Raw genomic sequence first — 48,028 nt, 5'->3', positions numbered from 1 at the left:
CCGGTGGCGTGCGTGGTCCACTCGGCGTCGGCGGCGTCCGGCTGGGAGCGGATCCGCAGCGGTCGGCGGCCCTCCTGGTCGGCGGGGCCGAGCAGGACCTGCACCCGGACGCCGCCCCCGCTCGCGGCGCCGGCGGTCGGCAGGGCGAGCGGCGCGGCCAGGTCCAGCGATTCGAGGTGCGGGGCACCGGCGCGCAGCGCGGCCTGGACGGCGAGTTCGAGGAAGGCCGTGCCGGGCAGCAGGGCGGCCTCGCCGACGACGTGGTCGGCCAGCCATGGGTGGGTCCGTACCGAGATCCGTCCGGTCAGCAACCAGCCCTCGCCGTCCGGGAGTTCGGTGGCGCCGGTGAGCAGCGGGTGTCCGGTGGGGGCGAGGCCGCCGCCGTCGGTGGCGTGCGCGGCGGGCTGGTCCAGCCAGTGCCGGCGGCGCTCGAACGGGTAGGTGGGCAGGTCGGGGCGGTGGTCCGGCGCGGTGGCGGCCGGCAGGGCGGTGGCCCAGTCCACGGGGACGCCGTGGACGTGCAGTCGGGCGAGTGCCTCGGCGGCGGTGGCGCGTTCGGGCCGGTCGGCGCGGAGCAGCGGGGCGAGGGCGCGGGGCGCCTCGGCGTCGTCGCCCCGGGCGTCGGCGAGGGTCTCCTCGGCCAGGGCGGTGAGGACCGGGCCGGGGCCGAGTTCCAGGTAGGCGGTGGTGCCGAGGGCGTCCAGGGTGCGCACGCCGTCGTGGAAGCGGACGGCCTCGCGGATGTGCCGCACCCAGTAGTCGGGGTCGGTGAGTTCGGCGGGCGCGGCGAGGCCGCCGTGCAGGTTGGAGATCACCGGGGTGTGCGGCTCGCGGTAGTCCAGGCTCTCGGCGACCGTCCGGAACTCGTCCAGCACGGCGTCCATGTGCGGCGAGTGGAAGGCGCGGCCGACGCTCAGCAGCTTGACCCGCCGGCCGCGGGCCCGCCACTCCTCGGCGATCCGCCGGACCTCGGCGCCGTCGCCGGAGAGGACGACGGAGGCCGGGCCGTTGACGGCGGCGATCGACACCAGGCCGTCCAACCGGGCGAGCTCCGGGGCGAGTTCGGCCTCGGTGGCCCGGACCGCGGCCATCGCGCCGCCCGCCGGCAGTGCCTCCATCAGCCGGCCGCGGGCGGCGACCAGGGTGACGGCGTCCGGCAGGGTGAGTGCCCCGGCCAGGTGGGCGGCGCTCAACTCGCCGATGGAGTGGCCGATCAGGTGGTCCGGGCGCAGCCCGTAGGTCTCGACGGCGAGCCGGTGCAGCGCGACGTGCAGGGTGAACAGCGCGGGCTGGGTGTAGGCGGTGGTGTCGAGCAGTGCGGCCGCCTCGGTGCCGGGTTCGGCGAACAGGACCTCGGTCAGCGGCACGGCGAGGTGGGGGCGGAAGAGCTCCGCGAGTTCGTCGACCACAGCGCCGAACACCGGTTCGGTGGTGTGGAGTTCACGTCCGGCGCCGGGACGCTGGCTGCCCTGGCCGGAGTAGAGGAAGGCGAGCCGGGGCGTGCGGGCGGCCTCCGCCCGCAGCAGTCCGGGGGCGTCCGGGTGCCCGTCCGCGAGGGACCGGAGGGCCTGGGCGCGCTGCGGGCCGTCGGCGCCGAGGGCGGCGGCGCGGTGCGGGAAGTGGGTGCGGGTGGTGGCCAGGGCCCGGGCGAGGCCGGGGGCGTCGTGCTCGGCGAGGTCCGCGATGCGGGCGGCCTGGGCGCGCAGGGCGGCGGGCGTCCGGGCGGAGAGCAGCAGCGGCGCGGCGTGGTCGGCGGGCGCGGCGGAGGCCGGCGGTTCGACCGGCTCGACGGGCTCGACCGGCGGCGCCTCCAGGATCAGGTGCGCGTTGGTGCCGCTGATCCCGAACGAGGAGACGGCGGCCCGGCGCGGCCGGCCGGTCGCCGGCCAGGGCGTGACCTCGGCCGGCAGCCGTACGGCGCCCGCCGTCCAGTCGACGTGCGGCGAGGGCGCGTCCAGGTGGAGGGTGCCCGGCAGCTCGCCGTGAGCGAGGGCCTGGACCAGCTTGATCACGCCGGTGACCCCGGCGGCGGCCTGGGTGTGGCCGATGTTGGACTTCAACGAGCCCAGCAACAGGGGCTGTTCGCGCTCCTGCCCGTAGGTCGCCAGGATCGCCCCGGCCTCGATCGGGTCGCCCAGCGCGGTGCCGGTGCCGTGCGCCTCGACCACGTCGACGTCGGCGGGCGCGAGCCCGGCGGCGGCGAGGGCCTGGCGGATGACGCGCTCCTGGGCGGGGCCGTTGGGGGCGGTCAGGCCGTTCGAGGCGCCGTCCTGGTTGACCGCGCTGCCGCGGACCACGGCCAGCACCCGGTGGCCGTGGCGGCGGGCGTCGGAGAGCCGCTCCAGCAGCACCAGCCCGGCCCCCTCGGCCCACGCGGTGCCGTCGGCGGCGGCGGCGAAGGGCTTGCAGCGGCCGTCGGGCGCCAGGCCGCGCTGACGGCTGAACTCGGTGAACATGCCCGGCGCGGACATCACCGTCGCCCCGCCCGCGATCGCCAGATCGCACTCCCCGGCGCGCAGGGCCTGGGCGGCCAGGTGGATCGCCACCAGCGAGGAGGAGCAGGCGGTGTCCACGGTGATCGCCGGACCCTCCAGGCCCAGCGCGTAGGCGAGCCGGCCGGAGGCGACGCTGGTCAGGGTGCCGGTCAGCGCGTGCCCCTCGTAGCCGGCGGGCGTCTCGTGCAGGCGCGGGCCGTAGTCCTGCGGCATGACACCGACGAACACACCGGTCCGGCTGCCGCGCAGGGCGGCCGGGACGATGCCGGCCCGCTCGGTCAGCTCCCAGGCGGACTCCAGCAGCAGCCGCTGCTGCGGGTCGGTGGCGGCGGCCTCGCGCGGGGAGAGGCCGAAGAAGGCGCTGTCGAACTCGTCGGCGTCGTACAGGAATCCGCCCTGGCGGGTGTACGAAGTGCCAGGGCGCTCGCCGTCCGGGTCGTACAGCGCGTCGAGGTCCCAGCCGCGGTTGGCGGGGAACGGGCCGATGGCGTCGCGGCCGTCGCGGAGCAGCTCCCAGAGCCGTTCGGGGGTGTCGGCGCCGCCGGGCCAGCGGCCGCTCAGGGCGACGACGGCGATCGGGTCGGCGGCCTCCCCCGGACGGGGCACGGCGGTATGGGCGGCCAGGGCGGCCGGGGCCTGCGGTCGCTCGGCGAGGAAGGCCGCGACGGCGCGCGGCGTGGGCCGGTCGTAGACCAGGCTGGTCGGCAGAGTGCGGCCGGTCGTGCCGGCCAGCCGGTCGCGGAACTGGACGGAGGCGACGGAGTCGAACCCGAGGTCCTTGAAGGTGCGGTCGGGGTCGACGGCGTCCGCGCCGCCGGGCTCGCCCAGCACGATCGCGGCACCGGCCCGGACCGCCGCCAGCGCGGCCGCCTCGTCCAGCACGTCGGCGGCCGGCTCCTCGGCGTGCTCGTCCGCCCGGCGGCCGGCCGGAGCGGCAACCAGCCCCGCTGCCGGGCCGGTTCCCGGTGCGGCCGGGCCGCCGTCGTCCAGCCAGAGCCGGCGGCGCTGGAACGGGTACGTCGGCAGGCCGGTGAGCCGCTCCCCCGGCCCGTAGAGGGCGGGCCAGTCCACGGCGCCGCCGCGCGTGAACAACTCGGCCACGGCGCCGTGGAACCGGCCGAGGCCGCCGTGGTCGCGCCGCAGCGTGCCGGTGACCGCCGCCACGCCGTCCGTCAACTGGCCGAGCCCGACGGTGAGGACGGGGTGCGGGCTGCTCTCCACGAACGCCCGATGGCCGTCAGCGAGCGCGGCCCGGACCGCCCGCTCCAGCCGGACGGTGCCGCGCAGGTTGCGGAACCAGTAGTCGGCGTCCAGCCCGGCGGTGTCGAAGCGCTCGCCGGTGAGCGTCGAGTAGAAGGCGATCGGCGCGGTGCGCGGCCGGATCCCGGCGAGCAGGGTGGGCAGGGTGGCGCGCAGCGGCTCCATCTGCGCGGAGTGCGAGGCGTAGTCGACGGGGACCAGCTTGGCCCGCACGTCCTCCGCCCGGTACCGCTCGACGAGTTCGGCGACGGCCGCCCGCTCGCCCGAAACCACGGTCGAGGACGGGCCGTTGATCGCGGCGATCCCCAACTCCTCGGCCCGGCCGGCGATCCGCTCGGCAACCTGTTCGGCGGGCAGCGGGATCGCGGCCATCCCGCCGCGGCCAGTCAGGCCCAGTCCGGCGATGGCCCGGGCCCGCAGGACGACCACGGCGGCCGCGTCCTCCAGTGAGAGCGCGCCCGCCACGTGGGCGGCGGCGATCTCGCCCTGCGAGTGCCCGATCACGGCGGTGGGCCGGACGCCCGCCGCCGCCCAGAGCGCGGCCAGCGACACCATGACGGCGAACAGGGCCGGCTGGACCACGTCCACCCGCTCCAGGCCCGGCGCCCCGGGCTCCCCGCGCAGCACGGCGTCCAGCGACCAGTCGACGTGCGGGGCGAGGGCGGCCTCGCAGTCGGCGATCTTCGCCGCGAACACCGGTGCGGTGTCGAGCAGTTCGCGGGCCATGGCGTCCCACTGCGCGCCCTGGCCGGGGAAGACCAGCACGGTGCCGCCGGGGGCCGGGCGGGCGGGCCCGTCGGCCTCCTCGGCCTCCGGGCCGCCGTCGCCGGGCGCGGGGCCGTCGGCGAACGCGCCGTGCGGGGTGGTGGGCAGGGTGCGACCCTGGAGCAGCCCGGGCGCCTGGCCGCCGGTGGCGAGCGCGTCCAGGGCCGCGAGCAGTTCGGCACGGTCGGTGCCGGTGGCGGCGGCGCGGTGCTCGAAGCCGGTGCGGGTGGTGGCCAGCGCGCGGCCGACGGCGACCGGGTCGAGTTCGGGCCGCTGCTCGGCGAACTCCCGCAGCCGGAGGGCCTGTTCGCGCAGCGCGGCCGGGGTGCGGGCGGACAGCGGCCACAGCAGCGGGCCGTCGAGGCCGGGCTCCGGCCCCGGACCGGCCTCCGCGGTCGCCGACGGCTCGGTCTCCGGGGCGTCGGCGACCAGGACGTGGGCGTTGGTGCCGCCCACGCCGAAGGAGCTGACCCCGGCGATCAGCCGGCCGTCCTCGTCCGGCCAGGGACCGGACTCGGTGCGGACGGCGAGGCCGAGCCGCTCGAACGGGATGTCCGGGTTCGGCGTACGGAAGTTGAGGCTGGCGGGCAGGCGCCGGTGGCGCACCGCCAGCACCGTCTTCAGCAGGCCGACGATGCCGGACGCGCCCTCCAGGTGGCCCACGTTGGTCTTCGCCGAGCCGACCAGCAGCGTCCGCCCCGCCGGGCGTCCAGCCCCGGTTTCCGCCCCGGCTTCCGTGCCGAGCGCGGCGCCGAGGCCGGCGGCCTCGATCGGGTCGCCGACCCGGGTGCCTGTCCCGTGCAGTTCCACGTACTGGACCAGGCCGGGCGCCACGCCCGCCCGCCGCGCGGCGGCCCGGATCACGGCGGCCTGCGCGTCGGCGCTGGGCACGGTCAGGCCGTCCGTCGCGCCGTCGCTGTTGACGGCGCTGCCGAGCAGCACCGCGTGCACCCGGTCGCCGTCGGCGACGGCGCGGGCGAGCGGCTTCAGCACCAGCAGGACGGCGCCCTCGCCGCGGGCGTAGCCGTTGGCGCGGGCGTCGAAGGTGTGGCAGCGGCCGTCCGGGGAGAGGGCGCCGAAGCAGTCGACGGTGAGCGTGGAGTCCGGCGCCAGGTTGAGGTTGACGCCGGCGGCGAGGGCGAGCTCCGACTCGCCGCCGCGCAGGCTCTCCAGCGCGAGGTGGACGGCGACCAGCGAGGAGGACTGCGCGGAGTCCACGGTGAGGCTGGGGCCGCGCAGGTCGAGGGAGTAGGAGACGCGGTTGGCGATGACGCCCCGGTTCAGACCGGTCAGGGTGTGCCGGGTGACGGCGGCCGAGGCGGTGGTGAGGGCGGCGTAGTCGGCGGCGATGGCGCCGACGAACACACCGGTGCGGGTGCCGGCCAGCGCGGCGGGCAGGATGCCGGCGTCCTCCAGGGCCTCCCAGGCGAGTTCGAGGACCAGCCGTTGCTGCGGGTCGGCGGCGGTCGCCTCGGCCGCCGAGAGGCCGAAGAACTCGGGGTCGAACCGGTCGACCTGGTCGAGCCAGCCCGCGTCCCGGGAGGGCCCGGCCGCCGCCGGGGCGGCGAAGCGGGTCGCCGGGGCGGCGCCGACCGCGCTCGTGCCGGAGTCGAGCAGCCGCCAGAACGCCTCCGGGTCCGCCGCGCCCGGCAGGCGGCAGGCGGCGCCGACGACGGCCACCGCCTCCGGCGGGCCGGGCTGCGGTGCGGACGGGTCGAGGGGTTCCAGGCGCGCCATTGGTGGGTTCCACTCCTGAGGGCGGGTTGCTCGGTGTTGCCCCCCAGCGTTCCGCCCCCGCCCCCACCCCGGGCCCCTACCCAACCCCTGTCGAACCCCTAAGGCCACCCGTCTCGGGCCGGAACGGCCTCAGCCAGCACGAAGGCACCACCGCGATAGGGGCAAGCGGCAGGGTCCCGGCCGATGGGGACGGAGCGCGCGGGCCCCCGGTCGGGGTCAGCCGACGGAGCGGGAGCCGGGGTGGGAGCGGCGGCCGAGCGGAACAGGCCCCGCAAGGACGGCAGGCGACGGCGGCCCGAACGGCCACCGGCGGACCGGCGGCGCCGAGGCCCCCGCCCGCAGTGAGCCGGAGGTGGCCACCGGTCGGCCGCCTCCGGGCCGGCCCAGCTCGCGACGGGGGAAGCGGGGCGAGTGGCCTCCATCGGCAATGCGGCGGCAGCCCACAGGGCGGGAGCCAGGTCGCGCGGCCACCAGGGGTGGGGCCCGTCGGGGCGGGTCAGCCGGCGACGAGGGTGGTGGGGTGGGGGGCCGAGGCCAGGGGGGTGGTGGCGGGGCCGTCGTCGGGGGTGCTGGGGCCGAGGAGTTTGGCCAGGTCGACGCGGCGGCGGACGCCGAGCTTGCGGTAGACGCGGGTGAGGTGCTGCTCCACCGTGGAGACGGTGATGTAGAGCTTGCGGGCGATGTCCCGGTTGGAGAGGCCGCGGGCGGCGAGTTCGGCGACCCGGCGTTCGGCCTCGGACAGCCCCTCCGCCACGGGTTCCGCCGGGACGACCGCCAGCGCCGGGGTGCGGCGCAGCCGGCGGTCGGTGCGGCGGGCCCGGCCGGGGTCGCCGTCGTTCTGGTGGGCCTCGCTCAACTCCGAGAGGACGGCCGCGAGTTCGGATTCGGCCCCGGCCTCCTCCAGGTAGCCGACGGCCCGCTCCAGCAGCTCGGTGCGCTCGGCGCGTTCGCCGGCCGCGGCGCGGATCCGCAGGGCCAGGCCGCGGATCCGCGGGTGGCCGGCGGGGCCGAGCCGGGCGAGTTGGTGGTCGGCGAGCGCGGCGGCGGCGGGGCGGCGGCCGAGGGTGAGCTGGGCGCGGGCGGCGCCGAGCCGCCAGGGTGCGATGGCGGGCAGGTGGTCGAGGCCCCAGCGGGCCATCAGGTCGCCGCAGGCGCGGTAGTCGGCGAGCGCCTGCTCTGCTCGGCCGAGGGCGAGCCGGTGGCCGGCGAGTGCGTACCGGTGGTGCAGGCCGGCGGGGGTGTGCGCCATCCCGGCGGGGGTGGCCAGCTCCAGGAAGTGGGCGGCGTCCTGGTGCAGGCCGAGCGCGGTGCGGGCGGTGGCCATGGTGGCGAGGGGCAGTCCGATGGCGACGCCCCAGGCCTCCGGGCGGACGTGGGCGAACGCGGCCCGGCCGGCCTCGTCCGCGCTCCGCAGGTCGCCCTGGCGGAGCGCCGCTTCGGCGCGCAGGGCGGCGAGCAGGGCGTGCCAGGTGGCGCCGCAGCGGGTGCCGGCGCGTTCGGCGAGCGGGGTGCACCAGTGGGCGGCGCGGTCGGCGCGGTCGGCGTAGAGGAGGACGGTGAGCGCTGCGGTGAGGGATTCGGTGCGGACGCCGCCGAGCAGGCCGGCGCGCAGGACGAGTTCGGCCCGGACGACGGCGTCCTCGGGCGCGACGGTGCCGGCCAGCAATCCGGCGAGCAACCGCATACCGTCTCCCCGCTGGTCCGCCGGGAACCGGCCCTGGTCGGCGGGGTCCGGCTGCCGGGCCGGGTTGGGCAGCAGCGCGGGGTACCAGTAGGCGAGCCAGTACCGCAGGGACTCGGCGGGGGCGGCGTTGCCGGGGACGGCCTCGAAGCGGGCGAGTGCGGCGGTGCCCTCCTCGGTGCGGCCGTGCCAGAACAGGTGCCGGACGGTCTTGAGTTCGTGGCGCAGCGCGGTGGAGGCGTCGGTGACGGTGCCGGGGAGGGTGGGGACGCATTCGACGGCCGTGCTGCTGAACCCGGTGGGGAAGGCCGGCGGCACGGAGGCGGCGGCCTGGGCGGTCTCGGGCCCGAACCCGCCGGTGCTGGGACCGGCGCCGGCACCAGTCCCGGTGCCGGCCGTGGAAGCGGGCGGCACGGCGGGGCCGGGCACGTCCCACGCCGCACCGAAGTACCCGAGGTCGCCCGGCTCCCCCGCCTCCCCCGCCCGCGTCGCGGTGCTCTCCCCCGCCGTCAGCGCGCCGCGCAGGTGCCCCTCGGCGACCCGGGCGTGCCCGTCGACGGTGGCGTCCGCCGCCCCGGCGGCGCGGAGCAGCCGTCCGGCGCGCTGGTGCATGGCGGCGAGTTCGACCGGCCGCATCGCGGCGAGCAGGTCCCCGGCGGCGGTCGGGTGGCGGAAGCCGCCGTCGCGGAAGAGGCCGGCGGCGTGCAGCAGGTAGAGGGCCCTGGGGAGCGAGTCGGGGGCGAGCAGCAGGAGTTCGGCGAGCAGTTCGGGGGTGGCGGAGGCGCCGAGCACGGCGACGCCGCGCGCGTAGTGCAGGGCGAGCGGGTCGATCCGGTGCAGGCAGTGCATGAGTCCGCGCCGGTAGCCTTCGCCGACGACCAGCCGGTCGGGGCTGCCGGCGCGTTCCTGGTCGCCGATCAGGCTGTGCACCAGCAACGGGTTGCCGCCGGTGAGGGTGTGGGCCTCGGTGGCGAAGCGGGCGGCGGGGGCGCCGAGCCGGGCCCGGAGGAGGTCGGCGACGAGCTCGGCGGGCAGCAGGTCGAGCCGGATGTGCTGGTGGTGCGGCTGGCGGGCGAGTTCGACCTCGAAGAAGGGGTTGGACGGGGTCATGGTCTCGCGCGAGCTGAGCACGGTGAGCACGCCGGCGGTGCGGGTGCGGCGGACCAGGTAGAGCAGGAACTCCAGGGACTGCGGGTCGGCGTCCTGCCGGTCGTCGACGGCGATCAGTACGGGGGCGCGTTGGGCGAGCCGGCGGACCAGCCGGAACAGGCCTTCCAGGGTGCGCTGGGTGAGGCGTCCGGCCGGGCGGTCGGGCGGGGCGGGGCGGGCGGCTTCGGCGGCGCCCTCGGCGAGCAGGGTCTCGGCGGTCGCGGCCTCCTCGGGTTCGAGGTCGGCGCCCTGGAGGAGTTGCCGGGCGAGGCCGAGCGGGAACTCGCGTTCCAGCGGGGAGCCGGTGCCGACCAGGACGTGGGCGCCGTGTTCGGCGGCGGTGTCGGTGAAGGCGTAGAGGAGGTCGCTGCGGCCGCTGCCGACGGAGCCGTGCAGCACGATCACGCCCCCGGTGCCGGTCGCGGACCGGTCGAGGGCCTCGCGCAGCCGCCGGAACTCGGGTTCCCGGCCGGCCGGGAGGGTTCTCGGCAGGTCGCGGGGACCGGGCGCGGGGAAGGTGGACATCCGTTCTCCTGGAGCAGGCGCGCGGGAGGTCGGTCGCCTGCGCGGGCCGCTGGGCGCTCCTCCTCGCACGGGTTCGTGGGGCGAGGGGTTCCGGACGGTCCGACCGGGGCGGGGCGCGGGTGCTGGTGCGGGTGCGCGGCCGCCGGCCGACCGGCTCAGCGACAGAGGGAGCTGGCGCGCCGCAGCAGGTCGACGTCGAGCCTGGCCACCAGCCGAAGGCCGACGAGGCCGGCGAGGCTCACGGGGCCGGCGAAACCCGCGAAGCCGGCAGGGCTCAGGAAGCCCACGGAGCCGACGAGGCCCGTGCGGCCCGCGTGCCCGATCCGACCCTGCTCCACGACGTTCTCCGTCCCCCGCGCCCTCCCGGGCCCTGACCGCGCTTGTGACGGTCCGTCGGTTCGACGGTGTGCCACCCGGCTTATCCCCGGGGCACCCCACCGCGGTGTTGGAGGGTTGCCGGTCAGCCGGCCGGGGCCTCGGGGCTGACACTCTTCGCCGTTCCCGAGTCTAGGAAGGCCCCGCCGACCGCGTCAATCGCCCGCCGGGCCCGGGACCAGCCGGATCCGCGAGCCCGCAACACCGGTCAATCCGCCCGCAACACCGCCGCCACAATCGGCCGCCCAGCGCCGAATCATGACGAAGGGTCACCGATCGGTCACCCGGCCAGTCCGTGTGCGACCAGCCGGCCGCGCAGCCCGGCCAGTTCGCGCCGCACCAGGGCGGGCAGCCCGGTGCCGCCGTCGTCGGCGAGCTCCAGGACCGGGCCGAGCAGTTCGGCGGCGGCCCGCGGGTCGTGGGCGAGCAGGTGGCAGTCGGCCACCCGGACGGTGAACAGCAGTCGGGCGGAGGGCAGTTGGTCGGGGGCGAGCAGGGCGAGCGCGGTCTCGGCGGCGTCCACGGCGCGCCGGGCGAGCCGGGGGTCGTCGACGGCGGCGGCCACGTCGCGCAGCGCGGCGGCGGCCCCGGCCTCGACCCGCAGCCGCATCGAGGCGATGGAGAGCCAGGCGGCGTCGGCCTCGTCGTGGGCACCGATGTGGTCGAGGTGGAGCCGGGCGCGGCCGAGGTGGCGGACGGTGGCGCGGATGTCGCCGGTCATCGCGTAGGCGCGGGCCTGGGCGGCCTGGCTCATGGCGCCGGCCCAGTGCCGGTCGGGGGCGACCCGGGCGATCTCGCGGGCGAAGCCGAGGGCGGCGGCGGGGTCGCCGTCGAGGCGGGCGAGGAAGCTCATGTCGCTGAGCGCGGCGACCTGGGTGGCGGGGTCCTCGGCGAGTTCGGCCCAGCCGAGGGCGCGGTCGAAGCAGGCCATCGCGGTGGCGTTGCGGCCGGCCTGCATCCGCAGGGCGCCGGCGGCATGGGCGTATTCGGCGGCGATCCGGGCGAGCGGGCGGCGGGCGGGGCCGTCGGGGTGGGCGGCGAGCCGGCGCAGGATGACCCGCAGGGTCTCCTCGACGGCTTCGGTGCCGGGGGCGGTGGGGCCGTCGCCGGCGCGCAGGTGGGAGACCAGCAGGCCGGCCAGGGCGTGCGCGGTGTCGGGGTCGAGCGGGGCGCCGCTGTCGGGGTCGGCGGCGCGGAAGGCGGCGTGCAGGGCGGCGAGGTCGGCGGGCGCGGGGACGGCGCAGCCGGCGGCGTCGTGGAGCGGACAGAGCAGTCCGTAGTCGGGCAGGCGGGCGGGGAGCCAGGTGGCGAGCGCGGGCGGGAGGACGGGGGCGACGGCGGAGACGGGCGGGCCGGGCAGTGGGGGGCGGGCCCAGTCCAGCGGTTCGGGCGCCGTCGGGGCGGCCACCGGGAGGGCCGGGGCGGGCTCCGGGAGGGTGCCCTCCTCGGCGAGGCGGCAGGCGGCGCGCAGTTCGCCCTCGGCGCCGAGGAGGTCGTCGAGGCGGTCGGCGACCCGGGGGCTGGTGCGGCGGGTGCCGTGTTCGAGTTTGCTGACGGCGGTGTGGTCGTAGCCGATCTCGGCTCCGAGCTGGGCCTGGGTGAGGCCGGCGCGGCGGCGCCACTGGCGCAGGCGGTGCCCGAAGGCCCGCCAGAGTTCGTCCTCGGCGGGCGTGGTCGCCGCCCGGTTCCGGTGCACGGGGCTGCCCTCCCGAGTGCCTTCCGGGCCTTCCGATGGGGAGGTCCGCTGAGGAGGACGGTACTGGACGAACGGGCCCGCCGTACATGATGTGGTCTCAACCACTTTCCCCCTTTGGTCTCAACCTCTCCACGAGTTGGTCTCAACCTCCTCACCCGCTCCGACCTGGCCAAGTGTCCTTCCGGATCCCAACTTCCGCGCCAAACCCACCAACTGACGGAACTTGACGGAACTTGCCATTACCCCGTTCCGCGCGCTCGGACCGTTGACCGGGGCATGACGGCGTGTGAGGGTTCCGGCACCCGAGCGCGGACGCCCGCCACGGCCGTCCCCCAAGCGGCCCCGCGGTGAGCGCCCTTCCGGCACACCTGTCCGCGGTCGAGCACCCCCACGTTCGAGGAGCCTCGGAATGAAACGCAGACTACTGACGGCGGGCACCACCCTGACCGTCCTGGCCGGCATGCTGACCGCCACCGCGGTCGGACCCGCCGCCGCCGAACCGGGCCCATCCGCCAGCGCGCCGCCGAGCGCGCTGGCCGCCGCCGTGAACGCCGCCGACCAGGCGGCCGCGGCGGGCCTGGACGCCCTGGCCAAGGGCCCGGGCGAGACCTATGAGCGCCAGTCCGTCACCCCCTGGCTGGCCGGCCTCTACTCCGTCGCCTACGAGCGCACCTACAAGGGCCTGCCGGTGGTCGGCGGCGACGCCGTCGTGATCGCCGACGGCCAGGGCAAGGTGCGCGGCCTGCAGTCCGCCGCCTCCGGCCCGATCGGCGTGCCGACCACGCCGCTGATCAGCGCCGCCAAGGCGGAGAAGACCGCCCGCACCAAGCTGGCCACCGTGGACGGCGTGCAGACCCGCCGGCTGGTCGTCCGGGTCCAGGACGGCGCCGGCCGGCTGGCCTGGGAGACGGTGCTCAACGGCCGCACCGCCACCGCGCCGAGCACCCTCCACGTGTTCGTGGACGCGCGCAGCGGCGAGGTCATCGACTCCTACGACGACGTGCGCGCGGGCACCGTCAACAGCAAGTGGAACGGCCCGTCCCCGCAGATCAGCACCACCAACTCGGGCGGCCAGTACTCGCTGCGCGACCCCAACCGGCCGGGCCTCAGCTGTGCCGACTACTCCAGCGGCCAGGTGTTCAGCAAGTCCAGCGACACCTGGGGCAACGGCAGTGCCACGAGCAAGGAGACCGGCTGCGGCGACGTGATGTTCGCGGCGCAAAAAGAATGGGACATGCTCAAGGACTGGCTTGGGCGCAACGGCCACAACGGCAACGGCGGCAGCTGGCCGGTCAAGGTCGGTCTCAACGACGTCAACGCCTACTGGGACGGCTCCTCGGTCTCGATCGGCCACAACCAGGGCAACGAGTGGATCGCCTCGATCGACGTCGTCGGCCACGAGTTCGGCCACGGCATCGACCAGTACACCCCGGGCGGCGCCAACAACGAGAACGGCCTGGGCGAGGGCACCGGCGACATCTTCGGCGCGCTCACCGAGGCGTACGCCAACGAGCCCGCCCCGTACGACAGCCCGGACTACACCGTCGGCGAGATGGTCAACCTGGTCGGCCGCGGCCCGATCCGCAACATGGCCAACCCGTCCCTCGTCAACGGCGACCCGAACTGCTACTCCTCCTCGATCCCGAGCACCGAGGTGCACGCGGCCGCCGGCCCGCTGAACCACTGGTTCTACCTGCTCGCCGAGGGCTCCAACCCGGGCGGCGGCAAGCCGACCAGCCCGACCTGCAACAGCTCGACGGTCACCGGCGTCGGCATCAAGGACGCGGGCCGGGTCTTCTACGGCGGCATGCTGCTCAAGACCAGCGGCATGACCTACAAGAAGTACCGGACCACCACCCTGACCGCCGCGAAGAACCTCGACTCGACCTGCAACCTGTTCAACCGCACCAAGGCGGCCTGGGACGCGGTCAGCGTGCCCGCCCAGACCGGCGACCCGAAGTGCGACGGCCCGACCAACCCGGACTACCAGATCTCGCTGAACCCGGGCTCCGGTTCGGTCCAGCCCGGTAGCTCGACGACCGCCACGGTGGTCACCCAGGCCACCGGCGGCGCCCAGAGCATCAACCTGAGCGCCTCGGGCGCGCCGAGCGGCGCCACGGTGACCTTCAACCCGTCGACGATCCAGACCGGGTCGAACGCGACGATGACGGTCGCCACCACCGCCACCACCGCGCCGGGCACCTACGTCATCACGGTCAGCGGCACCGGTGCGACCCCGCACTCCGCGCAGTACACGCTGACGGTCGGCGGCGGCAACCCGGGCGGCAACGCGCCCGACATCAGCGTCGCCAACGTCCAGGCGCACCTGAGCCAGCTCAACACCATCGCCTCGCAGAACGGCGGCAACCGGCGCACCGGCACGGCCGGCTACAGCCAGTCGCTGGCCTACGTGAAGGCCAAGCTCCAGGCGGCCGGCTACCAGGTCAGCGAGCAGACCTGCGGCTCCTGCACCTACACCGCCAACAACCTCATCGCCGACTGGCCGGGCGGCCCCGCCGACCAGGTCACCATGTTCGGCGCGCACCTGGACGGCGTCAGCGCCGGCCCGGGCATCAACGACAACGGCTCCGGCTCCGCCGTGCTGCTGGAGACCGCGCTGGTCCTGGCGCAGCAGAACCCGACCCTGACCCGGCACGTCCGGTTCGCCTGGTGGACGGGTGAGGAGCAGGGCCTGCAGGGCTCGCAGTACTACGTGGGCCAGCTGAGCTCCAGCCAGCGCAGCGCGATCAAGGGCTACTACAACTTCGACATGGTCGGCTCGCCCAACGCCGGCTACTTCATCAACAACGTCAACTCGGCCACCTCGGCCCCGATGAAGGCCTACTGGGACTCGCTGAACCTCCAGCCGGAGGAGAACGTCGAGGGCCAGGGCCGTTCGGACGACGCCTCGTTCCAGTCGGCCGGCATCCCGACCTCGGGCTACGCGGCGGGCGCCAGCGCCACCAAGACCTCGGCGCAGGCCGCCAAGTGGGGCGGCACGGCGGGCCGGGCGTACGACTCCTGCTACCACTCGGCCTGCGACACCAGCAGCAACATCAACGCCACGGTGCTGGACCGCAGCGCGGACGGGGTCGCCTACACCCTGTGGAAGACCTCGGTCGGCAGCGGCCCGGTCCCGAACAACGACTTCTCCATCGCGGTCAACCCGGCCACCGGCACCGTCAAGCCGGGTGAGTCGACCAGCGCCGCCGTCGACACCCGGATCACCTCCGGCTCGGCCCAGACGGTGAACCTCACCGTCGCCGGCGGGCCGGCCGGTGTGACGGCCACGGTCAGCCCCTCCTCGGTGCAGTCCGGCGCCTCCGCGACGCTGAACGTCTCGGTCGCCTCGACGGTCGCCGCGGGCACGTACAACCTGACGGTGACCGGCACCGGCTCGGTCGCCCACACCAGCAGCTACACGCTGGTGGTCGCCAACGACCCGGGCCCCGGCAACGGGACCTGGACGCCCGGTACCACGTACCAGGCGGGCGACACCGTGACCTACAACGGGGTCAGCTACCGGTGCCTCCAGGGCCACACGGCCCAGGTGGGCTGGGAGCCGCCGATCGTCCCGGCCCTCTGGCAGCAGATCTGAGCGGACCGGATCAGCTACCGGGACGGGATATGGGCGGTGCCGCGGTTCGTCGAGGGGGACGGACCGCGGCACCGCCGCCGTTTCCGGGCACCGGGTCACCAGGTGCAGTCGGCCGGTCACCACGGGGTTGCGAGCTGACGTAGAGTCGGCCAGGACCCGCGTCCGTCGATACCCGCGTCCGCCGCCGCCCGAGGAGGTACCGCCGTGACCACCACCCCTTCCCCGATCCCCTCGCCGACCGCTTCCCCGGCCCCTTCCCCGACCCCCTCCCCGATCCCCTCCCCGATCCCCGAACTGCCCGCCGAGGCGGTCGAGGAGTGGCGCGCCGAGGAGGCCCAGCTCATCGACCTGCTCGCCCGCACCCGGCAGCGGGTCGGCGGCGTCGCCGCGTTCCGGATCGGCCCGCGCCCCACCGTCCTGGTCACCGACCCCGAGGCCGCCCAGCACGTCCTCGCCCGCCACCCCGACCGCTACGTCAAGCGCTCGCACCGCGCCCGGGTGATCGCCGGCGAGGGCGTACTGTCCGCCACCGGCGAGGCCTGGAAGAACCAACGCCGCATGCTCCAGGCCCAGTTCACCGGCCCCGGCATGCGCCGGTACGAGGCCCGGATCGCCGCCGCCGCCCACCGCACCGCCGACCGCTGGGCCGGGTACGCGCGCACCGGCGAACGCTTCGACGTCGGCGACGAGATGCGCCACTTCGCCCTCGACACCATCTGGCGCGCCCTCACCGGCCACCCCCTCGACACCGCCACCGAGACCGAGCTCGACCGCATCCCCGTCGTGGTCGCCAACCTCCCCCAGCTCCCCGACGGCGACCCGGCCCCCGCCGCCGTCGCCCAGGACGTCGCCCGGATCGACGCCGTCGCGCACGCCGCCATCGCCACCGCCCGCCGCCGCGAGGACGGCCCCGACGGCTCCGGCGTGCTGCGCGTCCTCCTCGACGCCGCCGAACAACACCCCGAGTACACCGACCGGTTGATCCGGGACGAGCTCGTCACCCTGCTGTTCGCCGGCCACGAGACCACCGCCACCACCCTCACCTGGCTCTTCCTCCTCCTCAACGCCAACCCCGAGGCCCGCGACTGGGCCCTCGCGGCCGGCCCCGACGGCTCCCCCGAACGACGCGAGGCACTCCAGGCGCTGGTCAGCGAGACCCTGCGGCTCTACCCGTCCGCCTGGATCCTCCCCCGGCACGCGCTCACCGCGGACACCCTCGCCGGCCACCACATCGAGGCCGGCACCGACCTCCTCGTCTGCCCCTACCTCACCCACCGCGACCCCGACCTCTGGCCCGACCCCGAACGCTTCGACCCCACCCGCTTCACCACCACCGGCACCCGCCCCACCCACCTCGGCGCCTACCTCCCCTTCGGCCTCGGCGCCCGCGCCTGCCTGGGCATCCAGTTCGCCCTGCGCGAGTCGGTCGCCCTGCTCGAACTCCTGCTCCCCGCCTACGCAGTGAACTACCTCGACACACCGAAGGGGTCCGCGTACAGCATCACCGTCCGCCCGGACGGCCCCTCGCCGGCGCTGATCTCGGTTCGCTGACCGCTCCTCCCGTTTCGCGGTTCACGCGCGCCCTTCTCCTCGCCTCTAACCTTCGAAGGGTCCGCACCGGGCGGGCCGTTCGGAAGGAGGAGCGGCATGGATCCGCTCGGCGCTTCGGCGGTGATCACGGCCTCCACCACGGTGGCGGCCCAGGTCACCGCCGCGGCCTGCCAGTACCTGCGCCTGCGCTGGGAGCTACGGCAGGAACTCGCCCACCGGCAGGCCCTGGAGGCCCTGCTCCGCTCGCTACCCGAAGGCAGCACCGTGACGATCACCCTCCCGCGCGGTAGCCGGTGAGCATCAACGAACCGACGGCCTTCTCCTACACGGACGAGCCGGTCATCGCCACCACCAGGCCGCCCTCCCCCGCCGAGGGGTTCGACGGCTTCTACCGCCGCTTCATGCCCCGGCTGGTCGGCTTCCTGATGTGGCAAGGGGCACCGGGCAGTCTCGCCGCCGACATCGCCCAGGAGACGATGGTCAAGGCGTACCACGACTGGTGGCGGATCCGCTCCCACGAGGCATGGGCCCGCCGGGTCGCCTCCCGCGAACTGGTCCGCCACTTCAGCCGGGTGCTGGAGGATCCGGTGGGTGACGTCCCCGAGGAGTCCGGCCCGCTGCTCGCCCACCCCGACGACCTCGCCGAGTTGGAGAGCAGACACGAGCTGCTCGACCTCCTCGGGACCCTGCCCCCACGCCAACGCCAGGTCCTCGCCTGGAGCGTGGACGGCTACCGGCCCGCCGAGATCGCCGAGGAACTGGGCATCGACCCGGCCACCGTCCGCGCCAACCTGATGAAGGCCCGACGGGCGGTCGCCGCCCACCTCGCCTCCCGAGGGGAGGACGCATGACCACCCCCGAGGACCACTGGCTGGCCACCCAACACGCCGTTCTTGTCGAGGATTTGGCTGACACCCTCGATCTCGGAGCCGGTCTGCGCGACATCCGGATCTTCGCCCGGCACCAGGAGCTGGTCACCGACCTCGGCCACACGCTCGACCTCGAAGCCGGCCTAGCCGCCATCCGCCCGGAAGCCAAGCCCTCGACTCCGCAGGGCGAGCCGCAGGTACTCCGCCAGCCTGCCGGGTCTCTCAGGCCCCAGCAGCGCCTGCGGCTGCGCCGGAACCCTGCGATCGTCCGAGGAGTCCGCGACGTCATCCTCCTCCAGGCCACCGAGATCTCGCTCGATGTCGCCCTGCTCCTCACCAACCGGGCAGCCATCGACTATACCCAGTCCCGGGTGCGGGATCTGAGTCACCAACTGCGCGTGGCCAAGCGTCGGGGCATTCGCGTGCCGCAGCTCTATGGTCGCACCGAGGATCTGCTCGAATACCTGCAAATGGCGGAACATCACTCAAGGATCAGGGGAATCCGCAGTCTCGCCCTGCAATCCACCCTGCGCCTGGCCCTTGACCTCGTTCTCAACATCAGCGATCGCCACGAGGCGAGCTCCGAGCAGGTTCTCAGGCTTCGGCGGCTCATCGTCAGTCTCTCCGAGGTCGCGAGCGTCACGCTCAACCCTGATGAGGAGATTCGCGAGGGCCTCTCCCACCTGACCGCTCTCTCTGCCGTCCTCTCCACCACCCTTGCCTCAATGCTGGACATGACGGCGGGCACCCTCAGCGGCCAGGGCTCGGTGCCGGACCTCTGCACAATCTTCCTGGACGGCACGCTCGATGACTTCACCGACGCCGACCTGACCGACATCGACCTCACCGGTGTCGACCTCACCGGCGTGCACTGGACCCCGGACGGCACCCGGTGGCCGTCGACCGTCGACATCGAGCAGCTCCGGGCCGAGTCCGTCGAAACCCCTCCCGGTTCCGGCGTCTTCGTGGTCCGCCCGGGCACGGCGAGGGCGGAGGCGTCCTGGGTCTGACCCAAACCTCTCCATGCGGAGCCGTAACGTCATGGGTGGGTCGGGCAGTTGGAGACTCGGGGCAGCGTCTGCCCGAGAGCCGAGTTCGCACGAAGGAAGTGCATGCCATGAACGAGGATCCCTCCGACACCGCGACCGACGACCAGATCCTGGCCGCCGGTCGGCACGCCGAGCGCCTGCTCATCGAGGCGGGGCGCCCCGTCCCGGTGCAGATCACGCCGGAGCAGGCCGCGCCGTGGTTCCGGGAGACCCGGGACGTGATGCTCCGGGCCGAGGCGGACGGCACGCTGCGGTACTGCGACCACCTGACCGCTCCGCAGCCGACCGTCGTCCTGGCGGAGACCCCGGACCGGCTCGCCTGCTGGGACTGCTACACCAAGGCGCAGGCCCGGCGCCTCTGCCACCTGTGCGGCGGGCCGGCCGGGACGCAGTCCCTGCACGGGGGCGTCGAGTCGGTGATCCGCGGTCCGGCGGCGGTGTACTCGCGGGTGCTCTGCGACTCCTGCGCCAACCCCGCCGGTTCCCGGGGCACTTTCGGCAACGGGTGACGGAACGGCGGGGGCGGGCGCGGGTGCCGGGAAGCTGCCGGTGGATCTGCCGCCACCTCGCACGCCGGCGGCCATAGCGTGGGCGCCCGGCGCGCAGGGCCGACCAGCGCGCCCCCGACGTCCGAAAGGATCCCACCACCGCCATGACCAGTCTCCGCACCCGGGCCGCCGCCCTGGCGGCCGTCGCCGCGATCGGGTTCGCCGCCCTCGCCACCGGCACCGCCCACGCCACCCCGTCCCCGGCGGCGGCCCCGGCCCCCGTCGCCGAGGCGCCCGCCGCCACGGCGGCGGCGCTGTCCGCCCCCACCCGCATCCCGGGGAACAACGCCCTCCTGCGCAACCAGGCCTGGTACTCGCCGGACGGCCGGGTCATGCTGGCCATGCAGGGCGACGGCAACGTCGTGCTCTACCGCGACGGCAAGGCGATCTGGGTGGCCCCCGGCGCCATGCCGGACGGCAACGCCCTGGCCATGCAGGGCGACGGCAACCTCGTCGTCTACTCGGCCGACAACCGGCCGCTGTGGAACAGCCAGACGGGCGGCAAGTGGGGCGCCGAGCTGACGATCTACAACGAGGGCGCCATCGCCGTCGAGCTGAACGGCAAGGTCCTGTGGACCTCCGTGCCGCCCACCCCCAACCCGCTGCCGTCCTGTCCGCCGTGGGGCCCGCCGATCCCGGGCCAGATCGTCTGGCCGTGGTGCCCCACCTGGCCGTTCCCGTCCTAGTCGGTCCCGCCCTGCCCTGAATCGAACCCCGCCCCGGTCGGTCCCGTGACACCGACCGGGGCGGTCGGCTACTCGGCCGCGTCCGCCGCCTCATGGGTGGTGAGGGCTTCGGCGCGGAGGTCTTCCTCGGAGGCGCCGCGGCGCCAGTAGCCGGATAACTCGATCCGGTGGCGGCGCAGCGCGCGGACCGTGCCCGCCTCGCCGGCGAGCCATGAGGCATCCGGCACCCGCAGGGCGGGGCGTTGTGGCAGGTTGGCCTGGACATCTGCACCGATGGGCTGGTTACGGGCGAGCCAGTCCAGTGCCGGCCGGTCCATCACCTCGTGGGCCCCGAAGCCGCCTGGCCTCGGCCAACTCTCGTAGCGTCCGACCCGGCTCGGGCCAAGATGTCACTGCGGTCATGAGATCCCCCTGGAAGTGGAGTCGGTTCGATGGGCGTCACGCTTGGCGTGGTGGTGCTGACGATGGGCAACCGGCCGGCGGAGCTGCGCGCCCTCTTGGACTCGGTGCGAGCCCAGGAGGGCGGCGACAGCGGGGTGCGGACCGTCGTGCTCGGCCAGGGCGTCGGGCTGCCCGAGCTTCCCGACTGGGTGGACGCGGTCGAGCTGCCGGAGAACCTCGGCATCCCGGGCGGTCGGAACGCCGGCGTCGAACGACTGCGCGAGACCGGCGGCACCGACGTGCTGGTGGTCCTGGACGACGACGGCCTGCTGCCCCGGGCCGACACCTTCCGGCTGATCCGCGAGGCGTTCGAGCAGGACCCGGACCTCGGCATCGTGTCCTTCCGGATCGCCGACGAGACCGGGTTCACCCAGCGCCGCCACGTGCCCCGCCTCGGCGCCAGCGACCCGATGCAGTCCGGCCCGGTCACCACCTTCCTCGGCGGCGGCCACGCCATCCGGATGAGCGTGATCGACCAAGTCGGCCTGTTCCCCGCGAAGTTCTTCTACGCCCACGAGGAGACCGACTTCGCCTGGCGCACCCTCGACGCCGGCTGGGGCATCGACTACCGGGCCGACCTGGTCCTCCAACACCCCCGCACCGACCCCGCCCGCCACGCCGCCTACTACCGGATGACCGCCCGCAACCGCGTCTGGCTCGCCAAACGCCACCTGCCCGCCCCGCTGGTGCCGGTGTACCTCACCTCATGGATCGCCTACACCCTGCTGCGCCGCCCTCCGATGGAGGGTCTGAAGGCCTGGTGGGGCGGTTTCTTCGAGGGCGTTCGGGTGCCGTGCCCGCCCCGGCGGCCGATGCGGTGGAGCACGGTGCGCCGGATGGCGCAGCTGGGTCGGCCGCCGATCTTCTGACGACCGGCCCGACCGCACGCCAGGACCAGACGGCGTGCGGGGCGGAGATGACGCGCTGCACACCGGCGGCGGTCATCGCCGGGTACTCCGAGAGTGGGGGCTCGCGAGACGACATGGGGGGCGGGGCGCCATCATTGGGGGATTGGGGATGACCGTAACGGCCTAATCACGATCCCGGGGGTGGGCTCGTAGATCAGATCGGCAGGTCCCAGCCGGGGCCGTCCTCGGCGCCGATCCACACCCGCTGAGCGGCGGCCGACACGGTGATACCGAATTCGTCGTGGCTGGGCTCGCCAGCACCCTGCCAGTGCTGAAGGGCCCGCTCGACCCGGTCCCACAGGCGGACGGGTCCGCGCTGCGTCACGGTCCACCCGCCGTCGGCATCGGGCTCGGTGCGCGCCTGCGACCCGGTGGCTACGTCCCAGAGGATCTGTCGATCCCCCGCGCCCATGCGGACGGCCGAGGGTGCGGCGAGCTGGGCCACCCACCCGCCTACCCAGTTGTCCAGTACTGCGGGGCTGATCTGGGTCGGGCGTTCCTCGCCGGGCAACAGGTCGAGTACGGGAAGGGGCGGCCGGTCGTGGGGTCGGGCGATCATGAAACTGGCCTGGTCGTGGAGGAAATGGCCGCTCGCCTCTCCGGGGGCGGTCACGGTAAGCAGCGCAAGGGCGTTCACATAGCTCCACCCGGACAAGGTGACCAGGATTTGGCCACCGGCCTTGACCTGATGGAGCCACGGCAGCGGGATGTACCGCACGGAACACGTGGCGATGAGCCGGTCGTAACTGCCCCTGTTCGGGTCGCCTCGGAGGCCGTCACCGGTGATCAGTCGAGGCGCGTATCCGGCCGCCTTGATGGCGGTGGCGGCCCGTTCGGCAATCTCCGGGTCGTACTCGATGCTGGTGAGGTTGGCGTCCCCCAGCCGGTGCGCGCCGAGGGCGGTCGAGTAGCCGGTTCCCGTGCCGATTTCGAGCACACGGTGCCCTGCCTCGGTACCGAGCTGGTGCCACATGCGGAGTACCAGTGACGGCAGGGTTGACGACGACGACGGGGAGCCGGTCACGGCCTCGCCAGACACGTCGTCGGGCCGGATGCGGCCGTCGAGCTGGGTGACCAACGTCTGGTCGTCATAGATTTCGTCCAGCCATCCGGACTCACCCTCGCGGAGGGGCCGGTAGCTGGTCGGCATGCTTCCCGCCACGGGGGCGAAGAACGAGCCGACGAACAGTTCCCGAGGAACGGCACGGGCAGCGGTCGTCCACTCCCGATCGGTGAGGATGCCGTCGGTGGTGAGCCTTTCCGTCAGGGCGGCGCGGAGTTCGGCCGATGTGCTCACGTGTCAGGACCTTTCTCTAGCTGGTCGGCGAGGGCATGGGCAATCGCGTCGGTGACTGCCGAAGGCTGCCAAGCCCATTGCCCGTTGGGGTTGCACTCAAGGAAGTACCAAGTTCCGTCGGCGGTCACAGCGAAGTCGAGCGCGCCGAACACCAGGCCGAACTCGGCAAGGTACGCGGTGACAGCCTCTCCGACCGCGCCGGGCACCTCGATCGGATCGCAGGCCATCTGGTCCTGCCGGCGACGCCAGTCAAGGTCGGGGCTGTCGATCCGGACGCCGAACAGCTGGTCGCCAACTGCCGTGACCCGGGCGTCGCATACCTTAGGCACCTTGGCCTGGAACAGATGCGGGCAGGCCGCGACGGCATCGGTGATCTCGTATCCGCACACCTCGCGCACCCACACGGCGTGCGGCTCACCGTTCACCGTGTAGGGCGAGTTCCACAGTGGCTTGTAGACGGCGCCGCCGACTTGGAGGGTGGCGAACTCCGACGCGACGGCCGGATCGTTGGTGATCAGCGTGTTGGGCACTCGGAGCCCGCACCGTTGCGCGGTGGCCAACTGGACCGGCTTGAACTCGGCCGCCCGATTGAGCCATGGGTGATTGACGTAGTGCGCCCCGGGGAGCGAGGCCAACACGCCACCGAAGCCCCAAGCCGTCTGCTGTGCCGCAAACTTCTGCTCTTGTCCCTGGAGGTCGGGTGGACCGTCGTAGGCCGAGGCCCTGCGCACCCAGACGGAGCGTACGCGTGTGAGGTCAAGCTCTCGGCTTGACGTGCGCAGGGTGCCCCGCTGGTCGCCCGTACGGTACGTGGCGGTCAGCGAGGCACCCGTGTGCAGGTCGGTGCCGGGATCAATTCGGACCACCGGGACGCGACGGTCAGCGAGGATGCGCAGGACCACATCGGCTGTCGCGTCACCGGGGTTGGTCAGTACCAGCACCGACCTGCGTTGATCGGTCATCAGTCGCTGCTCTGGTCCTGGTCGTAGGACTCGGTGCTGTCGACGTCGCTCGGGCTGCCCGGCTGACCGTCGGGGGTGGTGCTGGTGGGCGTGACGCCGCTGGTGCTGGTGCCGTGCCCGCCCATCTCAACGGTGCGGCCCTGGTCGTCGATCCAGACGGCAACCTGCGTGTCCGGGTCGATCACGGGCGCGTACTCCGGGACGACGGCGGTGGCCGCGAACGGCGCCATCCGGGTCGTACCCCACGGCGGAGTCGTCGTGTCCATACATCCTCCTCGCATCGGTGGTGCTCGGATCCGTCAACAACTCTTCCGGGTGGTGGAGTTGTTGTCATTCTGCCCCGGGCCGGGTACTCAACCTGGTGGCCAGCCTCGGGGCCGATCTTGTGAAGCGACCTCGCCCCGGTCGTCCGGGTCCGTCCATTCCCGTCACCGGGCCGGGGTTGTGCATCCGTCCGACCCTTCAAAGTGGTCGGCGGCTGGAGCCCACCTCCGAGCGGCCGATTGAGGGGGACCGTTTGGGGTGGGTGACCTGGGGCCCGCCCCCGCCTGGGAGGTTGGCGGGGGCGGGGCTCACGGGCCCGACGCCCGGAGCTGCCCGGCGCTGCGCACCCTCGATCGCGCGCCGGGTGTTTTGGTGGCCCCGTCCGGTGACGACGGGGGGCGTCCTTCGGACGGGGCCGAGCCCGCACCACTGGAGGCGCCCAGTGGTGCGGGGGCATAGGGGTTATCGACGGCGGGGAGTACCGTGGATGAACCGACGGTCCGTCTCCCACTCGTACCCGCCCCCCTCTTGGCGGAGGAACACGGCGTTGCCCTTGCCCTTGTCCATCAGCACACCCAACCGACCGGTCAGGGTGTCGAGCGTCAACCTGCCGACGTCCGGACGGTGGGGGTCCTTGAGCGGGGCGGCGAGCGACTTCCTCGGCTCGCCGTCGAGGTACGGCTGCGTGATCGTGACATGGGCATCCGGCTTGCAGTCGGTCCCGCACGTGCACGCTCGGAAGGTCCGCTGCTGGTAGTCGATACCCGGGTCGTTCTCGGGCTCGTGCTGAATGAACGTCATAACCACATCTCCGCACCGGCTCTAGCGCTCCGCACTCTCACTGACTGTGCATACAGCGTTGCGCTTCGGCAGGTACCCTGTGAAGGGTGGCCATGTGTCACATCCCAACTGGACACATGGCGCCATGTGTCGCGTCTCAACTGGACACACGGAGGCCTACGTGGTGTTCGCGCCCAACGAGCTGGACCCCGACAAGTCCGCTCGTGATCAGTTCGGCTGGGAGATGCGGGAACATCGCAAGCGGGCGGGCACAATGCCGCTGGAGCGCTTGGCCGAGATCGTGAAGATCTCCAAGGGGCACCTCGGCCGGATCGAACGAGCAGAGTCCATGCCGCCCCCCGACTTGCCCGCCAAGCTCGACGCCGCGTTCAACACAGACGGCCGGTTCGGCAGGATCTACAGCCTGGCCCGGAAGGAGAAGTTCCCCGGCCGATACCGCCGAGCAATCGAGCTGGAGGCCGACTCGTCCATCATCGAGGAGTACGCCTGCGCGAATGTCCCGGGCCTGCTTCAGACGCCGGCCTTCGCGCGGTGCTCCCTGCGGGCCGGGCACCCGCACGCCACGCAGCAAGAGATAGACGAACTCGTCGCGGCACGGCTGGGTCGACAGGCCCGTCTGGGCTCTGCTTCTCCGCCGCGCTGTTGGTACGTCCTTGACGAGGCGGTGCTCCGCAGGCCGGTTGGCACGGATCGGGTGATGCGCTACCAGCTCATGAGCCTCGCGACTGAGCGCCGCTCCTTCATCACCATTCAGGTGCTCCCATTCAGCGCGGGGGCACATCAGGAGATGGGAGGGTCGCTCACCCTCTACACCCTTCCGGACGGCGCCACCACGGCCTGGGCGGAAGGCGCCCGGGACGGTGTGGTCATCGACGAACCGGACCGCGTTGCGACACGCCGTGAGGCCTACGATTATCTCAAGGCTCTTGCCCTGTCGCCCCGGCACTCGCAGGCGATGATCAGAAGCATCTTGAAGGAGTACAGCCGTGCAGGCCATGTGGCGAAAGAGCACCTATAGCAACAACGATGGCGGGACCTGCATCGAGGTTGACGACGCCAACCCGGGCCGTGTGCGGGACTCCAAGGACCCCGACGGCCCGAAGCTGACCTTCACGCCGAACGGCTGGCAAGCCTTCGTCACCGCCGTTCGCGACGGCCAGTTCGGTGACGTCTGATTCGTTGTTTCGACCCCGCCTCCTTCGTAGGCGGTTTCTCGGGGCCGTTGCAACACGTGGTTGGTTTGATCAGGCCGCGATGAGTTTATGCAGGCGCTCGGCTGGGGTTTCCCAGCCGAGCCTTTTGCGTGGGCGGCCGTTGAGTTCGACGGCGACGGCGGTCAGGTGCTCTGGACTGTGGGCCGAGAGGTCGGTGCCCTTGGGAAGTACTGCCGCAGCAGGCCGTTCGTGTTCTCGTTCGAGCCGCGCTGCCAGGGGCCGGCCGGGTCGCAGAAGTAGACCGGGACACCTGTGGCAACGGTGCAGGAGGCGTGGGCGCCATCTCGGCGCCCTGGTCCCAGGTCAGCGACCGCACCACGTGGCCGGGCAGGGTCTGGACGGTCTCCACCAGGGCGTCACGCCCATGCTCGGCGGCACGGCCGTTCGGCAGGTGCAGGAGCATCACGTAGCGGGTGGCCCGCTCCACCAGGGTGCCGATCGCCGAGGCGCCGTCCTTGCCGATGATCAGGTCACCCTCCCAGTGCCCGGGAACCGCCCGGCCCTCGACCTCGGCCGGGCGTTCGCTGATCACGACCATCGGGGCGGCGAACCGCGGCTGCCAGCAGGCGGCCTCGCGGTGCGGCCTGCGGCGCGCGCGTCCGGTGCGCAGGGCCGCCGCGAGCTCGCGGCGCAGTTCACCCCGGCGCTGGATGTAGAGGAGCTGGTAGACGGTCTCGTGGGCCACGTGCATGTCCGGCCACTCGGGAAAGGTGTCCGCAGAGCCTGGCAGATCTGCTCCGGACTCCACCTCCGATCCAGGCGGTCCTGGATGAAGTCCCGCAGCTCCGGGTTCTCGGCGATCTTCCCCGTCTTCGGCCGGGGCCGACGGGCATCGGCCCGGGCCTGGGCGGCGTGGGGCCGGTAACGGCCGCTGGCCGGATGGCGGTTGCGCCGGATCTCCCGGCCGATCATGGACGGGCTGCGGCCCAGCTCGCCGGCGATCGCGCGGACGGTCGCCTTCTCCCGCAGCCGGTCGGCGATGTGGATCCGCTCGTCCTCACGCAGGTACCGGGACTCGCCGGACGCGGCCGAGGGCGCCCGCTCGGGTCGAGCGGGCGCCCTGAACCTTTTCGGGTCCGTGTGGCCGTTGCGCCACTCGCGTCCGGTGCGCGGGTGAACGCCCACGAGCCGGGACGCTTCTTTACCGCTGCAGCCCTATTGCACGAGCCGGAAGCATTCCTCCCGCTCGGCACGGAGCTTCCTGGGCCCCTGTGGCTTCCGATCCTCACGAACCTCGAAGTCCATCGCATCCCCTCAGCTGGGGTGTTGCGACGACCGTTGGAACCCAAGGTCGCACCGACGGGGGCATTCGGCTACTCGCCCGACGCCTCGTGGGCCGCGAGGGCTTCGGCGCGGAGGTCTTCTTCGGAGGCGCCGCGGCGCCAGTAGCCGGAGAATTCGATCCGGCGGCGGTCGATGCCGCGGTCGCCGATCAGGTGGCGGCGCAGCGACCGGACGGTGCCCGCCTCGCCGGCGAGCCAGGCGTAGAGGTGGGCCGGGTCGGGGAGTCGGGCGTCGCGGACTGCGGTGAGGAGGTCGTCGGGGCCGGTCAGCCAGTGGGCCTCGACGGTGGCGCGGCTGGTCAGTTCCTGGACGTCCTCGGGGTGCGGGACCCGGAGGAAGGCGTGCACGGTGACGTCGGCCGGCAGCCACTCCAGGATCGCGGCCGCGGCGGGCAGGGCCGTCTCGTCGGCGGCGAGCAGGACGGTGCGGGTCCCGGCCGGGGGCCGGAAGCCGACGCTGCGGTTGTCGGCGACGGCCGGGCCGAGCAGTACCACCCGGTCGCCCGGTTCGGCCCGGGCCGCCCAGCGGGAGGCCGGGCCGGTGTCGCCGTGCAGGGCGAAGTCGACGTCCAGTTCGGTGCGCCCGTCCGGGAGTTGGCGCTGGGCGCGGACGGTGTAGGAGCGCATGACGGCGCGGACGGACTCGTCGAGGGCGCGCCACTCGGCGAACCAGCCGAGGCCCGCCTCGACCGGGATGACCGGCGCGTCCTGGCCGGGGTGCGGGAGGAAGAGCGAGAAGCTCTGGTCCCGTCCGCCGCTCGCGAAGCCGGTGAGTCCGGCGCCGCCGAGGGTGACCCGGACCAGGGTCGGGCCGAGGCGCCGGCTGCCGACCACCTCGGCGGCGAAGAAGCCGAACTGTTCGGCGACGGCGGCGGCAGCAGCGGTGGCAGCGGCCTCGTCGGCGGTGCTCATCCGAGCTTCTTGGCGTTCTGGACGGTCTTGGCGAGGTTCTCCAGCAGCGGGGCCGCGCCCAGCCAGGAGAACCGGGGCACGGCGTCCCACGGGGTGATCTGGCCGGCCTTGACGGCGGGCAGCGCGGACCAGGCGGGCTTGGCCGCGAGGTCGGCGGGCTGCAGGGCGGTGGTCCGGTTGTCGAGCAGGATCAGGTCGGCCTTGTACTTGCCGGCGTTCTCCCAGCTCAGGCCCTCGTAGTAGCCGGTGGGGTCGAGCGTGTCCGGGACGACGAAGTCGATGCCCAGGTCGCGGAAGTACATCAGGTCGGTGCTGAGCGCCGGGTTGGACACGTAGAACAGGTCGGCGCTGCCCGAGGCGGCCATGACCTTGAGTCCACCGGCCGCCTTCGCCGCCTGACGCAGCGTCTCGGCCGCCGCCTCGAAGCGGGCCTTGGCGTCGGTGACCTGCTTGGCGTTCAGGTCGGCGCCGAGCGAGGCGGCCAGGTCGGCGTAGCGCTTGATGGGCTCGGGCAGCGGCACCCGGGCGGTGGTGACGGCGACGCTGGGGGCGAGCGCGAGGATCTTGTCCTTGCTCTCGTCCGGGACGTACCAGAGGGCGTCCGGGTCGTACATGTGGGTGACCAGCAGGTCGGGGCGCAGGCCCGCGTACTTCTCGATGCCGAACTCGCCCCAGGCGTTGCCGACGATGGTGACCTTGTCGACGTCGAGGTTGCCGGCGGCCGGGTCGGGCTTGCCGTCGGGGAGCTTGGTCTCGCCGAAGACGCCGACGAGCTGCGGGCCGAGGCCGAAGTCGTGGAGGGCGGCGGCGGTGCCGGTGAAGGCGACGATCCGGCGGGGGGTGCTCTTCGCGGTGACGGTCTTCTTGCGGTCGTCGGTGAAGGACCAGGCCTTGCCGTCGGCGGCGGCGCCCTGGCCGTCGGCGCCCTTGGCATCCTTGGCGTCCTTGGACCCGCTGCCGCAGGCGGCGAGGGCGGCGCCGAGGCCGGTGACGCCGGCGGCGGCGAGCAGGGTGCGACGGGTGGGCCGCGGGGAACCGGCGATGGGCATGGCGGTGCCTTTGTTCGGTGGAGACGGTGGTGATGGTGGAGATAGTGGTGATGGTCGAGCGGTGAAAACGGTGGAGCGGTGGTGACGGTGGAGCGGTGGAGACGGTGGCGCAGGGTTCGGCACTGCCGACGACCCGTGATCAACCTTAGGTTAGCCTAACCATAGCCATTCGTCCCCGGTCCCCGGAGCCTCCCCACCATGCACGACGTCCCACCCCGCCCGGGCCCGCCCGCCGGCCCAGCGGGCCCACCCGGGCGGACCGGCAACCGCGCCCGCGCCCTCGGACTCCTCGGCGCGGTCGGCCTGCTGGCCGCCGTCCTGGTGCTCAGCATCGCCGTCGGCGCCAAGGCGCTCTCCCCCGCCGAGGTCTGGCACGGGCTCACCGACCCCGATTCGCCCGCCTACACCGTGGTCAACCGGATGCGGCTGCCACGCACCCTGCTGGGCCTGCTCGCCGGCACCGCCCTCGGGGTGGCCGGCGCCGTCATGCAGGCCGTCACCCGCAACCCGCTCGCCGACCCGGGCCTGCTGGGCATCAACGCGGGCGCCTCCGCCGCCATCGCCACCTCGATCGCCTTCCTCGGCGTCGGCGGGTTCACCGGCTACGTGTGGTTCGGCCTGGCCGGCGCCGCCGTCGTCGCCGTCCTGGTGTACGCGGTCGGCGGCGGCCGGCAGGCCACCCCGGCCCGGCTGGCGCTGGCCGGGGCCGCGCTGAACGCCGCGCTCTACTCCTACGTCAGCGCCGTGATGCTGCTCGACTCGGCCTCGCTGGACCGGATGCGGTTCTGGACGGTCGGCTCGCTGGCCGCCGCCACACCCGGCACCGTCGCCGCCGTGACGCCGTTCGTGCTGGCCGGCACCGCACTCGCGCTCGTCCTCGCCCGCCCGCTCAACGCACTGGCCATGGGCGACGATTCGGCCCTCGCGCTCGGCGCCCGGCCGGCCCGGATCCGGGCCGCCGCGATCGTCACCGTCACCCTGCTGTGCGGGGCCGCCACCGCCGCCTGCGGGCCGATCGTCTTCGTCGGCCTGACGGTGCCGCACCTGGTGCGCGCCCTCACCGGGCCCGACCTGCGGTGGATGCTGCCGTACTGCGCGGTCCTCGCGCCGCTGCTGCTGCTCGGCTCGGACGTGCTCGGCCGGGTGCTCGGCCGGCCCGGCGAACTCCAGGTCGGCATCGTCACCTCGGTGCTCGGCGGCGTCTTCTTCCTCCTCCTCGTCATCCGTCGGGGCACCCACCGGAAGGCGGCCCTGGCATGACCACCCTGACCACCCGGACCACCCATGCGCTGCACGCGTCCCGCACCCTGCGCACCCCCGGCGGCCTCTCCGTCCGCTACCGGCCCCGGGCCGTGCTGGCCGTCACCGCCTGCGTGCTCACCGCCCTCGCCCTCGCCGTGGTCACCCTCGGCAGCGGCGACTACCCGCTCGGTCCGGACGAGGTGATCCGCGCCCTCACCGGCGGCGGCGACCCGGCGGCCGACTTCATCGTCAACGAGCTGCGCCTGCCCCGGGTGGCGACCGCGCTGCTCACCGGCGGCGCGCTCGCCCTGTCCGGCGCCGTCCTCCAAGCCCTGGTCCGCAACCCGCTGGGCAGCCCCGACATCCTCGGCCTCACCCAGGGTGCGGCGACCGGCGCCCTGCTCGCCGTCACGGCCGGCGCGGGCAGCCTGGCGCTGGCGGGCGGCGCGGTCGTCGGCGGGGTCGGCGCCGGGGCGCTGATCTGGGCCCTCGCCCACCGCGGCGGCGTCGCCGGGCCCCGGCTGGTCCTGGTCGGCATCGGCGTCGCCGCCGTGCTCACCGGCGTCAACGGCTACCTGCTCACCCGGGTCAAGCTGATGGAGGCCGCCCGCGCCCTGCTCTGGCTCACCGGCAGCCTCGACGGGCGCGGCTGGGACGACGCCCTGCCGCTGCTCGTCCTGCTCGCCGTGCTGCTGCCCGTCGTCCTGCTCGCCTGCGGGCCCGGGCTGCGGATGCTGGAGATGGGGGACGACACGGCCCTCGGGCTCGGCGTGCCGGTGGCGCGGATCCGGCTGACCCTGCTGGCCGCCGCCGTGCTGCTCGCCTCGGTCGCGGCCGCGGCCGCCGGACCGGTCTCCTTCGTCGCGCTCACCGCGCCGCAGCTCGCCCGCCGGCTCACCCGCTCCCCCGGGCCGAACCTGCTCGCCTCGGTCGCCATGGGCGCCGCCCTGCTGGTCGCCGCCGACCTCGCCGCCCAGCACGCCTTCGGTGAACGCCAGCTGCCCGTCGGCGTGGTGACCGGCGTGCTCGGCGGCGGCTACCTGGTCTGGCTGCTCGCCACCCAGCGCCGGGCCGGCCGGCTGTGAGCCGGCGCCCCGTGCCCACCTCCCCGCGTCCCCACGGAAGAAACGACGACGTGACCTCCACACAGCAGGGCACCCCTGCCACCGCCCGCCTCACCGGCCGCGGCCTGACCCTCGGCTACGACCGGCGGACCATCGCCGAACACCTCGACATCGCCATCCCCGACCACTCGTTCACCGTGGTCATCGGCCCCAACGCCTGCGGCAAGTCCACCCTGCTGCGCGCCCTCGCCCGGGTGCTCAAGCCGGCCGCGGGCGCGGTCCTCCTCGACGGCCAGGACATCGCCGGCCTCCCCGCCCGTCAGGTCGCCCGCACCCTGGGGCTGCTCCCCCAGTCCTCGGTGGCCCCCGAGGGCATCACCGTCGCCGACCTGGTCGCCCGCGGCCGCTACCCGCACCAGGGGCTGCTGCGCCAGTGGTCGCGCGAGGACGAGCGGATCACCGAGGAGTCGATGGCCGCGACCGGTGTCGCCGAACTCGCCGACCGCCCGGTCGACGAGCTCTCCGGCGGCCAGCGCCAGCGCGTCTGGATCGCCATGGCGCTCGCCCAGCAGACCCCGCTGCTGCTCCTCGACGAGCCCACCACCTACCTCGACATCAGCCACCAGATCGAGGTGCTCGACCTCTGCGACCGGCTCCACCGCGAGCAGGGCCGCACCCTGGTGGCCGTCCTGCACGACCTCAACCAGGCCGCCCGCTACGCGACCCACCTCGTCGTCATGCGGGACGGCCGGATCGTGGCGGCCGGCGACCCGTCCGCCATCCTGACCGCCGAGCTGGTCGAGGACGTCTACCGCCTCCCCTGCCGGATCATCCCCGACCCCGAGACCGGCACCCCCCTTGTCATCCCCGCCGCCCCCAACCGCGGAGCCGTCCCGGCCCGGCCGTGACCGTCAGGGTCAGGGCCGGGCCGGGACAAGCCGGCGGGCCGGTGCTGCCGGGGGCTCAGCCCTGCGCGCTCGGCGCGGTGGCGTCCGGCCGGTCGGTGTTCCGCTGGGCGCCGCCCTGCTGGTCGGCGTTCGGCTTGTCGCCGTTGGGCTTGTCCGCGTTGGGCTTGTCGGCGTTGGGCTTGTCAGAGTTCGGCTTGTCGGGGTTCGGCTTGTCGGTGCCGCGCGGGGTGTTGTTCCGCGGGTTGTTGCTCGGCTGGTTGCTCGGCGAGCCCGAGGCGCTGCCCGTGCCGGTGCCGCTGGGGCCCGGGTCGGGCTTGCGGACCGGGTCGGGGATGTCCGCCATCGGCAGGGACTTCTTGGGCGTGCCGCGCAGGGCCTGGTTCATGGCGTCCCGCCAGATCGGGCCGGGGCCGTCGGCGCCGAACACCTCGTCGCGGCGCTTGCCGTTGATGACGATGTTGCGCATCTCGACGCCGCCGGCCGGGCCGCCGAGCCAGACCGAGGTGGCGAGCTGCGGGGTGTAGCCGCTGAACCAGGCCGCCCGCTTCTTGTCGCTGGTGCCGGTCTTGCCGGCGATCTGCCGGTCGCCCTCCAGGCTGAGCGCCGAGCCGGTGCCGCCGCTCTCGGTCACACCGTTCAGGATCGTGTTCAGCGCCCGGGCGGTGTCCTCGGAGAACACCTTCTCGCAGTGCCCGGCCGGCGCGGGGACGTCCTTGCCGTCCAGGGTGGTGATCTTCGCGACGGCGAGCGGGGCGCAGTAGGTGCCCTGGGCGGCGAAGGTCGCGTAGACGTTCGCCATGCTCAGCGGGCTGACCTCCTCGACGCCGAGGCCCATCGCGGGGACCTCCTCCAGCGGCTTGCCGCTCGCCTTGGCGGTGATGCCGAGCTTGTTGGCCATCTGCTTGACCGAGCAGAGGCCGATCTCCTGCTCCATCTGCACGAAGTAGGTGTTGACCGAGAGGGCCATCGCCTCCTTCAGCTGGTACGGGCCCTTCTCGTTCGCCGACTCGTTGGGCACCACCGCCTTCGGCCGGGCGTCGTTCTTCCAGGTGCCTTCGCAGGTCTTCATCGTCGGGTACTCGAGCTTGTTCGGGGACGAGTACTCCTGGGTCGTCGACAGGCCCGCCTCCAGGGCGGCGGCCACGACCACCGGCTTGAAGGTCGAGCCGGGCTGGAAGCCGTTGCCGCCGCCCATCACCGCGTCCACGTTCAGGTTGACGACGGTCTGGTTCTTCGCCGTCTCCAGGCCGTACGGGCGGGTCTGCGCCATCGCGAGGATCTTGCCGGTGCCCGGCTCGATCATGGTGGCGGCCGCCGAGACGCTGTCGGTGACCCGGACGTTGGAGCTCACCGCGTTCTGCGCGGCGGCCTGCTTGTCCGGGTCGAGGGTGGTGTGGATGTTCAGGCCGCCCTGGTCCCAGAACTTCTTCCGGTCGGCGGCGCTCTTCCCGAAGATCGGGTCCTGCTTGACCACGTGCCGCACGTAGTCGCAGAAGAAGCCCATGCCCGCCTCGGCGGTGATGCAGCCGCTGCGCGCGGGGCTGAACTTCAGACCCAGCGGGGCGGCCTTGGCCTCCTTCCCCTGCTCCTCGGTGATGTGCTTGTTCTCGACCATCTTGTCGATCACCACGTCGCGGCGGTTCTGCGCGGCCTGCGGGTGCAGCTTCGGGTCGTACTGCGAGGGGTTCTGCACCAGGCCGGCCAGGGTGGCGGCCTCGGCGACGGTGAGGTCCTTGTTGCTCTTGCTGAAGTAGCGCTGGGAGGCGGCCTCCACGCCGTAGGCGGCGTTGCCGAAGTAGGTGATGTTCAGGTAGTTGGTGAGGATCTGGTCCTTGGTCAGGTCCTCCTCCAGCTTGATCGCGACCTTCAGCTCCTGGATCTTGCGGCCCAGGGTCTTGCGCTGCGCCTCCTGGACGGCCGCCTTGTCGTCGCCGGCCTTCTCCACGTTGACGTTCTTCACGTACTGCTGGGTCAGCGTCGACGCGCCCTGGGAGGTCGTGCCGCTCTCCGCGTTCTTGCTGATCGCGCGGAGCACGCCCTTGAGGTCGACGGCGCCGTGCTCGTAGAACCGGGCGTCCTCGATGTCCACCTGCGCCTGCCGCATGAACGGCGACATCTGGTCGACGGCTATGACGGTGCGGTCGCGCTCGTAGACCTTGGCGATCAGCCCGCCCTTGGCGTCGTAGATCTGGGTGGCCTGGGTGAGCGGCGGCGTCTTGAAGTCGTCCGGAATCTCGTCGAACCCCTCCGCCGTGTCCTTCGCGGTCAGCCCGATCCCCCCGGCGGCGGGCAGCGCGAGACCCGCCAGCAGCACCCCGGACACCACACTGACGCCCAGGAAGGTCGCACCGTGGCCGGCCAGCCGCAGCGCCGACTTCCGAGCAGGGCGAGGCTCATCGCTGTCGGACGCGTTCCAAATCGGAGGGAGGTTCGATTCCATACCCCTTAGATGCCGTCAGCAGCCAAAACGTTGCGCACACGCGCGAATTTCCTCCACCAATCCGCCCCGACCCCCCGTATCCCACCCCGCACCCGCCCGAACGGGCACCCCACCTGCCCTTTCGGGCCCGCCCGGGTCAGTGGCGGTGGTGGTTGTCGGGTTGGGCGGGGTCGCCGGGGTGTTCGAGGCCGGGGACGAGGGTGAGGCGGGTGGCGCGGGCGTGGTCGAGCCAGCGGACGAAGGCGGCGCGGCGGGTGGCCTCGTGGATGGGGGTGGTGGGGTCGGGGTGGGTGGCGGGTGCGGGCGGGGGTGAGGGGAGGCGGGTGGCCGTCCAGAGGCCGGCGGTGACCGGGGTGCCGGGTGGGGCGGTATGGAGGGCGGCGGCGAGGGCGAGCGGGAGGGTGTCGGGGGCGGCGTCGAAGGTGCTGCCGTCGGGGAGGGTGAGGCGCCAGTGCTCCGATGAAGGGGCTCCGGAGGTCATGGCGCGGTGGTGGGCGAGCTCGGCGGAGGGTGCGGTGACGGTGGCCGTGACGTCGGCGTAGACGGCACGGACGGCCGGGCTGCCCTCGTAGGCGGCGGCGGTGATGGAGCCGAGTTCGACGGCGGCTTGTTGGTCCAGGTGGGCAGGGACGGAGGAGACGGCAAGACCGCGTTCGGCGGCGACGGCTTCGCAGAGGGCCTCGGTGAGCAGCACCTGCGCGACCCAGCGGGCGAGCTGGCGGTCCTCGCCGCTGCCGGGGCGCGGGAGGGCGGCGGCGCGGGGGCCGGTGCGGAGGGCGGCGAGGCGGCGGTCGAGGGCGGTGCGTGGGAGCGGGCGGCCGTCGAGGAGGCCGAGGATCGGGGCGTCGGCGGGTGCGGGCGCGGTCACGGCTCGATCACCACCGCGACGGTGGGGGCGTACTGGCAGCGGCCGAACCACATCACCTTGGCGAGGGCCCAGTAGGCGCCGGGGTCCATGGTTTCGGGGGCGGTGAGGGTGAAGTCCTCGATGGAGGTGGCACCGGCGGGGACGGTGAAGCCGCGGACGGGGGCGGGCACCGCCTCCCAGGTGCCCCAGGGGGAGACGAGTTGCAGTTCGCCGCGGATCTCGCCGCGGGTGCGGTTGGTCAGGCGGAGGGACAGGGCATTGCGCGAGCCCGGGGAGAGGCGGACGGTATCGGTGAGCGAGACGACGCTGAGGCCGGTGTCCCGGCCCTCGGCGGACTTGGTGCCCTGGGCGGCCGTCCAGTCCGCGGGGGCCTCGCCGGGGACGGGCAGCAGATCGGGCAGTTCGCCGACGGCGATGGTGACCACGTCCTCGACGGCCTGCCCGTCGTGGGTGAGCCGGACGGCGGCGAAATACAGGCCGGGCGCGGCGTCGGCGGGCGGGGTGAGGGTGACCGGGAAGCGGAGGTGCCCGGCGGCGGGGAGGCGGTAGGGGCGGGCGGTGAGGTCGGCCGTCCAGCCCTCGGGCGGGAGGACGACGGCCGTGCCCTCCACCGCCGCGTCCTGGAGCTGGGAGGAGAGGGCGACGGAGAAGGTGACCGCCTCCCCCGCCGTTCGCAGCAGGCCGGGTGAGGCGCCGACCGAGACGGGCAGGTAGCCGAGCGGCGCCGGGCCCCGGTTGTGCAGCCAGTAGCGGGCGTGGACGGGCTGGGCGGCTTCGGCGGTCGGGCCGAGGGAGGAGTCGCCGGCGGGGGCGGCGGTCAGGCTCGGCCGGGCGAGCAGGGTGGTGATCTGCGATCCGGTGAGGGTGAGTTCGCCGGAGACCGGGCCGGTCGGGCGTTCGAGGAGGTCGGCGTGGTGCAGGTCGGTCAGGCCGAGCGCGCCGCCGAGGGTGGCGGTGGCGCCGAGACCGGTGGACTCGACCAGGCGGACGGTGAGTCGATCAGCCGACGACCCGGCGGCGGAGCCGTGCGCGATCGGGTTCCCGGCCGGCTTGAGCGCGCCGAGCAGGACCCGGCGTTCGGGCGAGACCCGCAGCCAGGAGAGCGTGGCGGGCAGCGGGCCGCCCTGCCCGCCGGGGGTGAGCCGGGCGTACAGCGGGTGGGTGAACTCCTGGCCTTGGGCGGGGAGTTCCTGGGCCCGCCAGTCGCCCGGGCCGCCGACCAGGGCGTAGTGGAACTCGTGGGTCCAGTGCTGGAGTTGGAAGGAGGCGCCGTCGGGCAGGGTGCGCCGGGGCGGGTCGATCCAGACGCCGGACGGCCAGCCGGTGCAGGAGCGCATCAGCGACAGGTGCAGCGCGCCGGTGGCGTCGACGGCGAAGCCGGGGAGGCCGTAGGTCAGCAACGCCACGGTGTGGTCGGCGAGGTGTTCCAAGGAGGGGGTCCCCGGGCAGACGGCGGTGATCCGGGCGTCGGCGAGGTCGGCGGTGAGGGCAGCCGGGTCGGTGACGACGAGGGCCGGCAGCGCGCGCAGGTCGCGCAGGTCCGCGCCGGGCCGCCAGACCTCGGCGAGTGGGGTGCGGGCGGGCACCCAGACGGCGCCGTGCTCCTTGAGCGCGGCCGCGTACTCCTCCCCCGTACTCGACAGCAACTCCCGGGCAGCGGAGTTCACTTCGGGCCCGCCGACGACGATCCGGACGTCCGGGAGGTTGGAGTCGACGTCCAGCCAGCCGTACCGGGCCCAGTCGGCGCCCGAGGTGGTGGCGGTGACCCCGACCCGGGCCAGCGCGACCACCAACTCCCGTGCTTCGGAGGCCGATTCGATGGAGGGCACGACCACCTCGGCGACGCCGATGGCGCGTTCGCCGAGCGGCGCGCCGGTGGCCGGGTCGGTGAGGGCGACGCGGGCGGTGGAGCCGAGGCCGAACCAGGTGTTGGCGGGGTTGTCGAGGGTCCACGGGGCCTCGGCGGAGTCGACGTCGGGCATCGCGAAGCCGCGGCCGACGACCGCGCCCGCGACCTCGCTGACCGGCAGCGCGCCGGGCAGGTCGACGGGGAAGCGCAGTCGCAGCAGCCGGTCGGCGCCCGCGTAGTCGACCACCCTGGTCCGGCAGTCGACCCGGTCGAGGCCGCGCCACAGGGTGACGGTCTGCTCGTAGCGCAGGCCGTCGACCGTGCCCGTGACGACCAGCCGTTCGCCGAGCGGGCCGGTCTCCCGGCGGACCTCGGCCGGGTGCTCGCCGGAGCCGGTGACCGGGCCCTTGGGGACGAGGTGCCAGGGGCCCTCGCCGAAGTCGGGGTGCTGCGGGTACTCCTCGTAGACCCGCAGTTCGTTGCCGAGCCGGCCGTCGGCGATCAACTCCCGGTCGTGCCGCAGGTCGTGGACGGAGGAGAGGGCGCCGCCGTGCGCCGGGTCGGCGGTGACCCGGTACCGGGCGTTGGCGATGGTGTGCCCCTCGGCAAGGGACCACCCCTCCGACGAGGCGCCCGGCAGCAGCCGCCAGGTCCGCCAGCCGAGCGCGGGGACGTCGGAGGCCAGGAACCGCAGCGTGCCCCGGCCGACGGCGCTCGGCACCTCCGCGCCGGTGTCGTCGAGCACCCGCGCGCCGTCCCGCCACCGCTCCGGCAGTGGGACGGTGACCAGGTCGGTGCGGTCGAAGGAGAGGGTGTTGGTGACGACGAGGGCGGTGTCCGAGGCGGCCGTGGCGATCCGGCCCGCCAGCGCGTCGAGCGACCGGTCGCGGACCTCGGCCGCCAGGTCGTGCGCCTCCCGCCAGCCGCCGAGCAGGTCGAGGTAGACCTGGTCGGACTCGGAGCCGGTGATGGCGTCGTGGTGGGCCCCGTAGGCGAGTTGGCGCCAGACCTTGTCGAGCGCCGCCGCCGGGTAGCGGCCCAGGCCCTGCGCGGTGGCGAGCGCGGCGAGCTTCTCCGCGTCCACCGCCGCGACCTCGGCGGCGCGTTGGGCCTGCTTGGTGTCGATGTAGGAGACGTCCTTGCCGGTGTAGACCGGGTTCATGTCGCGGCTCTGCGGGCTGGGCCGGCGGCCGGTCGCCGCCAGTTCGGCGCGGACGGCGTCCAGGAAGTCGCGCGGGGTGGCGCAGACGAACCTCGGCCACACGTAGCGGGACGCCCAGGAGCGGTGGATCTCGGTGACCCACTTGTTGGGCGGGGTGTAGTCGGTGCCGACCGGCAGCAGCAGGTTCTTCGTCGCGCCGACCGGCTTGAGCTTCGCGTACAGGTCATAGACGGCCCGTTCGGCGGTGGCGAGGTCGGCGGAGGAGTCCATCCACCAGCCGGCCGAGTAGTGGTGCGGCATGTAGTGGGTGAGCACGCCGTCGCCGCTCGGCGCGATCCACTCGAACTCGCTCGGGAACTGCATGACCCGGGCGTCGTCCTTGGCCTCCCGGAAGTTCTTCTGGATCGGCCCCCACTGGTGGAACGGGCCGCGCGCCCAGGCGCTGCCGGTGAGCCCGGCGGCGGCGAGGTGGCCGGGGAACTGCGGGTCGTGCCCGAACACGTCCAGTTGCCAAGCGGTTTGCGGGTCGCCGCCGAGGATGTCGCGCTGGTAGCCGATGCCGTAGACGAGGTTGCGGATGGTCGTCTCGGCGCCGGTGAGGTTGGTGTTGGGCTCGTTGTAGGTGCCGCCGACGAGCTCCACCTGCCCGCGCTCCAGCAGCCGCCGCAGCGCCTCGCGGCGTTCCGGGTGCTGGTCGAAGTAGGGCTTCAGGTAGTCGACTTCGGCGAGCACGAACTTGTAGACCGGGTCGCGCAGGGCGAGGTCGAGGTGCGCGTCGACGAGGGCGAAGCCGTTGCGCTCCCAGAGCGGCCGGGTGGTGGCGTCGGCGGAGAGCAGCTCCCACGGGGAGGTGTAGGCGGCCTGGGTGTTCCACCAGACCGGGTCGTAGTGGAAGTGCGAGACCAGGAACATCGTCCAGCCGGGTTCGGCGACTTCGACGACGCCCTCGGCGGTCGCGCCGCCGGCCTCGACCCGGACGGGCAGCCGGGTGCCGGGCGGCGCGTCGCCGGTGAGCTCCAGCGGGACTTCGACCGGCCCCGTGCCGGTCGCCTCGCCGCGCACGCCGGGGCCGGTGACGGCGATCCGGGTGGCCGGGCCGTGGACCGTCACCCGCAGCAGCTGGCGCGGGGCGTCCTCGGGGCCGGTGAAGAGGTCTGTGCTCTCGACGGCGGTGATGGTGACCGACACGGGGTGCTCCTTTCACTGATGACGTGGCGGGCGCTACGCGCCCCAGGCCTCGAACTCGTAGACGCGGGCGGCGGGGTCGGTGTTCTGGGCGGGCTTGGTGACGACCAGGCGGACGTAGCGGGCGGTGGTGGTCACCGGGTGGGTGGTGGTGCCGGCGGTGTTGCCGGTGACGGTGGTGACGGTGGTCCACGGGTCGGTGTCGGCCGAGCGGACCTGGATCGTGAAGTCGCGGGTGTTGTAGGTGGCGCTCTCGCCGCCCGCCTGGGCGTGCTTGACCACGAACTTCGACAGCGGCTTCGCCGAACCGAGGTCCACCTCAAGCCACTTGGCGCTGGTCAGCGTGCACCACTTGTCGCCGTTGCCGCCGTTGACCGTCCCGTTGACGGCCTTGGCCGGGCCCTCGTTGGTGTTGCACTGGCCGGAGGCGGTGGCGGGGCGGTTGAGCGCGAGGTTGCCGCCGGTGGGCGGGGTGCCGGTCCAGGAGACGGTGGTGGCGGCGGTGGTGGAGCGGCCGTACTCGGTGGAGACGGCCTCGACCTCGACGGTCGTGCTCGCCTCGCCGCCCACCCGGTCCAGCCGGTTGACGTAGTAGGCGTCGGACGGGGTGGCGCCCAGGTAGGTCCGGGTTCCGTCGGCGTTGCGCCGGTACAGCTCGTAGTGGTGCACGCTGCCGCTCGGCGACGGCGTCCAGGAGAGCCGGAGCGACTGGCTGGCGCCCGCGACCACGTCGCTCGCGCCCAGCACGGTCAGTCCGGACGGCGCGGCGGGTGCGTCCACCGCGCCGTCGTAGACCGCGAGTTGGCCGATCCGCAGGTCGTAGGAGGCGCCGCCGCCGGTGGTCTGGAGGCCGAGCTGGGCGATGGTGCGCCCGGCGTAGGCGGACAGGTCGAGGGTCTTGCGTTCCCAGCCGGTGCCGGTGGTGGCGCCCAGGTCGAGGGTGGTGAAGGTGGTCGGCGCGTCGGTGAAGGAGACGGCGGCCTTGAGCCCGGTGGCGCCGGCGGCCGGGGTCTTGAGCACCACGGAGAGCTTGCTTTCGGCGGCGACCGGCAGCTTCGTCTGGTACAGGCGCAGGGTGTTGACGGCGTTCGGGGTGCCGGTGAGCCGCAGCGAGGAGCCGCCCTCGTAGGCGTCGGTGAAGTCGACGGACGGGGTGATCTTGCTGCCCGTGGAGCTCACCAGCCAGTGGTAGGTGGGCGGGACGTCCTGGAGCGAGAGGTTGTTCCAGCCGCCGGTGGCGACCCGGGTGCCGGCCGCGTTGTAGAAGTCGCCCTCGCCGGCCGAGAAGTTGGTGACGAAGGGCTTGGCGGTGACCGGGGTGGACTCGGCGACGTAGCTGGCCAGGCCCTTCCAGCTCGACGAGGTCGAGGTGTTCGACGGGTCGTTGTTGGCGCCGACCCAGTAGCGGGCGTCCTTGGCGAGGTAGTCGGCGCGGTCGGTGGCGGACTTCCAGGTCCACTCGGGGCGGTAGAGGCCGAGCGAGGTGGTGTGCGGCTTGCCGGCCGGGAACAGCGCGTTCCAGTCGACGCCGGTGTTGTAGCCGTTGGCCTCGGTGTCGATGCCGGAGTAGAGCTCGTACTCGCCCCGGCCGAGGCCGCGGGCCAGGGTGCGGGACGAATCCAGGCCGCCGGCCGACCAGTTGAAGTTGAGAAACATCGAGTCCGAGGTGCGCTTGGCGCCCTCCTGGAGGAAGGCGTCGTTGGCGGAGGTCAGCGCGTTCTGCCAACTGACCGGGCCGGACTCGGTCATGGCGTCGTACCACATGAACTCGGTGCCGCTCTGCGCCTTGGTGTACTGCATGAGGTTGCGGACCTCGGTGGCGAGGGCGGTGTCGCCGCCGCCGGTCTCCTGGTTGATGAACCAGCCGTCGAAGCCGTAGTACTGGGCGGCCTGGGCGAGCTTGTCGGCGACGGGGTAGCGGCCGCCGGACTTCTGGACGAAGTCGCGGACCCACTGAAGCTGTCCGCCGTACGCGGCCGGCGGGAAGAAGACGGTGCCGTAGACCTTGACGCCGTTGCGGTGGGCGGCGTCGATCACGGTCGGGTTGGGGGCGAGGATCAGGCCCTCGCCCGCTGAACCGCCCCAGAACACCAGCTTGTCGACGTACTGCCAGTACTGGAAGGCGTAGTAGTTGGGGTCGGCGGAGCCCTGGGAGGGGTTGTTGGAGGTGGGGCCGAAGGAGACCAGCGAGGCGATCTTTCCCTCCCCGGCCCGGGCGTTGGGGTTGGCCTTGAGCGCCGGGTCGCCGGTGCGCGGCTGGAGCGGGACCCGGGAGCGGTTGAACCGGGCGTCGGGGTCGGTGGCCGGGTCCCAGGTCAGGATGGTGTTCGGGTACCAGTAGGAGGCGTAGGGCTGGGTGCCGGTGGCGGCGCTCGTCGCGGCGGGGGCCGCCGGGGACGGGGCGGCGGGGGTCGGCGCGGCCTGGGCGGCCGTCGGGGAGGTGCCCAGGACGGCCGCGCCGAGGACGGCGCTCAGCAGCAGGGGTATCCGTCGTCGTGACATGCGGTGGCTCCGATCGCGCGAGAGTGCGGAGGAGGGTGGGGGCGGACCCGCCCGGGCTAGGTCCTGGGGCGGGTCCGGGGTGCATGCGTGCGGGGTGGTGCCGGTGGGGCGCCGGGGTAGCGCCGGGTGCGGTGCTCGACCGCAGGCCGGGCCCGCGACGGTGGTGCGGCGAGCGGGGGTCGCTCGGCGCAGCGAGGCTAAACCGGTTCAGAGGTGCTGTCAACGGTGCCGGCGAAGGCCACTCCGGACGGTGAACCGGCCGCGGCACCGGGCGCCGGGGCCGCCGCGGACGGCGGCGAGGTGGACTCGCGCACGGTCAGCCGGGGCGTGGGCATCTGCAGGTCCCGCTCGGGCCCGGCCTCGTCGATCACCGCGAGCAGGCTGCGCGCGACCTGCTCGCCGAGCGCGAAGGTGTCCCGGCTGAGCGCGGTCAGCGGCGGGTGGACGATCCGGGCGAGCACCGAGTCGTCGAAGGAGACGATGGACAGCTCGCCGGGCACCGGGACGCCCATCTCCCCGGCCACCCCGAGGCCGGCCACCGCCATCACGTCGCTGTCGTAGACGATCGCGGTGGGCCGCCGGGCCCGGGAGAGCAGGGTGCGGGTGGCGGCCGCGCCCTCGGCGTCGCTGAAGTCGGTCGGCACCGAGACCGCCTCCTCCAGCCCGAGCCGGCGGGAGGCGTCGCGCAGCGCGCGGATCCGCCGCTGGGTGTGCTGGAAGTGCGGGAGTCCGGCCAGGTGGGCGATCCGCCGGTGCCCGATGGCGGCCAGGTAGTCGACGATGGAGAGCATCGCCTCGCGGTCGTCGGCCCAGATCCGCAGCGGTCCGGTGCCCTTGCCGGGGCCGCCCAGGACGACGGCGGGCAGGCCGAGTTCGTCGAGCACGTCGAGCCGCGGGTCGCGCAGCTGGAGGTCGACCACGATGAAGCCGTCGACCCGGTGCTCGGAGGTCCACCGCCGGTAGACCTCGATCTCGGCGGCGGTGTCCTCGACCACCATCAGGTGGAGGGCGACGGAGCGGGCCGAGAGCACGCCCTGGAGGCCGGAGAGCAGCTGGCTGAAGAACGGCTCGACGCCGATGGTGCGGGCCGGCCGGGCGATCACCAGCCCGACGGCGTCGGCCTTGGCGCCGCCGAGGGCGCGGGCGGCGCTGTGCGGCCGCCAGTTCATCTCCTCGGCGACCCGCAGGATCCGGGCCCTGGTCGCCTCGCTCACCCCGGGGCGTCCGTTGAGCGCGAAGGACACCGCGCCCTTGGAGACACCGGCCTGGCGGGCGATGTCGGCGATGGTCGGTCTGCCCACAGGTTCCGACTCCTCTCTTGACAGCCAAGTTTAGGCGGGAGCATAGTCCCTGCCAGAGCTAGACCGGTTTAGTAAGACAGGTTCTGAAAGCCGGCGCAATCCCGAACGATCCCCACCCACCCCTCAGGATCGGGAGAACCCTCATGCGAAGAATCCCGGCGGCAGTGATGACGGCGGCGCTCGCCGCCACCGTGCTCACCGGCTGCGGACTCGGCTCCGACGGCGCGAGCGGCGACGGCGCGGCGAGCGCCGCCGCCACCGGCGAGGTCAAGGGCAAGGTCTCGCTCCAGACCTGGGCGCTGAAGCCGAAGTTCACCGAGTACGTGCAGGGCGTGCTCGACGGCTTCAAGCAGAAGTACCCCGGCGTCGAGGTCGAGTGGCTGGACCAGCCCGGCGACGGCTACTCCGCCAAGGTGCTCAGCCAGGCCGCCGCCGGCACCCTGCCCGACGTGGTCAACCTCCCGCCGGACTTCGCCCTCCCGCTGGCCAAGCAGAACCTCCTGCTCGACATCGCCAAGGCCGACCCGAAGCTCGCCGACGAGTACGTGGCCGGCGGCGTCGACGCCTACCGGTTCGCCGGCCAGGACGGCACCTTCGGCTACCCGTGGTACCTGAACACCGACGTCAACTACTGGAACTCCGAGCTGCTGGGCAAGAACGGCCTGGACCCGAAGAAGCTCCCCACCACCCTGGACGAACTCATCACCCAGGCCCGGGTCTACAAGGAGAAGGCCGGCGGCTCCGGCTACCTGATGAGCCGCAAGCCCGGCCTCGGCGACCTCGCCAACGCCGGGGTCAAGCTGATGAGCGACGACGGCAAGTCGTTCACCTTCAACACCCCCGAGGCCGCCGCGCTGCTCGACAAGTACCGCGCCGCGTTCAAGGACGGACTGCTGCCGAACGACATCCTCACCAACACCTACGCCGGCAACTCCAAGCTGCTCAACGCGGGCACGGCGGCCTGGACCACCGGCGGCGGCAACTTCATCACCAGCCTCGCCACCGACAACCCCACCCTCGCCCCGAAGATCGTCCCCTCCCCCGCGATGGGCACCCCGCCGCTGTACGTGCAGGGCCTGTCCGTCCCGAAGGCGACCAAGAACCCGGCCGCCGCGGTGGCCCTGGCCCGCTGGGTCACCAGCCCGGAGAACCAGGCCAAGCTCTCCCAGCTGACCAGCGTCTTCCCGTCCACCAAGGCCTCGGCGAACGACCCGCAGTTCAGCAAGAGCGACGGCACCAACGCCGGCGACGCCAAGGTGATCGCCTTCGGCTCGCTGGCCAAGGCCAGGATCCTGCAGCCGGTCCAGGTGGACGACGCGATGAGCACCGTCGTCAACCAGCAGATCGCGCTGGCGATCAGCGGCGACGCCACCTCCAAGCAGGCCCTGGACACCGCCGTCGAGCGCTGCAACCAGCTGCTGAAGGGCTGACCGGCCCACCGGCGGAGCGGCGGCCCCGCCCCCCACGGTCCCGCCCCCCACGGAGCCGCCGCCCGCCGGGCACCACCACCGCTCGCCCCCAGGAAAGGCACGGTATGACCCACCGGCGCTGGTTCACCCCCTGGCTGCTCGCCGGGCCCGCGATCCTCTGGCTGGCCGTCTTCAACCTCTGGCCGGCGCTCAACACGGTGATCCTCTCCTTCACCAACGCCAAACCCCTGGGCGGCGGACGCTTCACCGGCCTCGCCAACTACCAAAGGGCCTTCGACGACGAGCAGTTGGCCGATGCCCTACTCAACTCGATCGTCTACCTGCTGATCTGCCTGCCGCTGCTGACCCTGCTGCCGCTGCTGCTCGCCCTGCTCGTCCAGCGCAAGCTGCCCGGCATCACCTTCTTCCGCACCGCCTTCTACACCCCGGTCGTCGCCTCCGCCGTCGTGGTGGCGCTGATCTGGGGCTGGGTGCTGGACGACCGCGGCCTGGTCAACGGGGTGCTCCGGCAGACCGGACTGGCCGACTCGCCGGTCCCCTTCCTCACCGACCGCTGGCTGCTGCTGTTCAGCGCGATCGCCCTGACCACCTGGAAGGGCCTCGGCTACTACATGGTGATCTACCTGTCCGCGCTCGCCAACGTCGGCCCCGAGCTGCACGAGGCCGCCGCCGTCGACGGCGCGGGCCCGGTCCGCCGGTTCTGGCACGTCACCCTGCCCGGGGTGCGGCCCACCATGCTGCTGGTCTCGGTGCTGATCTCGGTCTCCTCGCTGCGGGTCTTCTCCGAGCTGTACGTGCTCTCCAACGGGCAGGGCGGCCCCGGCGGCCGGGACATGTCGGTGGTGATGCTGATCCAGATGTACAGCCGCGGCTTCACCGGCCACCTCGGCTACGCCTCCGCGCTCAGCCTGCTGCTCTTCCTGATCACCCTCGGCCCGATGCTGCTGCTGACGCGCCTCAACCGGAAGGCGGCCTGACCCGTGACCCGCACCGCCGCCACCGCCGGCCGGACCCGTAGCGCCGGCGCCGCCCGGACCCGCGCCATCGGCGCCACCGCCACCCGCTACCTGCTGCTGCTCCTGGTCCTGCTGCTGGTCATCGGCCCCTTCCTCTGGCAGCTGTCCACCTCGCTCAAGGGCCCCGCCGAGGACGTCTACACCGCCGCCCCGCGCTTCCTGCCCGAGGACCTCACCTTCGCCAACTACGCGAAGGTCGCCGACACCATCCCGGTCTGGACGTACGCCGCGAACTCGCTGATCGTCGCCGCCATCGCGATCTTCGGCAACGTGGCCGGCTGCACCCTGGCCGGCTACGCGCTCGCCCGGCTGCGCTTCCGCGGCGCCCGGCTGGTCCTCGGCCTGTTCCTGGCCACCCTGATCCTGCCCGGTGAGGCCACCGTCGTCTCCCAGTACGTCACCGTGCGCGGCCTGGGCCTGGCCGACACCCTGACCGGGGTGGCGCTGCCCGGCGCGATCGCGATGCTGAACGTGCTGCTGATGCGCACCGCCTTCGCCGCCGTGCCGCCCGAGCTGGACCAGGCGGCGCTGGTGGACGGCGCCAACGTCTGGCAGCGGCTGTGGCACGTGGGCCTGCCGAACGTGCGCGGCATGCTCAGCGTGATCGTCATCTTCACCTTCATCGGCGCCTGGGACGACTTCCTGTGGCCGCTGATCGTGCTCAACGACCCGCAGAAGTACACGCTGACCGTCGGTCTGCAGTACCTGAACGGCACCTTCAGCGCCAACCCGCGGCTGATCGCGGCCGGCACCATGATCGCCTTCCTGCCGATCGTGCTGGTGTTCGCGGTCTGCCAGCGGTTCTTCTTCAAGGGCGTCGAGGAGGGCGCCGTCAAGGGTTGACCGTGCCGCCGCGTGCCGCCCCCGTTCCCATCGAGGAAGCCACCGAGGAAGCCCACCGAACATGACCACCGCCCCGCGCTTCGGCGTCAACTACACGCCCACCTCCGGCTGGTTCCACCACTGGCTCGACTTCGACCTCGACGCCGTCCGCGCCGACCTCGACTCGATCGCCGCGCTCGGCCTCGACCACGTCCGGGTCTTCCCGCTCTGGCCGCTGTTCCAGCCCAACCGCACGCTGATCCGCCCACGCGCCGTCGAACAGCTCGTCGCGCTGGTGGACGCGGCCGGCGAGCGCGGGCTGGACGTCGCGGTGGACGGCCTCCAGGGCCACCTGTCCAGCTTCGACTTCGAGCCCGCGTGGCTGAAGACCTGGCACCGCCGGAACATGTTCACCGACCCGGACGTGGTCGACGGCCAGGCCGCCTACCTGCACACCCTCGCCGCCGCGCTGGCCGAGCGGCCCAACTTCCTGGGCATGACGGTCGGCAACGAGGTCAACCAGTTCTCCGGCGAGCCGCACCCCGACCCGGACCGGGCCGCCCCCGAGCAGATCGACGCCTGGCTGCGCCGGATGGTCGACGCCTGCGAGCGCGGCGCGCCCGGCCGGCTGCACCTGCACGCCTCCTACGACGCCGCCTGGTACCTGGACGAGCACCCGTTCACGCCCTGGCACTCGGCCCGGATCGGCGCGGTGACCGCCGTGCACTCCTGGGTGTTCAACGGCACCGCGCAGCGCTACGGCGCCCGCTCCACCGCCGCCGACCAGCACGCCGCCTACCTGGTCGAGCTCTCCAAGGCCTGGGCGGCGGACCCGCACCGCCCGGTCTGGCTCCAGGAGGTCGGCGCACCGGCCCCGCACATCACCGCCGAGGACGCCGCCCGGTTCACCGGCGCCACCGTGGCCGCCGTGCTGGACTGCCCGGACCTGTGGGGCGTCACCTGGTGGTGCTCGCACGACGTGGACCGTTCGCTGGCCGACTTCCCGGAGCTGGAGTACAGCCTCGGCCTGCTCACCACCGACCGCCGGGTCAAGCCCGCCGGGGCCCGGCTGGCCGCCGCCGTGGCCGAGCTGCGCGCCCACCGCCGGGTGCCGCCCGCGCCGC

32 protein-coding genes, 2 pseudogenes and 1 riboswitch are annotated in these 48,028 nt (G+C 73.5%); of the genes and pseudogenes, 17 read left to right on the top strand and 17 right to left on the bottom strand.

Features of this window, described 5'->3' with window-relative positions:
• From AB0N76_RS25890 to AB0N76_RS25875, 4 genes are all read right to left on the bottom strand, one after another.
• The coding region (locus AB0N76_RS25890) for a type I polyketide synthase (RefSeq protein ID WP_363560820.1) at positions 1 to 6,257 on the bottom strand (6,257 nt) is incomplete at its 3' end.
• A 496-nt stretch (positions 6,258 to 6,753) separates the two neighbouring features.
• A complete protein-coding gene (locus AB0N76_RS25885) occupies positions 6,754 to 9,612 on the bottom strand; it encodes an AAA family ATPase (RefSeq protein ID WP_363560818.1) in 2,859 nt (952 codons plus the stop codon).
• Positions 9,613 to 9,767: 155 nt separating this feature from the next.
• A complete protein-coding gene (locus tag AB0N76_RS25880) occupies positions 9,768 to 9,950 on the bottom strand; it encodes a hypothetical protein (RefSeq protein ID WP_363560816.1) in 183 nt (60 codons plus the stop codon).
• A gap of 33 nt (positions 9,951 to 9,983) precedes the next feature.
• Positions 9,984 to 10,109, bottom strand: a riboswitch (SAM riboswitch).
• Between the two features lie 158 nt (positions 10,110 to 10,267).
• A complete protein-coding gene (locus tag AB0N76_RS25875) occupies positions 10,268 to 11,683 on the bottom strand; it encodes a helix-turn-helix transcriptional regulator (protein WP_363560814.1) in 1,416 nt (471 codons plus the stop codon).
• A gap of 409 nt (positions 11,684 to 12,092) precedes the next feature.
• Between AB0N76_RS25875 and AB0N76_RS25870 the strand changes: the two genes are divergently transcribed.
• From AB0N76_RS25870 to AB0N76_RS25840, 7 genes are all read left to right on the top strand, one after another.
• Entirely contained in the window at positions 12,093 to 15,281 is a 3,189-nt protein-coding gene (locus tag AB0N76_RS25870; RefSeq protein ID WP_363560812.1) for a M28 family peptidase, read from the top strand.
• 204 nt (positions 15,282 to 15,485) lie between these two features.
• On the top strand, positions 15,486 to 16,832 hold the full coding sequence (locus tag AB0N76_RS25865) for a cytochrome P450 (RefSeq protein WP_363560810.1): 1,347 nt from the start codon (positions 15,486 to 15,488) through the stop codon (positions 16,830 to 16,832).
• 96 nt (positions 16,833 to 16,928) lie between these two features.
• Positions 16,929 to 17,129, top strand: a complete 201-nt coding sequence (locus AB0N76_RS25860; RefSeq protein ID WP_363560808.1) for a hypothetical protein — start codon at positions 16,929 to 16,931, stop codon at positions 17,127 to 17,129.
• Positions 17,126 to 17,683 carry a sigma-70 family RNA polymerase sigma factor gene (locus AB0N76_RS25855; protein WP_363560806.1) on the top strand — a complete coding sequence of 186 codons (558 nt, stop codon included), beginning with the start codon at positions 17,126 to 17,128 and terminating at the stop codon, positions 17,681 to 17,683. Before AB0N76_RS25860 ends, AB0N76_RS25855 begins: the two co-directional genes overlap by 4 nt.
• Positions 17,680 to 18,711 carry a hypothetical protein gene (locus tag AB0N76_RS25850; RefSeq protein WP_363560804.1) on the top strand — a complete coding sequence of 344 codons (1,032 nt, stop codon included), beginning with the start codon at positions 17,680 to 17,682 and terminating at the stop codon, positions 18,709 to 18,711. Before AB0N76_RS25855 ends, AB0N76_RS25850 begins: the two co-directional genes overlap by 4 nt.
• Positions 18,712 to 18,818: 107 nt before the next feature.
• Complete coding sequence (locus AB0N76_RS25845) at positions 18,819 to 19,259, top strand: hypothetical protein (RefSeq protein WP_363560802.1); 441 nt, start codon at positions 18,819 to 18,821, stop codon at positions 19,257 to 19,259.
• Positions 19,260 to 19,402: 143 nt separating this feature from the next.
• On the top strand, positions 19,403 to 19,984 hold the full coding sequence (locus tag AB0N76_RS25840) for a hypothetical protein (protein WP_363560800.1): 582 nt from the start codon (positions 19,403 to 19,405) through the stop codon (positions 19,982 to 19,984).
• Positions 19,985 to 20,052: 68 nt separating this feature from the next.
• Here the strand turns inward: AB0N76_RS25840 and AB0N76_RS25835 are convergent.
• Positions 20,053 to 20,199 (bottom strand): annotated as a pseudogene (locus AB0N76_RS25835) (siderophore-interacting protein); the annotation flags it as partial.
• A gap of 216 nt (positions 20,200 to 20,415) precedes the next feature.
• Here AB0N76_RS25835 and AB0N76_RS25830 point away from each other — a divergent pair.
• Complete coding sequence (locus AB0N76_RS25830; protein WP_363560798.1) at positions 20,416 to 21,294, top strand: glycosyltransferase family 2 protein; 879 nt, start codon at positions 20,416 to 20,418, stop codon at positions 21,292 to 21,294.
• Positions 21,295 to 21,487: 193 nt separating this feature from the next.
• On the opposite strand, the gene tgmC is transcribed toward AB0N76_RS25830, so the two are convergent.
• The 4 genes from tgmC to AB0N76_RS25810 all read right to left on the bottom strand — a co-directional run bounded on the left by tgmC (position 21,488) and on the right by AB0N76_RS25810 (position 24,657).
• The gene (gene tgmC, locus AB0N76_RS25825; RefSeq protein ID WP_363560796.1) at positions 21,488 to 22,630 is read right to left on the bottom strand and encodes an ATP-grasp peptide maturase system methyltransferase; all 1,143 of its coding nucleotides are present in this window, start codon (positions 22,628 to 22,630) and stop codon (positions 21,488 to 21,490) included.
• On the bottom strand, positions 22,627 to 23,592 hold the full coding sequence (tgmB, locus tag AB0N76_RS25820) for an ATP-grasp ribosomal peptide maturase (protein ID WP_363560794.1): 966 nt from the start codon (positions 23,590 to 23,592) through the stop codon (positions 22,627 to 22,629). The genes tgmC and tgmB overlap by 4 nt, the downstream gene beginning before the upstream one ends.
• A complete protein-coding gene (tgmA, locus tag AB0N76_RS25815) occupies positions 23,592 to 23,858 on the bottom strand; it encodes a putative ATP-grasp-modified RiPP (RefSeq protein WP_363560792.1) in 267 nt (88 codons plus the stop codon). The genes tgmB and tgmA overlap by 1 nt, the downstream gene beginning before the upstream one ends.
• Before the next feature lie 460 nt (positions 23,859 to 24,318).
• Complete coding sequence (locus AB0N76_RS25810; protein ID WP_363560791.1) at positions 24,319 to 24,657, bottom strand: hypothetical protein; 339 nt, start codon at positions 24,655 to 24,657, stop codon at positions 24,319 to 24,321.
• A gap of 160 nt (positions 24,658 to 24,817) precedes the next feature.
• Here AB0N76_RS25810 and AB0N76_RS25805 point away from each other — a divergent pair, with 160 nt between their 5' ends.
• Entirely contained in the window at positions 24,818 to 25,675 is an 858-nt protein-coding gene (locus tag AB0N76_RS25805) for a helix-turn-helix transcriptional regulator (RefSeq protein ID WP_363560790.1), read from the top strand.
• Entirely contained in the window at positions 25,653 to 25,832 is a 180-nt protein-coding gene (locus tag AB0N76_RS25800) for a DUF397 domain-containing protein (RefSeq protein ID WP_363560824.1), read from the top strand. The genes AB0N76_RS25805 and AB0N76_RS25800 overlap by 23 nt, the downstream gene beginning before the upstream one ends.
• A gap of 69 nt (positions 25,833 to 25,901) precedes the next feature.
• On the opposite strand, the pseudogene AB0N76_RS25795 reads toward AB0N76_RS25800, so the two are convergent.
• From AB0N76_RS25795 to AB0N76_RS25785, 3 genes and pseudogenes are all read right to left on the bottom strand, one after another.
• Positions 25,902 to 26,996, bottom strand: a pseudogene (locus AB0N76_RS25795) (IS30 family transposase).
• Positions 26,997 to 27,184: 188 nt separating this feature from the next.
• On the bottom strand, positions 27,185 to 28,066 hold the full coding sequence (locus AB0N76_RS25790) for a siderophore-interacting protein (protein WP_363560788.1): 882 nt from the start codon (positions 28,064 to 28,066) through the stop codon (positions 27,185 to 27,187).
• Positions 28,063 to 29,115 (bottom strand): ABC transporter substrate-binding protein, encoded by a 1,053-nt coding sequence (locus AB0N76_RS25785; protein WP_363560786.1) that lies wholly within the window; start codon positions 29,113 to 29,115, stop codon positions 28,063 to 28,065. The genes AB0N76_RS25790 and AB0N76_RS25785 overlap by 4 nt, the downstream gene beginning before the upstream one ends.
• A gap of 198 nt (positions 29,116 to 29,313) precedes the next feature.
• On the opposite strand from AB0N76_RS25785, the gene AB0N76_RS25780 reads away from it, so the two are divergent.
• The 3 genes from AB0N76_RS25780 to AB0N76_RS25770 are packed head-to-tail and all read left to right on the top strand — an operon-like array spanning position 29,314 to position 32,329.
• The gene (locus AB0N76_RS25780) at positions 29,314 to 30,375 is read left to right on the top strand and encodes an iron chelate uptake ABC transporter family permease subunit (protein ID WP_363560784.1); all 1,062 of its coding nucleotides are present in this window, start codon (positions 29,314 to 29,316) and stop codon (positions 30,373 to 30,375) included.
• Positions 30,372 to 31,442: an iron chelate uptake ABC transporter family permease subunit gene (locus AB0N76_RS25775; RefSeq protein ID WP_363560782.1), complete on the top strand. Its 1,071-nt coding sequence runs from the start codon at positions 30,372 to 30,374 to the stop codon at positions 31,440 to 31,442. The genes AB0N76_RS25780 and AB0N76_RS25775 overlap by 4 nt, the downstream gene beginning before the upstream one ends.
• A 50-nt stretch (positions 31,443 to 31,492) precedes the next feature.
• Positions 31,493 to 32,329 carry an ABC transporter ATP-binding protein gene (locus tag AB0N76_RS25770; protein WP_363560780.1) on the top strand — a complete coding sequence of 279 codons (837 nt, stop codon included), beginning with the start codon at positions 31,493 to 31,495 and terminating at the stop codon, positions 32,327 to 32,329.
• Between the two features lie 55 nt (positions 32,330 to 32,384).
• On the opposite strand, the gene AB0N76_RS25765 is transcribed toward AB0N76_RS25770, so the two are convergent.
• From AB0N76_RS25765 to AB0N76_RS25745, 5 genes are all read right to left on the bottom strand, one after another.
• A complete protein-coding gene (locus tag AB0N76_RS25765; RefSeq protein WP_363560778.1) occupies positions 32,385 to 34,643 on the bottom strand; it encodes a transglycosylase domain-containing protein in 2,259 nt (752 codons plus the stop codon).
• A 262-nt stretch (positions 34,644 to 34,905) separates the two neighbouring features.
• On the bottom strand, positions 34,906 to 35,637 hold the full coding sequence (locus tag AB0N76_RS25760; protein WP_363560776.1) for a hypothetical protein: 732 nt from the start codon (positions 35,635 to 35,637) through the stop codon (positions 34,906 to 34,908).
• On the bottom strand, positions 35,634 to 39,836 hold the full coding sequence (locus tag AB0N76_RS25755; RefSeq protein ID WP_363560774.1) for an NEW3 domain-containing protein: 4,203 nt from the start codon (positions 39,834 to 39,836) through the stop codon (positions 35,634 to 35,636). Before AB0N76_RS25755 ends, AB0N76_RS25760 begins: the two co-directional genes overlap by 4 nt.
• A 33-nt stretch (positions 39,837 to 39,869) precedes the next feature.
• Positions 39,870 to 42,335, bottom strand: a complete 2,466-nt coding sequence (locus AB0N76_RS25750) for a discoidin domain-containing protein (RefSeq protein WP_363560772.1) — start codon at positions 42,333 to 42,335, stop codon at positions 39,870 to 39,872.
• A gap of 197 nt (positions 42,336 to 42,532) precedes the next feature.
• Positions 42,533 to 43,636: a LacI family DNA-binding transcriptional regulator gene (locus tag AB0N76_RS25745; RefSeq protein WP_363560770.1), complete on the bottom strand. Its 1,104-nt coding sequence runs from the start codon at positions 43,634 to 43,636 to the stop codon at positions 42,533 to 42,535.
• A gap of 143 nt (positions 43,637 to 43,779) precedes the next feature.
• Between AB0N76_RS25745 and AB0N76_RS25740 the strand changes: the two genes are divergently transcribed.
• The 4 genes from AB0N76_RS25740 to AB0N76_RS25725 all read left to right on the top strand — a co-directional run.
• On the top strand, positions 43,780 to 45,066 hold the full coding sequence (locus tag AB0N76_RS25740; RefSeq protein WP_363560768.1) for a sugar ABC transporter substrate-binding protein: 1,287 nt from the start codon (positions 43,780 to 43,782) through the stop codon (positions 45,064 to 45,066).
• 104 nt (positions 45,067 to 45,170) lie between these two features.
• A complete protein-coding gene (locus AB0N76_RS25735) occupies positions 45,171 to 46,043 on the top strand; it encodes a sugar ABC transporter permease (protein ID WP_363560766.1) in 873 nt (290 codons plus the stop codon).
• 66 nt (positions 46,044 to 46,109) lie between these two features.
• Positions 46,110 to 46,925, top strand: a complete 816-nt coding sequence (locus tag AB0N76_RS25730) for a carbohydrate ABC transporter permease (RefSeq protein WP_363560822.1) — start codon at positions 46,110 to 46,112, stop codon at positions 46,923 to 46,925.
• 61 nt (positions 46,926 to 46,986) lie between these two features.
• The coding region (locus AB0N76_RS25725) for a glycosyl hydrolase (RefSeq protein ID WP_363560764.1) at positions 46,987 to 48,028 on the top strand (1,042 nt) is incomplete at its 3' end.

Source organism: Kitasatospora sp. NPDC093806, from assembly GCF_040683335.1.
Taxonomy (GTDB): Bacteria; Actinomycetota; Actinomycetes; order Streptomycetales; family Streptomycetaceae; genus Kitasatospora.
The sequence above is the reverse complement of the archived record's forward strand: the minus strand, read 5'-3'. Positions and strand labels throughout refer to the sequence as shown.

Coding starts and splice junctions, on each gene's coding strand:
- AB0N76_RS25860 (WP_363560808.1), top strand. CDS start 16,929: ATGGATCCGCTCGGCGCTTCGGCGGTGATCACGGCCTCCACCACGGTG.
- tgmA (WP_363560792.1), bottom strand. CDS start 23,858: ATGGACACGACGACTCCGCCGTGGGGTACGACCCGGATGGCGCCGTTC.
- AB0N76_RS25845 (WP_363560802.1), top strand. CDS start 18,819: ATGAACGAGGATCCCTCCGACACCGCGACCGACGACCAGATCCTGGCC.
- AB0N76_RS25735 (WP_363560766.1), top strand. CDS start 45,171: ATGACCCACCGGCGCTGGTTCACCCCCTGGCTGCTCGCCGGGCCCGCG.
- AB0N76_RS25840 (WP_363560800.1), top strand. CDS start 19,403: ATGACCAGTCTCCGCACCCGGGCCGCCGCCCTGGCGGCCGTCGCCGCG.
- AB0N76_RS25885 (WP_363560818.1), bottom strand. CDS start 9,612: ATGTCCACCTTCCCCGCGCCCGGTCCCCGCGACCTGCCGAGAACCCTC.
- AB0N76_RS25750 (WP_363560772.1), bottom strand. CDS start 42,335: ATGTCACGACGACGGATACCCCTGCTGCTGAGCGCCGTCCTCGGCGCG.
- AB0N76_RS25870 (WP_363560812.1), top strand. CDS start 12,093: ATGAAACGCAGACTACTGACGGCGGGCACCACCCTGACCGTCCTGGCC.
- AB0N76_RS25800 (WP_363560824.1), top strand. CDS start 25,653: ATGTGGCGAAAGAGCACCTATAGCAACAACGATGGCGGGACCTGCATC.
- AB0N76_RS25850 (WP_363560804.1), top strand. CDS start 17,680: ATGACCACCCCCGAGGACCACTGGCTGGCCACCCAACACGCCGTTCTT.
- AB0N76_RS25775 (WP_363560782.1), top strand. CDS start 30,372: ATGACCACCCTGACCACCCGGACCACCCATGCGCTGCACGCGTCCCGC.
- AB0N76_RS25810 (WP_363560791.1), bottom strand. CDS start 24,657: ATGACGTTCATTCAGCACGAGCCCGAGAACGACCCGGGTATCGACTAC.
- AB0N76_RS25830 (WP_363560798.1), top strand. CDS start 20,416: ATGGGCGTCACGCTTGGCGTGGTGGTGCTGACGATGGGCAACCGGCCG.
- tgmB (WP_363560794.1), bottom strand. CDS start 23,592: ATGACCGATCAACGCAGGTCGGTGCTGGTACTGACCAACCCCGGTGAC.
- AB0N76_RS25790 (WP_363560788.1), bottom strand. CDS start 28,066: ATGAGCACCGCCGACGAGGCCGCTGCCACCGCTGCTGCCGCCGCCGTC.
- AB0N76_RS25785 (WP_363560786.1), bottom strand. CDS start 29,115: ATGCCCATCGCCGGTTCCCCGCGGCCCACCCGTCGCACCCTGCTCGCC.
- AB0N76_RS25740 (WP_363560768.1), top strand. CDS start 43,780: ATGCGAAGAATCCCGGCGGCAGTGATGACGGCGGCGCTCGCCGCCACC.
- AB0N76_RS25780 (WP_363560784.1), top strand. CDS start 29,314: ATGCACGACGTCCCACCCCGCCCGGGCCCGCCCGCCGGCCCAGCGGGC.